The 57,671-nt window shown below is 30.7% G+C and carries 56 protein-coding genes (1 of these 56 running past the window's edge); 40 read left to right on the forward strand and 16 right to left on the reverse strand.

Going from position 1 to position 57,671, the window contains the following annotated elements:
- Positions 1-486 precede the first annotated feature (486 nt).
- Positions 487-726 carry a hypothetical protein gene (locus tag RYO54_RS14650; RefSeq protein ID WP_315120297.1) on the forward strand — a complete coding sequence of 80 codons (240 nt, stop codon included), beginning with the start codon at positions 487-489 and terminating at the stop codon, positions 724-726.
- Between the two features lie 243 nt (positions 727-969).
- On the opposite strand, the gene RYO54_RS14655 is transcribed toward RYO54_RS14650, so the two are convergent.
- On the reverse strand, positions 970-1,527 hold the full coding sequence (locus tag RYO54_RS14655) for a hypothetical protein (protein ID WP_315120300.1): 558 nt from the start codon (positions 1,525-1,527) through the stop codon (positions 970-972).
- A 300-nt stretch (positions 1,528-1,827) separates the two neighbouring features.
- Positions 1,828-2,820 (reverse strand): zinc dependent phospholipase C family protein, encoded by a 993-nt coding sequence (locus tag RYO54_RS14660; protein ID WP_315120303.1) that lies wholly within the window; start codon positions 2,818-2,820, stop codon positions 1,828-1,830.
- A 313-nt stretch (positions 2,821-3,133) separates the two neighbouring features.
- Here RYO54_RS14660 and RYO54_RS14665 point away from each other — a divergent pair, with 313 nt between their 5' ends.
- The 19 genes from RYO54_RS14665 to RYO54_RS14755 all read left to right on the forward strand — a co-directional run bounded on the left by RYO54_RS14665 (position 3,134) and on the right by RYO54_RS14755 (position 23,366).
- Positions 3,134-3,661, forward strand: coding sequence for an RNA polymerase sigma factor (locus tag RYO54_RS14665; protein WP_315120306.1), 528 nt, complete (start codon positions 3,134-3,136; stop codon positions 3,659-3,661).
- The gene (locus RYO54_RS14670) at positions 3,658-4,428 is read left to right on the forward strand and encodes a hypothetical protein (RefSeq protein ID WP_315120309.1); all 771 of its coding nucleotides are present in this window, start codon (positions 3,658-3,660) and stop codon (positions 4,426-4,428) included. Before RYO54_RS14665 ends, RYO54_RS14670 begins: the two co-directional genes overlap by 4 nt.
- Positions 4,413-5,285: an ABC transporter ATP-binding protein gene (locus RYO54_RS14675; RefSeq protein ID WP_315120311.1), complete on the forward strand. Its 873-nt coding sequence runs from the start codon at positions 4,413-4,415 to the stop codon at positions 5,283-5,285. The genes RYO54_RS14670 and RYO54_RS14675 overlap by 16 nt, the downstream gene beginning before the upstream one ends.
- Entirely contained in the window at positions 5,282-6,595 is a 1,314-nt protein-coding gene (locus RYO54_RS14680) for a hypothetical protein (protein ID WP_315120313.1), read from the forward strand. Before RYO54_RS14675 ends, RYO54_RS14680 begins: the two co-directional genes overlap by 4 nt.
- 332 nt (positions 6,596-6,927) lie before the next feature.
- Positions 6,928-7,971: a spermidine/putrescine ABC transporter ATP-binding protein gene (gene potA, locus RYO54_RS14685; RefSeq protein ID WP_315120315.1), complete on the forward strand. Its 1,044-nt coding sequence runs from the start codon at positions 6,928-6,930 to the stop codon at positions 7,969-7,971.
- Positions 7,972-8,796 (forward strand): ABC transporter permease, encoded by an 825-nt coding sequence (locus RYO54_RS14690; RefSeq protein WP_315120317.1) that lies wholly within the window; start codon positions 7,972-7,974, stop codon positions 8,794-8,796.
- A complete protein-coding gene (locus RYO54_RS14695) occupies positions 8,790-9,581 on the forward strand; it encodes an ABC transporter permease (protein WP_315120319.1) in 792 nt (263 codons plus the stop codon). Before RYO54_RS14690 ends, RYO54_RS14695 begins: the two co-directional genes overlap by 7 nt.
- Complete coding sequence (locus RYO54_RS14700; RefSeq protein WP_315120321.1) at positions 9,578-10,627, forward strand: ABC transporter substrate-binding protein; 1,050 nt, start codon at positions 9,578-9,580, stop codon at positions 10,625-10,627. Before RYO54_RS14695 ends, RYO54_RS14700 begins: the two co-directional genes overlap by 4 nt.
- A gap of 88 nt (positions 10,628-10,715) precedes the next feature.
- On the forward strand, positions 10,716-11,825 hold the full coding sequence (locus RYO54_RS14705) for a M20/M25/M40 family metallo-hydrolase (RefSeq protein WP_315120324.1): 1,110 nt from the start codon (positions 10,716-10,718) through the stop codon (positions 11,823-11,825).
- Positions 11,826-12,155: 330 nt separating this feature from the next.
- The gene (locus RYO54_RS14710; RefSeq protein ID WP_315120325.1) at positions 12,156-12,692 is read left to right on the forward strand and encodes a chromate transporter; all 537 of its coding nucleotides are present in this window, start codon (positions 12,156-12,158) and stop codon (positions 12,690-12,692) included.
- A 1-nt stretch (position 12,693) separates the two neighbouring features.
- Positions 12,694-13,224, forward strand: coding sequence for a chromate transporter (locus RYO54_RS14715; protein WP_216440443.1), 531 nt, complete (start codon positions 12,694-12,696; stop codon positions 13,222-13,224).
- A gap of 208 nt (positions 13,225-13,432) precedes the next feature.
- A complete protein-coding gene (locus tag RYO54_RS14720) occupies positions 13,433-15,199 on the forward strand; it encodes a cache domain-containing protein (RefSeq protein WP_315120330.1) in 1,767 nt (588 codons plus the stop codon).
- Positions 15,200-15,433: 234 nt separating this feature from the next.
- A complete protein-coding gene (locus tag RYO54_RS14725) occupies positions 15,434-16,516 on the forward strand; it encodes a sugar diacid recognition domain-containing protein (protein WP_315120332.1) in 1,083 nt (360 codons plus the stop codon).
- Between the two features lie 91 nt (positions 16,517-16,607).
- On the forward strand, positions 16,608-17,861 hold the full coding sequence (locus tag RYO54_RS14730; RefSeq protein ID WP_315120334.1) for a GntP family permease: 1,254 nt from the start codon (positions 16,608-16,610) through the stop codon (positions 17,859-17,861).
- A gap of 21 nt (positions 17,862-17,882) precedes the next feature.
- Positions 17,883-19,016 (forward strand): glycerate kinase, encoded by a 1,134-nt coding sequence (locus tag RYO54_RS14735; RefSeq protein ID WP_315120336.1) that lies wholly within the window; start codon positions 17,883-17,885, stop codon positions 19,014-19,016.
- A gap of 103 nt (positions 19,017-19,119) precedes the next feature.
- Complete coding sequence (locus RYO54_RS14740) at positions 19,120-20,049, forward strand: alpha/beta hydrolase (protein WP_315120339.1); 930 nt, start codon at positions 19,120-19,122, stop codon at positions 20,047-20,049.
- Between the two features lie 87 nt (positions 20,050-20,136).
- On the forward strand, positions 20,137-20,826 hold the full coding sequence (locus tag RYO54_RS14745) for a TIGR00266 family protein (RefSeq protein WP_315120342.1): 690 nt from the start codon (positions 20,137-20,139) through the stop codon (positions 20,824-20,826).
- 276 nt (positions 20,827-21,102) lie between these two features.
- Complete coding sequence (locus tag RYO54_RS14750; protein WP_315120344.1) at positions 21,103-22,344, forward strand: Zn-dependent hydrolase; 1,242 nt, start codon at positions 21,103-21,105, stop codon at positions 22,342-22,344.
- Between the two features lie 161 nt (positions 22,345-22,505).
- Entirely contained in the window at positions 22,506-23,366 is an 861-nt protein-coding gene (locus RYO54_RS14755) for a mechanosensitive ion channel family protein (RefSeq protein WP_315120346.1), read from the forward strand.
- Between the two features lie 119 nt (positions 23,367-23,485).
- Here RYO54_RS14755 and RYO54_RS14760 read toward each other — a convergent pair whose 3' ends face one another.
- From RYO54_RS14760 to RYO54_RS14770, 3 genes are all read right to left on the reverse strand, one after another.
- Positions 23,486-23,941, reverse strand: a complete 456-nt coding sequence (locus RYO54_RS14760; protein WP_315120349.1) for a spore germination protein GerW family protein — start codon at positions 23,939-23,941, stop codon at positions 23,486-23,488.
- A complete protein-coding gene (locus tag RYO54_RS14765; protein ID WP_315120352.1) occupies positions 23,934-24,473 on the reverse strand; it encodes a DUF2953 domain-containing protein in 540 nt (179 codons plus the stop codon). The genes RYO54_RS14760 and RYO54_RS14765 overlap by 8 nt, the downstream gene beginning before the upstream one ends.
- A 435-nt stretch (positions 24,474-24,908) precedes the next feature.
- Positions 24,909-26,111, reverse strand: a complete 1,203-nt coding sequence (locus RYO54_RS14770; RefSeq protein WP_315120355.1) for a hypothetical protein — start codon at positions 26,109-26,111, stop codon at positions 24,909-24,911.
- A gap of 70 nt (positions 26,112-26,181) precedes the next feature.
- On the opposite strand from RYO54_RS14770, the gene RYO54_RS14775 reads away from it, so the two are divergent.
- Both RYO54_RS14775 and RYO54_RS14780 read left to right on the forward strand, forming a co-directional pair.
- Positions 26,182-26,967 (forward strand): hypothetical protein, encoded by a 786-nt coding sequence (locus RYO54_RS14775; RefSeq protein WP_315120358.1) that lies wholly within the window; start codon positions 26,182-26,184, stop codon positions 26,965-26,967.
- 76 nt (positions 26,968-27,043) lie between these two features.
- Positions 27,044-28,252 (forward strand): hypothetical protein, encoded by a 1,209-nt coding sequence (locus tag RYO54_RS14780; RefSeq protein WP_315120361.1) that lies wholly within the window; start codon positions 27,044-27,046, stop codon positions 28,250-28,252.
- Positions 28,253-28,367: 115 nt separating this feature from the next.
- On the opposite strand, the gene rbr is transcribed toward RYO54_RS14780, so the two are convergent.
- Positions 28,368-28,952 (reverse strand): rubrerythrin, encoded by a 585-nt coding sequence (gene rbr, locus RYO54_RS14785; protein WP_315120363.1) that lies wholly within the window; start codon positions 28,950-28,952, stop codon positions 28,368-28,370.
- 162 nt (positions 28,953-29,114) lie between these two features.
- Here rbr and RYO54_RS14790 point away from each other — a divergent pair, with 162 nt between their 5' ends.
- Positions 29,115-30,161 carry a DNA polymerase IV gene (locus tag RYO54_RS14790; RefSeq protein WP_315120365.1) on the forward strand — a complete coding sequence of 349 codons (1,047 nt, stop codon included), beginning with the start codon at positions 29,115-29,117 and terminating at the stop codon, positions 30,159-30,161.
- A 31-nt stretch (positions 30,162-30,192) separates the two neighbouring features.
- Positions 30,193-30,906: a hypothetical protein gene (locus tag RYO54_RS14795; protein WP_315120367.1), complete on the forward strand. Its 714-nt coding sequence runs from the start codon at positions 30,193-30,195 to the stop codon at positions 30,904-30,906.
- Positions 30,907-31,523: 617 nt separating this feature from the next.
- Here RYO54_RS14795 and RYO54_RS14800 read toward each other — a convergent pair.
- A complete protein-coding gene (locus RYO54_RS14800) occupies positions 31,524-31,970 on the reverse strand; it encodes a hypothetical protein (protein ID WP_315120371.1) in 447 nt (148 codons plus the stop codon).
- Between the two features lie 172 nt (positions 31,971-32,142).
- Between RYO54_RS14800 and RYO54_RS14805 the strand changes: the two genes are divergently transcribed.
- From RYO54_RS14805 to rpiB, 8 genes are all read left to right on the forward strand, one after another.
- Complete coding sequence (locus tag RYO54_RS14805) at positions 32,143-33,432, forward strand: NCS2 family permease (RefSeq protein ID WP_399549566.1); 1,290 nt, start codon at positions 32,143-32,145, stop codon at positions 33,430-33,432.
- Between the two features lie 166 nt (positions 33,433-33,598).
- Positions 33,599-34,600, forward strand: coding sequence for a LacI family DNA-binding transcriptional regulator (locus RYO54_RS14810; protein WP_315120374.1), 1,002 nt, complete (start codon positions 33,599-33,601; stop codon positions 34,598-34,600).
- 109 nt (positions 34,601-34,709) lie between these two features.
- On the forward strand, positions 34,710-35,696 hold the full coding sequence (gene alsB / locus RYO54_RS14815) for a D-allose transporter substrate-binding protein (protein WP_315120376.1): 987 nt from the start codon (positions 34,710-34,712) through the stop codon (positions 35,694-35,696).
- Between the two features lie 81 nt (positions 35,697-35,777).
- Positions 35,778-37,298 (forward strand): D-allose ABC transporter ATP-binding protein AlsA, encoded by a 1,521-nt coding sequence (alsA, locus tag RYO54_RS14820; RefSeq protein ID WP_315120378.1) that lies wholly within the window; start codon positions 35,778-35,780, stop codon positions 37,296-37,298.
- 20 nt (positions 37,299-37,318) lie between these two features.
- Positions 37,319-38,272, forward strand: coding sequence for a D-allose ABC transporter permease (gene alsC / locus RYO54_RS14825; RefSeq protein WP_315120381.1), 954 nt, complete (start codon positions 37,319-37,321; stop codon positions 38,270-38,272).
- A 1-nt stretch (position 38,273) separates the two neighbouring features.
- Positions 38,274-38,948 (forward strand): D-allulose 6-phosphate 3-epimerase, encoded by a 675-nt coding sequence (gene alsE, locus RYO54_RS14830; protein ID WP_315120383.1) that lies wholly within the window; start codon positions 38,274-38,276, stop codon positions 38,946-38,948.
- A 39-nt stretch (positions 38,949-38,987) separates the two neighbouring features.
- Positions 38,988-39,908, forward strand: a complete 921-nt coding sequence (gene alsK / locus RYO54_RS14835) for an allose kinase (protein WP_315120386.1) — start codon at positions 38,988-38,990, stop codon at positions 39,906-39,908.
- A gap of 1 nt (position 39,909) precedes the next feature.
- Positions 39,910-40,350 (forward strand): ribose 5-phosphate isomerase B, encoded by a 441-nt coding sequence (gene rpiB / locus RYO54_RS14840; RefSeq protein ID WP_315120389.1) that lies wholly within the window; start codon positions 39,910-39,912, stop codon positions 40,348-40,350.
- Between the two features lie 105 nt (positions 40,351-40,455).
- Here rpiB and RYO54_RS14845 read toward each other — a convergent pair whose 3' ends face one another.
- Positions 40,456-41,196, reverse strand: coding sequence for an MBL fold metallo-hydrolase (locus RYO54_RS14845; protein ID WP_315120391.1), 741 nt, complete (start codon positions 41,194-41,196; stop codon positions 40,456-40,458).
- Between the two features lie 333 nt (positions 41,197-41,529).
- Here RYO54_RS14845 and RYO54_RS14850 point away from each other — a divergent pair, with 333 nt between their 5' ends.
- Positions 41,530-42,900 carry an MATE family efflux transporter gene (locus RYO54_RS14850; RefSeq protein WP_315120394.1) on the forward strand — a complete coding sequence of 457 codons (1,371 nt, stop codon included), beginning with the start codon at positions 41,530-41,532 and terminating at the stop codon, positions 42,898-42,900.
- A 91-nt stretch (positions 42,901-42,991) separates the two neighbouring features.
- Positions 42,992-43,804: a PrsW family glutamic-type intramembrane protease gene (locus RYO54_RS14855; protein ID WP_315120396.1), complete on the forward strand. Its 813-nt coding sequence runs from the start codon at positions 42,992-42,994 to the stop codon at positions 43,802-43,804.
- 145 nt (positions 43,805-43,949) lie between these two features.
- Here RYO54_RS14855 and feoB read toward each other — a convergent pair whose 3' ends face one another.
- Together feoB and RYO54_RS14865 are read right to left on the reverse strand one after the other, a co-directional pair.
- Positions 43,950-46,061, reverse strand: a complete 2,112-nt coding sequence (gene feoB / locus RYO54_RS14860) for a ferrous iron transport protein B (protein ID WP_315120399.1) — start codon at positions 46,059-46,061, stop codon at positions 43,950-43,952.
- A gap of 17 nt (positions 46,062-46,078) precedes the next feature.
- Positions 46,079-46,321, reverse strand: a complete 243-nt coding sequence (locus RYO54_RS14865) for a FeoA family protein (RefSeq protein ID WP_315120401.1) — start codon at positions 46,319-46,321, stop codon at positions 46,079-46,081.
- 147 nt (positions 46,322-46,468) lie between these two features.
- On the opposite strand from RYO54_RS14865, the gene RYO54_RS14870 reads away from it, so the two are divergent.
- Positions 46,469-46,954 (forward strand): iron dependent repressor, metal binding and dimerization domain protein, encoded by a 486-nt coding sequence (locus tag RYO54_RS14870; protein ID WP_315120403.1) that lies wholly within the window; start codon positions 46,469-46,471, stop codon positions 46,952-46,954.
- 199 nt (positions 46,955-47,153) lie between these two features.
- On the opposite strand, the gene RYO54_RS14875 is transcribed toward RYO54_RS14870, so the two are convergent.
- Positions 47,154-47,774, reverse strand: a complete 621-nt coding sequence (locus tag RYO54_RS14875; RefSeq protein ID WP_315120405.1) for a hypothetical protein — start codon at positions 47,772-47,774, stop codon at positions 47,154-47,156.
- 370 nt (positions 47,775-48,144) lie between these two features.
- Between RYO54_RS14875 and RYO54_RS14880 the strand changes: the two genes are divergently transcribed.
- Positions 48,145-48,813 (forward strand): YoaK family protein, encoded by a 669-nt coding sequence (locus RYO54_RS14880; protein WP_315120408.1) that lies wholly within the window; start codon positions 48,145-48,147, stop codon positions 48,811-48,813.
- A gap of 37 nt (positions 48,814-48,850) precedes the next feature.
- Here RYO54_RS14880 and RYO54_RS14885 read toward each other — a convergent pair whose 3' ends face one another.
- From RYO54_RS14885 to RYO54_RS14895, 3 genes are all read right to left on the reverse strand, one after another.
- Positions 48,851-49,732, reverse strand: a complete 882-nt coding sequence (locus RYO54_RS14885) for an SDR family oxidoreductase (RefSeq protein ID WP_315120439.1) — start codon at positions 49,730-49,732, stop codon at positions 48,851-48,853.
- Positions 49,733-50,003: 271 nt separating this feature from the next.
- The gene (locus tag RYO54_RS14890; RefSeq protein WP_399549573.1) at positions 50,004-50,636 is read right to left on the reverse strand and encodes a VanZ family protein; all 633 of its coding nucleotides are present in this window, start codon (positions 50,634-50,636) and stop codon (positions 50,004-50,006) included.
- Between the two features lie 433 nt (positions 50,637-51,069).
- Positions 51,070-51,912 carry a carbohydrate-binding protein gene (locus RYO54_RS14895; protein ID WP_315120413.1) on the reverse strand — a complete coding sequence of 281 codons (843 nt, stop codon included), beginning with the start codon at positions 51,910-51,912 and terminating at the stop codon, positions 51,070-51,072.
- A 242-nt stretch (positions 51,913-52,154) separates the two neighbouring features.
- Here RYO54_RS14895 and RYO54_RS14900 point away from each other — a divergent pair, with 242 nt between their 5' ends.
- Both RYO54_RS14900 and RYO54_RS14905 read left to right on the forward strand, forming a co-directional pair.
- The gene (locus RYO54_RS14900) at positions 52,155-52,901 is read left to right on the forward strand and encodes a hypothetical protein (RefSeq protein ID WP_315120416.1); all 747 of its coding nucleotides are present in this window, start codon (positions 52,155-52,157) and stop codon (positions 52,899-52,901) included.
- 106 nt (positions 52,902-53,007) lie between these two features.
- Positions 53,008-54,006: a patatin-like phospholipase family protein gene (locus RYO54_RS14905; protein WP_315120417.1), complete on the forward strand. Its 999-nt coding sequence runs from the start codon at positions 53,008-53,010 to the stop codon at positions 54,004-54,006.
- 36 nt (positions 54,007-54,042) lie between these two features.
- Here the strand turns inward: RYO54_RS14905 and RYO54_RS14910 are convergent, their stop codons facing one another.
- Positions 54,043-54,933, reverse strand: coding sequence for a hypothetical protein (locus tag RYO54_RS14910; RefSeq protein WP_315120419.1), 891 nt, complete (start codon positions 54,931-54,933; stop codon positions 54,043-54,045).
- A 390-nt stretch (positions 54,934-55,323) separates the two neighbouring features.
- Between RYO54_RS14910 and RYO54_RS14915 the strand changes: the two genes are divergently transcribed.
- Positions 55,324-55,905, forward strand: a complete 582-nt coding sequence (locus RYO54_RS14915; RefSeq protein ID WP_315120421.1) for a class I SAM-dependent methyltransferase — start codon at positions 55,324-55,326, stop codon at positions 55,903-55,905.
- A gap of 231 nt (positions 55,906-56,136) precedes the next feature.
- Positions 56,137-57,033 carry a polysaccharide deacetylase family protein gene (locus RYO54_RS14920; RefSeq protein WP_315120424.1) on the forward strand — a complete coding sequence of 299 codons (897 nt, stop codon included), beginning with the start codon at positions 56,137-56,139 and terminating at the stop codon, positions 57,031-57,033.
- 349 nt (positions 57,034-57,382) lie between these two features.
- Here the strand turns inward: RYO54_RS14920 and RYO54_RS14925 are convergent, their stop codons facing one another.
- On the reverse strand, positions 57,383-57,671 hold the 3' portion of the coding sequence (locus RYO54_RS14925; RefSeq protein WP_315120427.1) for an SEC-C metal-binding domain-containing protein. Its footprint extends 212 nt past the window's final position; the window shows 289 of its 501 coding nt (coding positions 213-501); the start codon falls outside the window, past its right edge — the gene reads right to left on this strand; it ends in the stop codon at positions 57,383-57,385.

The following is a 57,671-nucleotide window of genomic DNA, read 5'->3' on the forward strand; positions in this document are numbered from 1 at the left end:
TTCTAGTGACAGATTTTTATTTTTTAATCTGTCTACCTTAAAGGGAGCATATCAGTCAAACATGTGCAGCATTTTAACGGTATCTTTCTAAAATAAATTAAGAATTTCTAAATTTTGCTCAAATGCATAGGGCACATTACATAGCATTTTTAAGTTTTGCACAATGGAATTGTAAAAGCCAATATTTGAGAGACTAAGCTGACATAATATAAATTTGGAAAACCCAAAAGAGCTAAGTATGTAGTGGAAAAGTGACTTTTTCTGAAGCGGCTTCACTATATGCTTAGCTCTCTATTTGAGAAACTAATCCTATTTTGTATAACTAATTTAAAATTTACATAGATTCTTATAAATGCCCTAATTATTTTCAGTATTTCAATGTATTTTGTTTTAGTATCGATTTCTAAAATCTACACAAAATTGGGAAAATATATAAAATATAATATAATAGTAAATAGCATGTAAATAAATAAAAGAGGTGGTATTATGCATGTTGTAAATAAAAGAAGACTTAGTATCATAATAATAGATTCCATTATACTTGCTATATGCTTTGTATTATTTGGTATGGATGTATCATTAAAAGTATTAAGTATAGGTAATTTTATATTAGGTACTCTTTTTTTTGTATCTGATAAATTTTATAATTGGTTAACTATAGAAGCAGATGAACAAAAAAGAAGACTTATTGTTATTTCTTTATATCTTGCAAGTTTTTCACTTTAAAAAGTGCTTAGAGCGTTGCAGTTTCGTAATTTTAAGAAAAGATAAAATAATATAATATTATATAATAGATTTTTAGTAGTGGGGAGTATGGACAAAGAAATTTTACATGTTAAAATACTTTTTTAAGTACTTTATTAGATGAAAAATTAGAACCATTGGCAAACAAATTAAATATAAAGATTTTACTAGATTCATTTAAATGCTTATATTATTTATGATATGGGCTCTATTTTTAGATATAAATTAATTTGTTTTTTCAAATTGAATATTTTGATATTCTTTTTCGTCTATTATTATAAATATATTGTCCTCAACTATATTAACATCTCTATAATTTTTATTTTCAATAATTAATTTATAAGATTTGTCTATAATTTTACCTATTCCATAATATAGCTTTCTATTTTCATCTACCTCTATTACACCTTCAATTAATGAATAAGGTATATTATTTGTTTCTCCAAAGTAATCTAAGCTAATATCTGGTGTTACTTCATATGTATACGTATTATTTTTTTTCTCTATTTCAATAATAAATATTGAATCAATTAACTTATTGGTTTCATTTAAATTCCTCGTTGTTTTAAAAAATAAAATAGATTTATTTTCAATGTTTTTTTCTAAAAGTTTAATATTTTTATATTTCTCTTCTTTTGAATGATTAAACTTATCGTTAAGAGCTGCTTCTAATGCTAAATTGTAATCTTGGTATTTATTCCTATTTATTGTACCTTTTTTAAAGAAAAATAGTATTGGTAATGCAATAAGCATTAATATTATAATATATTTATTTCTCTTCATTTATATTTCCCCCGCCTTATTTCCATATATTTAATTTTATTATATTATATGTAATGTTATTATTTAGTGCATATTTTAATAATGCTGTGCTTTTTTGTGATTTTCAAATAATTATAGTCATTTGAACCAGTACAATAGAAGAATGATATATTTATAAAACATAAAAGAGCTAAGTATATAGTAAAATAGCGACTTTTTATTGGAGCGGCTTCACTATATGCTTAGCTCTCCGTTTGAGAAACTAAATTATTTTTGGAGAAATTATAATTTGTAAAATAAGTTGAAAAAACTGAATTTAAATCATTCTTCATAAATACATTTAAAATATTTAAGCTCAAGAGGTAGGGTAGAATCTAATCCTGTTGAAAAGGATCGGTTTCCTATATAATCTTCTCTTTGGAGTAAGTTTTCTTTATGGTAAATGTCATTGAATAACTTAGTACATATGTTTAGAGAATCTTTAACAGCCTTATCGAACATATCTATAAAAGATGATTTATATACTAAAGAGTTATCGCAGGGGTTACACCAGATGTCACCTTTAAGATTTAAATAATCAAGATTGTTATCTATCTTAAGTGGATAAATCATATTACTGATAGAAGGGATTTTTTTAAATAACCTTTTTTTTATTCCCAAAGAGTCCTTTAGTGCCCTCTGAACTCGTATCATGTCTTTAGCAGACTTTACTATTTGTTTTTCAGCAATTTCTATACTGAAAATATTTTTTAGTATATGTTGATACATTTTTCCTATATCATAAGCTTCATGATCTTTTATCCATATAAGAGAATAAGGATTTATTTGAGATGGCTTTTTATGCCACAGCCTATCTAACATGATAAAATCAAGGGTGGTTTCAAAATCCCTGTGATAACATGTATATTTTGGGTTATAAGGCTCATTTGGACGTATAAACCCTGTTCTATAAAAGATATAAGGGTGGGTATTAGAATCAAGGGAATAGTGGCATGCATATCCACATATATAGGCTGTAATTAATTCTTTTAAATCTCCCTTCCCCTTCATATTCATAACCTTTACATCCATAAGATAATCTATAGCATTTTGAAAAAAGGGTGTAACATTACTTTCATGAATAGTGTTGCCGATTTTTCTTAATCCATTATGTCTAGTCCGTAGACTAGGTATATAGTAAAAAAATATATCTGACCCTTGAGTTCCTATATTAAATACCTGTCTGTGTTCTAGAATTATATCCTTTAATTTAGGATTATCTAAAATTTTAATCATCTCATCTCCGCAAAGATAATGTGATAAAAGTCCAGGCATAAGATCACTTCCTCTCTAAAACAATTATAATATTTTGAAATACAATATGTAATATATAGTATATAATATATTACATTCATAGAAATATTAAACACGGTTACATTTTTGAAAAAAGATGTAACCGTTTTTTTATTCTCAAAAATAAAGAGAGAATATTAAGAAAAAGATTAAATAATTTAAAAGATAAGAAAAAGATGTAATATCAAAGATTATTTTTGCTTTATTTAATTTAAATCCTTTTTGAAAATTTTACCGTTATACTAAGTGTAGAACGTTCTAAAAAACACAATTTTTTATGCTAGGAGGTGCAATGTTGGAGGATAAAATACTTATAAAAAAAATACAACATGGCGAAACAGAGCTGATTGAATTACTTATTGAGAAATACTATAGTAATATTTACGCGTTTTGTTATCGCAAAATTAGCAATTCCAACATTGCTTATGATCTAACACAAGAAGTATTCTTACGTCTTGTTCAGTATATCAATACATATGTTGATAAAAATAATTTCAAAAGCTATTTGTTTAAAATTGCAGTAAATATCTGCAATGATTACTATCGAAAAAACAAGGTTTATATGGAAGATATAGATGCCATAAATTATGTTGCTTACACCAATGATAAAATATCAGACTTAGAAACTGCAGATGTAGTGCGTCAAGCACTCAACACCTTGCCGGATATACAAAAGGACGTTATAATTTTGCGTTATTACCATGACATGAAAGTAAGAGAAATTGCTAAAATAGTTGGGATAAGCCTTCCCACAGCAAAATCAAGATTAAAACAAGGGTTAGATAAATTAAAAAAGCAACTCAGAGAGGAGGATTTATTTTGAAAAATAAAAAGATAGAGAAATTATTAAAGAGTTATCAACCACCGGATGTTTCAAATGAACGGATGAGAAGTACAATTTTCCTTGCAAAACAAGAGCTAAGTAAAAAACAATCTTTTTCCAAAGCCTCTTTCATCGAAGTTTTAAGAGAACAGATACAGTATATTTCTCCTGTTGTTTGGATTGCACAGCTCACAGTACTTTGCCTTGCTTCAATTCTCTTATGGTATTTTGGAAATGATGTGAAAGAAACAATTTCTGTTTTCTCTATTCTTTCTATATCGGCCCCAATTGTTGCTTTAATAGGAATACCGGAAATTGCAAAAAGCTTTACCTGTAATATGTGGGAAATAGAGCAGTATTGCAGGTATAATCTACAAAAAATAATGGCTATCAGAATGGTTATTATTGGCGCAACAGATTTACTCAGTATGAGCATTTTGTTTTCTATTTCAGCATTTTATTATGATGGTAATATACTGAGTCTTATTTTGTATGTGATAGTACCCTTTAATATTTCAAGTATTATTTATCTTTTTATATTTAACTGGGTAAAAGGTAAGACTGCAAACTATACTGTTATGGCGATTGGGTTATTTCTGACAGTAGGTTTTTCACAGTTGTCAAAACATCCTAAACTTTATCAATCAACCTCAATATGGATATGGGGTGTACTATTTGTTATTACATCATCGTTACTTATTTGGAAGATAGCTGAAACATTAAATAATATGAAAAACAAGGAGGAATTATTGTGGAACTTACAATAGATAGGCTCACAAAACAATATGGCAGTAAAATTGTTGTTGATAGACTTACAACTACCTTTAGCCCAGGAGTCTATGGATTGCTTGGGGCCAATGGATCAGGGAAAACAACCTTAATGCGATTAATTTGCGATATTCTGGATCCAACTTCTGGTGAGATAAGGCTAAATAATAAGGATATTAAAGAGATGAATGAGGACTACCGAAGTTTGTTAGGCTACCTACCTCAAAATTTTGGATATTATCCCGAATTTACGGCTTATGATTTTCTTATGTATATTTCTTCTCTCAAAGGACTTCCACATGGTGTAGCAAAACGAAAAACCTTTGAGCTTTTAGACATGGTGGGATTAAAAGAAGAAAAAAAGGGTAAGATAAAAACTTTTTCTGGAGGGATGCGTCAAAGGCTTGGTATTGCCCAGGCTATGCTTAATGACCCACAGCTGGTTATACTGGATGAGCCAACAGCAGGGCTTGATCCAAAGGAGCGAGTACGGTTTCGTAATCTAATCAGCTCCTTTTCTAAGGATAAAATTGTTATCCTCTCCACTCATATTGTATCTGATATAGAATATATAGCTGATACAATATTAATGATGAGGCGAGGAACATTAATTCATAAAGGTAGTGTACATACCATTACTTCTGCTATCAAAGGATACGTATGGGAGTGTCAGGTTTCAAAGGAGGAAGCTGATCGTCTTAATGCCATATATTGTGTCAGTAATTTAAAGCATATAGGCGATAATATCAGTCTAAGGATTGTATCTGAAAGTAAGCCCTGTGAAAATTCAATAACCGTAGAGCCTAACATTGAGGACTTATATCTCTATTGCTTTAAGGGGGAAAGTGCACAATGAAAAGTCTTATTAAGTTTGAACTTAAAAAAATATTTCAAAAGCGCTTAACAATTATAGTACTTTTGGGAGCGTTAATTATTAATTTATTTAACTTTTTTGTAAATGGTGTATTACAACAAATGGATGTTTCGCCAGATGCAGAAGAAAAAAATGGATTACAAGCCATTGTGCAGAGGCGGGAACAAGCACAGGCTTTTTCAGGATATCTTACTGAAGAAAGATTAATGGAAATTGTATCTCATGTAAATCAAATACAAAGCAACACTGAAAACGTTCAGGAAGATGATATTGCCACTTTACGTAAGAAGGAGAGAATGCGTCAACAAGGACATTCAGAGGAAGAGATTGCAAAGATAAAGCCTGTTAGCAGCATTAAAACAGATGTTTATTGGAAAGAAATTCATCCATATGAACCCATTTTAAACTTTATAAAACCTGGTTATATTCCAGGTGTTGTTAATGAATTTACAGAGGATGATATAATAGGTATTTATGACAGAAAGACATATCGGAATATTGAATATGCCCAAATACCATCAAATCTATCAATGGCACAGTTTGAAAAATTGCAATCCATGTATTCTAAAATCCAAACACCTTTTTACTATAATTATTATGATGGATGGCGTGAGCTTAATAATGATTTTTCAGGTTTCCTTGTTTGGGGGCTGGGTATAGTCCTTATCATATGCTTAGCACCTGTCTTTTCTGAGGAATACAGTTACGAAACCGATGCTATTATTTTGACGACAAGGTATGGGAAGAGCAAATTAACTACAGCAAAGATAATAAGTTCATTTTTGTTTGCCATTGGAATTTTTGTGGCTTTTGCCCTTTTAAATTTTGCTTTATATGGAGTAACTTATGGCTTTGTAGGAGGAGAATGTCCAATTCAGCTTTCGGCTCCAAATAATACATCACCATATAATATTAACTTTATTCAAATGTTCTTGGTGGTGTTGGGTTTAGGCATAGTTGGTCTGTTGTTCCAAGGGGCAATTACTTTATATATATCATCAAAAATGAAAAGTCCATTTTTAGCTATTATTCTTACTGTTGTACTTTTTTTTCTACCTGCAATTAATTTACCTGAAAAACTTTTTACTATAGAGCTCTATCCTCTGCAAAAGATATTATACTTGTTTCCACTAAACATCATGAATGTACCAACTATAGTTTCTGATGGTTTATTATACAGTTTCTTTGGCAAAGTTTTGACACAGCCTGTAACAATGGTGATAATTGCTATATTATCATCCATGCTATTTATATCACTTTCATGCAGGGCGTTTCGAAGGCATAAAGTGTAAAAGTTAGGTGTATAGTAATACACTTTCCATAGGTGAAAAAACGAAATGAAGAATTCTTTTAGAACAATAATAATATGTATAAATATGAAATTAAATAAGAGCGTGATATCTCTTTTACATGAGGGGAGAATCATGCTTTTTCCTGTTTATTTATGCTTAGAAACTTAAGGAGAATAATGGTGTTTTTTTCGAAAATTCAATTTAAAATTAATATATTGACATTGGATTGGTAATATGATAAAACTACATTGTTATACATGAATATTTCCAAGTCGAAATATGTTTATTCTAAACATATTTGTATAATAAAATATGGTATTGGGGGCAGATAAATGCATGAGAAAATTATCAGATTATCACAAATATCGAAAGATTATGATGGACAAACAGTTTTAGACAATATAGATCTTTATATTTGTCGAAATGAATTTTTAACCCTCTTGGGTCCTAGTGGATGTGGTAAGACCACAACACTTAGAATTATTGGTGGATTTGAAAATCCTACTAGTGGTGAAGTTCTTTTTGAGGGAGAAAATATTACAAACCTTCCTCCATATAAAAGAAAAGTAAATACCGTATTTCAAAAATATGCGCTTTTTACTCATATGAATGTATATGAAAATATTGCATTCGGTCTTAAAATTAAAAAACTCAGCAAAGCGGAGATAGATAAAAAAGTTAAGAAAATGTTGGGGTTGGTTAACCTAACTGGATTTGAGAGAAGATCCATAGATTCCTTAAGTGGGGGTCAACAACAACGTATTGCTATTGCAAGAGCACTGGTAAATGAACCACAGGTCTTGCTTCTTGATGAGCCTTTAGGTGCCCTCGACTTAAAGCTTAGAAAGGATATGCAATTAGAATTGAAAAATATCCAGCAAAGGCTTGGAATAACATTTGTATTTGTAACCCATGACCAAGAAGAAGCCCTTACCATGTCAGATACAATCGTAGTAATGAATGAAGGAAAGATTCAGCAAATAGGAACTCCAGTAGATATATATAATGAACCTAAAAATGCCTTTGTGGCGGATTTTATAGGTGAAAGTAATATAGTAGATGGAGTAATGATTAGAGATTGTTTTGTAGAATTTGCAGGTCATGGATTTGTTTGTGTAGATAAAGGTTTTGAACCAAATGAAAAGATAGATGTGGTTATAAGACCTGAAGATATAAAATTAGTAGATGTAAGTGAAGGGATGATTGAAGGGGAAGTACAATCTGTTATATTTAAGGGTGTGCATTATGAAATGGTCGTTATGGCTGAAGGAATTAAGTGGTTGGTTCATAGCACTACAATGGAACCAATAAACACTAAAGTGGGCATGAAGATAATTCCTTCAGATATTCACATAATGAAAAAGGTGACTAGATAGATGAAAAAAAAATGGATGGCATACCCTTATGTATTGTGGATGATAATCTTCACTATTATACCCCTTGCTTTAGTTTTGTACTACAGTGTAGTAGTAATAGATAGTAACGGAATTCACTTTACGCTTGATAATATAAAAAGAGTATTCGAACCTATATATTTAATGGTTTTTTGGAGGTCTTTAAAACTTGCGGTCGTGAGTACTGTTATCTGCTTAATATTAGGATATCCTATGGCTATGATATTAGCAGGTAAAAATTTAACTAAAAAAAGTACTCTAGTTGTCTTTTTTATTATACCAATGTGGATGAACTTCCTAGCGAGAACATATGCTTGGATGACTTTATTGGAGAAAAATGGTATAATAGCCTCTATTTTTAAATTTTTAGGGTTAAATGCTCCTAACCTTCTATATACAGAAAAGGCTGTTATATTAGGTATGGTGTATAATTTTTTACCTTTTATGGTATTACCTATTTATTCTTCTTTAGTTAAGATGGATAGCGCTGTACTTGAAGCAGCAGAAGATTTAGGTGCACCACCACTTACAGTTTTTAAGAGAGTAATATTTCCATTGAGTCTTCCAGGAGTTTTATCAGGAATTATAATGGTGTTTATGCCTGCATTAACTACCTTTGTAATATCTAAGCTACTTGGTGGAGGTCAATTTACTCTAATTGGAAACTTAATTCAAGAACAATTCCTAACTACAAGGAATTGGGGCTTTGGATCTGCCCTTTCTATCGTGTTAATGCTTATTATGGTATTAGGTATGGGTATTAACTTGAAATATGAGAAAGAAAATGAAGGGGGAGGTTTGTGGTGAAGTCAGCTTTAAAAAAGATATACACAGCTTTGATATTTATATTTTTATATGCTCCCATAGTAGTGCTAATAGTTTTTTCTTTTAACAGTTCTAAATCAAGAGCGAACTGGACGGGCTTTACCTTTGATTGGTATATACAATTGTTTAAGGATCAGCAGATTATGACTTCCCTTTATAATACAATTATGATAGCCCTTATTGCGTCAGTTTGTGCAACCATTATAGGAACTTTTGCAGCACTTGGTATGCAAAGTATGAAGAAATTTACTAGAGCAATGGTAATGAATATAACATATTTGCCTGTATTAAATCCTGATATTGTTACAGGTATATCCTTAATGCTTCTTTTCATATTCACCAATATGCGATTAGGATTCTTTACCATGTTACTTGCACATATAACTATAAATATACCTTATGTAATACTTTCTGTATTACCTAAATTGAAACAATTAGATGGAAGAGTGTATGATGCGGCATTAGACTTGGGGGCAACTCCCATATATGCCTTTATAAAAGTCATAGTACCTCAAATTGCTCCTGGGATATTCACTGGCTTCTTATTAGCCTTTACTATGTCTATAGATGATTTTGTAATAAGTTTCTTTACTACTGGTTCAGGAGTTTCAAATTTATCTATAACCATATGGTCTATGGCAAGAAGAGGTGTTAATCCTAAAATTAACGCACTGTTAAGTATAATGTTTGCCAGCGTTATGTTGTTATTATTGATAGTAAACAATAGAATGTCTAGAGATGGAGGTAGAAAGGAGAAAATAAAATGAAAAGAGGTTTAAAAAATTTAATATTATTATCCTTATCACTGGTTATGATATTAAGTCTTGCAGCTTGTGGAAAAAGTGATAAGGAAGTTTTAAAAGTTTACAACTGGGGAGATTATATTGATAAGTCAGTCGTAGAAAGCTTTGAAAAAGAGAACAATGTAAAAGTTATATATGAAGAATTTGCTACAAATGAGGAAATGTATGCAAAGATAAAAGCTGGATCAGACGACTACGATGTTTTAATCCCTTCAGATTATATGATAAAGAAAATGATAGATGAAGACATGCTTCATAAAATAGATATGAATAATATATCAAATTATGGTTTGATTCAGGAAAGATTTAAGAATTTAGCTTTTGATCCTAAAAATGAGTATTCAGTACCATATATGTGGGGAACAGTAGGAATTCTCTATAATAAAACTATGGTTGAAGAACCTGTAGACAGTTGGAAAATACTATGGAATGAAGAATACAGTAAAAAAATATTTATGCTTGATAGTATTCGTGATTCCATAGGAATTACACAAAAGATGCTAGGTTACTCACTAAATAGTAAGGACCAAAAGGAATTACAAAATGTAAAAGAATCCTTGATAACACAGTTGCCATTGGTTCTTTCTTATGTAGGAGATGAAGTTAAAGATAAAATGATAGGCGGAGAAGCAGCATTAGCTGTGGTTTGGTCAGGAGATGCTATGTACATGAAAAGAGAAAATCCTGATTTAGAATATGCAATTCCAAAAGAAGGTACAAACATTTGGTTTGACTCCATGGTTATACCAAAATCAGGTAAAAATAAGGAGTTAGCGGAAAAGTTCATAAATTACATGTGTAAAACAGATGTAGCTCTTAAAAATGTAGAATTTATAGGATACTCATCACCACAGGATGAAGTAATAAACCAACTTCCAACAGAATTAACTTCAGATAAAAGTGCTTATCCAAATATAGAGGATCTTAAAAATAGTGAGGTATTTGAAGATTTATCCTCATCATTAGAATTATATGATAGAGTTTGGACTGAAGTAAAATCAAAACATTAAAGATAAAAATTGCGATGCAGTTTATGTAAAAATTTGCATCGCAATTTTTCTATAGTATAATAATTTAATATAGGGAGGATGACGAAAAATGATAAATAAAGAAAGATTAATAAACAATTTTTTAGAATACGTTCAAATTGACAGCGAAACTTTAGATGAAGGAAATATGATGAAAAGGCTTATTCAAGATATGGAAAGCTTAGGTATGAAAGTGTGGACAGATAATGCTGGAGAGAAAATAGGTTCTAACGGAAATAACCTATACGGATATCTAGATGGAGAATTAAATTTAGAGCCATTATTGTTTTCAGCTCATATGGATACTGTAAAACCTGGAATAAACGTAAAACCAATAATCAAAGAGGATACTATATATAGCAGTGGAGATACAATACTTGGTGGAGATGACAAATCAGGAATAGCTGGAATAATTGAAGCTATTAGAGTAATAAAAGAAAAAAATCTTCCTCATGGACCTATTGAAGTGGCCTTTACTATATGTGAAGAAGGCGGCTTAAAGGGTTCAAAGAACTTACAGTATGATACTTTAAAATCTAAAAAAGCCTTTGTACTAGACAGCGGTGATAATGTAGGCAAGGTAATAACAAAAGCACCAGCACAGGACAAAATTATAGCAAAGATAAAAGGAAAGGCTGCTCATGCAGGGGTGGCACCAGAAGAAGGAATTAGTGCTATTCAAGTGGCAGCAGAAGCTATTGTCAACATGAAATTGCTTAGAATAGATGAAGAGACTACTGCTAATCTAGGAACTATAAGCGGTGGAAAAGCTACAAATATAGTATGTCCAGAAGTAGAAATCGTAGGGGAAGCTAGAAGCTTAGACAATGATAAATTAAAAGTTCAAACAGAGCATATGGTAGAATGTTTAAATAAAGCTGTAGAAAAATTTGGAGCATCCATTGAACTTGAAGTAGTTCATAACTATGATGCATTTAACATAGAGGAAAGTGATGAAATATTATCCATTACAAGAGAAGCTTGTGAGAGAGCAGGTGTAACTTTTAGGACAGGCTCCAGCGGCGGTGGAAGTGATGCAAATATACTAAATGGTAATGGAATCAAGGCAATAACCTTAGCTACAGGAATGTCTAAGGTTCATACTGTGGACGAGTTTATTACTATAGAAAACTTAGTTAATACAGCAAAACTAACACTTGAAATAATGCTTAGAAAATAAAGTATTATTCCTCATTAAAAAACAGTGATGAAATAAAGAAAGGTATGAATAGCTTAATTAAAGCTTATTCATGCCTTTTTTAATTGCAATGTTTTGTAGTCCTTCATGAAATTTAATTTTTACATTAATTAGAAATTAGGAATCGAAAGTTCAAAGTAAATTCTACAATTTTTATATAAAAGAGCTTCTAACAACTATAATTATAATTTATAGTTTAATAAGTAATCATAATTTTTATTTATAATAAACCTGTGATAAAATTTTACTTGGAAAGGGGACATTTTATAAAAGAGAAATAATTTGTTAGGTTATTATGATGGAGGAATTTCTATGAAAAAATTAATTATAATGTTTCTAAGCTTTTTTAAAATTGGAGCTTTTACTTTTGGTGGAGGATATGCGATGATTCCTTTGATTGAAAAAGAGGTGGTTGAATCAAAAGAATGGATTTCTAAAGAAGAATTTACAGATATACTCGTAATATCTCAAAGTTTCCCAGGGGCATTACCAGTGAATTCTTCATTATTTATAGGGTATAAATTAGGAGGAGTTTTAGGTGCGATTTTTGCTCTGTTAGGAGTAATATTACCTTCTTTTTTAATAATATTAATAATAGCTGTTTTTTTTATGCAATTTAGAGAAAATCCTATAGTGGATAATGTGTTTAAAGGAATCAGTGGAGCTGTACCTGTTTTAGTATTGATTGCGGTAAAGAGCTTATCAAAATCTGTGGAAAAGAAAAAAATCAACATTTTTATAACCATAACATGTGTAATATCAATTACAATTTTTAACTTTCATCCTGTTGGAATGATTTTTCTTTCCGCTATTTATGGAATAGTTTTTTTAAGAAAGCAGGTGGCTTAAAATGGACATGCTTCTAAAATTATTTATGAGCTTTTTTAAAATAGGTGTTTTTGGTTATGGCGGCGGATATGCTATGTTACCTTTAATTGAAAGAGAAATAGTAACATCAAATAATTGGTTAAGTTCTTCTCAGTTTCTAGACATAATAGGTATTTCACAGATGACTCCTGGACCTATATCTATTAATTCTGCTACTTTTGTAGGATATACAATTAGTGGATTTTGGGGAAGTGTTTTTGCAACCCTTGGAGTGGTAGCTTTTCCATTTATTCTAGTGTCAATAGCAACTCATTATGTATTAAGATTTAAAAATTCTTCCCTTATGAAGTCAGCATTAATGGGAATGAGACCAGCTTTAATTGGACTTATAATAAGTGCTTTCTTATCTCTTGCAAAACAATCATATATAGATTTTAAATCTATAATAATAGGAGCCATAATTTTAATTATTAGTTTAAAATCAAAACTTCATCCTATACTTGTAATTGTTGTAGCTGCAATTTTAGGGATAATATTTTATGGGGTATTTTAATAGATTAGAGTATTAGAACTGCTTAGTTATGGAATAGAGTTAATAATTTAATAATAAAGAGTAACGGCATGGGAGATTCTTAATTTTACAAGTAATCACCTATGTCGATTTTTTTAATCTAAGCTTTACATAATTTCACATAATACTACTTGGATATTATTCAAAATTATGCTAAATTAGTAATTGGACTGAAAAAAGGGGGATATTTATGAAAAACAAAAGTAAAAAAGGCTTAAGACAATCTTTATATTCATCGTTTATTCTTGTTGCTATAATAATTACTGGAGCTATGCTTACCTTTGGATTATTAAGCTACTTTTATCAGACAAAAGAATTGACCAACCTAGGAATAAAAGCCTTAGAAAACAAAGTTAATATTGGTATAGAAACAATGAAAATACTTGATGAACAGGTTAAACAAGGGAAATATACATTGGAAGAAGCACAAGAAACCTTTAGAACAATAATGTTAAATCCGAAATCAAGTGATGGAAAGACAAGAGAGGTTAAACCTTCAATAGATTTTGAGGATATAAAAGCATATATGTATGCAATAGATAGTAGTGGATTAGAAGTTATGCATCCTGCTAAGGAAGGGGAAAGCGTAATGGAATTCCAAGATGCTAAAGGAAAATATGTGGCCAAGTCAATAATAGAGGAAGGTAAAAATCCTGTAAACAATGGTGTAATATATTTCATGTGGCAAAACCCTGGTGAAAAGAAACAGAAATCTAAGGTTAATATAGTTAGATATTTTGAGCCTTGGGATTGGTATATAAATGTAGGATGTTATGAGGAAGATTTCTATAAGAGCGCATATAAATTATTTAAAATATCTATTGCTATAATCATAATATTTAGTGCATTAGTTACTATTTTATTAGTATTTATCATAGGTAAAAAAATATTACCTCTTGAAGAAATAATAAGATGTATGAAAGAACTATCCCATGGCAATTTACATATTAGATCACAGTATAATAGGAATGATGAAATAGGATATGTAAGCCAGGTATTCAATCATATGGCAGAGGATATTGAAAATTTAATAAATAAAGTAAAAGATTCATTTAACGGACTGAATGAATTATCTTTAGATCTAACAAACTCTTCAGAGGAACTAAATAGTTCTAGTGGGGAGATAGAAGATGTAATGGGAGAAATAGCTAAAGGATCCACAGAGCAATCCAACCAACTAGCTGATATATCAACCTTTGTTGAAAACCTATCAGAGAGTTTAGATATTGTAGGAAAAAAAATTCATCATATATCTAGTAGCAGTACACAAATAAAATCCTCTGCAGATATAAATGAAGAGAGTTTACAAAAATTAATGCAATCAATTGAAGATATTAAGAAATCTTTTGACGAAGTTATAGAAAAGGTAAATAGTTTTGAAGATAACATGAAGAAAATTAATTTAATAACAGAAGCCATAGACAATATTGCTAAAGAAACCAATCTTTTAGCTTTAAACGCATCAATAGAAGCGGCAAGAGCTGGAGAAGAAGGAAGGGGCTTTGCTGTTGTTGCAGAGGAAATAAGAAAATTAGCAGAGGAAAGTATTCAATCATCAAGGAATATAGATGAAATTACAAGAAATATGACAAAGGATTTTGATGATGTTGTAACCACAACTAGTTCTGCTACATCAATACTAGGAAATCAAGTGGAAACAATTAAAGATTCAATGGTTAACTTTGAGAATATTCTTGAGGAAATTAACTATATACTTCCGTCTATAAGTGATGTTAATGCGACAATAGATAATACCATAGGAAAGAAGGATGAATTGTTACATAAGACTCAAGTGGTAGCTAGCATATCTCAAGAGCTTTCAGCTTCAACAGAAGAAGTAGCAGTTACTGTAGAAGAACAAAATAAATTAGTTAATAAGTTATCTACAATGTCTCAAAGTTTAAACACCACATCTGAGGATATTAATAAATATATAGATAAAATTATAACTGAGTAGATAAAATAAGGATGAATAACTCAAAATTGAGTTATTCATCCTTATTTTCTAAACCTCCCTAATTAGCGTATTACTATAAAAGTTGAAAAGCATACTTGAAAAGTCAATAACTAAAATTTTATTAAATGGTAAAAATAATATAATATAAAGTTTCACGAGTGTATAATTATAATGTGAGTAATATTGATAACCAAGAATATCAATTAAAAAACACAGTGAAAAGGGGTTAACATAATGATAGAAATTAATTCGAAATTAGCTCAAACAATTGTGGATAAGATGATGAAAGTAATACCATATAACATAAATATAATGAATAACAAGGGAGTTATAATTGGAAGCGGGGATAAAAATAGAGTAGGAACCTTACACCAAGGAGCATTGCAAGCTATACAAGAAAATAGAATGATTGAAATTACTGAGGATACGAAATATGCAAAAAAAGGTGTGAACATGCCTATAAAATATGAAGGAATAATCATGGGAGTTATAGGTATAAGTGGTGAAGCTAGCGTTGTAAAGCCATTTGGAGAGTTAGTTAAGATAACAGCGGAACTTTTATTATCGCAGGAAAATGTATCTAATCTACAGAGGATAAAGGATAAGGAAAAAGAGGAATATATATTTAAATGGATATATGGTTATAGTGATTATGCCAAAGAATTTATTGAAAAAGGTAGAATACTCCATATAGATATTTTAATAAAAAGAAGAGCAGTATTAATTCAAAGTAAGAAAAAAATAAAGGATAAAGAAAACTTTTTAAAATATCTATCTTTAGATGAATACCATATAGATTTAGAAGAGAAAAAACTTCTTCTACTTATAAGAGAAGATAGGCTTGAAAAGTTTATGGAAACTATTAAAGAGGAAATAGATTTAAGCGGTTATTATATAGGTATAAGTGAAGAAAAATTAAATATGGGAAGAGCTTTTTATGAAAGCATAGATGCTGCTGAAATTGGGATAAAATTAAATTTAAACAACAATATAATTTATTATGAAAATGTAAGCTACATATTTGCGATTTTAAAATGCAATACTTCTGAGAATATGCTCCAACTTGGAGAAAAATTTTGTTGCCAAGGATACGAGGGAGAGTTAACAAAAACTTTTATGGCTTATTTGGAGTTTAATGGAGAAATGAACAAAATTGCAAAATATTTAAATATACATAGAAATACTTTGAACTATAGAATTGAAAAGATAGAAAATATTACAGGCAAGGATATTAGGAATTATTCGGATTTAATTAATTTATATTTGGCTTATGTGGTCTATATTATGAAGAAGAGCTATTATGCAAATGAACAATAACTATCTATAAATTTTATGTTTAATACCGATGAATTTATAAAGCCAAACGTTTACAATAATATTAAAGATTGAAAGAATGGAGGAATCTAAAATGCAGATAACTGCTTTAGGAGCAATAATCGGATTAATTTTAGCAATTGTATTAATTATTAAAAAGGTTCACCCAGCTTATGGTTTAATGTTAGGGGCCATTGTGGGTGGAATTGTTGGTGGAGCATCCGTTGCTCAAACAGTTGGCTTTATGATAGATGGAACAAAAGGAATTGTTACAGCAATATTGAGAATATTGGCTGCAGGAGTTTTAGCGGGAGTATTAATTGAGTCTGGTGCAGCAGCAAAAATAGCCGAAACAATAGTAGATAAAATAGGGGAATCTAATTCTCTAGTTGCTTTAGCTATTGCTACTATGGTATTAACTTCAGTGGGAGTATTTATTGATGTTTCTGTTATAACTGTTTCAGCCATAGCTTTGGAAATAGCATATAAAGCAAATTTATCAAAGACTTCTATTTTAATGGCTATGATAGGAGGAGGTAAAGCTGGAAACTTAATGTCTCCAAATCCGAATGCTATTGCAGCTTCAGATACTTTTAAGGTTCCATTAACTTCTGTTATGGCAGCAGGAATCATACCAGGTATATTTGGACTTATAGTTACTTGTATAATAGCTAAAAGACTTATAGATAGAGGACCTAAAGTTACAAAAGGTGAGGTTCTTTTAAATAAGGAAGAAAGGCCAAGTTTCTTTGGAGCAATAATTGGGCCTGTAGTGTCCATATTAATTTTAGCTCTAAGACCTATGGCAAATATTAATATCGATCCATTAATAGCCTTGCCAGTAGGCGGAATCGTAGGAGCCTTATGCATGGGAAAAATTAAGAACATAAATCATTACATGCAATCTGGGCTAGCTAAAATGAGTGGAGTAGCAATATTATTAATTGGTACAGGTACTATTTCAGGTATAATTGCAAATTCCAGCCTTAAGGATGTTATAGTAAATGCTTTAAGTTCATCAGGGCTACCAGCATTTGTACTTGCACCTATAGCAGGAATACTTATGTCTGCCGCAACAGCTTCTACAACCTCTGGAACAGCAGTAGGGAGCCAGGTGTTCGGTCCTACAATTTTACAATTAGGAGTAAAAGATTTAAGTGCAGCTGCTATGATTCATTCAGGAGCTACAGTGCTAGACCATTTACCACACGGAAGCTTTTTCCATGCTACTGGAGGGAGTGTAGGTATGGATATGAAGGATAGATTAAAATTAATCCCTTATGAAACATTAGTAGGACTTGTTATGACTATAGTATCAACAATAATATTTGGAGTATTGAAATTTTAACCTTACAAAGGGGAGATATATATGAAATTTGTTATAGCACCAGATTCCTTTAAAGAAAGTATGACAGCGAAAGAAGCAGGAGAGTCAATAAAAAAAGGAATAAAGAATATATTTGAAGATAGCGAATGTATAGTTGTACCTATGGGGGATGGAGGAGAGGGAACTCTTCAATCCCTAGTTGATGCCACTTCAGGAAAATTAATATATTTAGATGCGGTGGGACCCTTAGGTAAAAAAGTTAAAGCATACTATGGAGTATCTGGAGATGGAGAAAGAGCATTCATAGAAATGGCAGTGGCTAGCGGTCTTCAACTTGTATCTAGGAATGAGAGAAATCCTTTAGTGACCACTACTTATGGAACAGGTGAATTGATAAAAGATGCATTAGACAAGGGAGTAAAAAACATATTAGTTTGCATAGGTGGCAGCGCTACTAATGATGGAGGAGCAGGTATGATTCAAGCATTAGGAGCAAAGCTATTAGACAGTGAAGGAAAAGAAATAGGTTTTGGAGGAGGAGAACTCCATAAAATTCAAAAAATAGATTTGTCCTCATTAGATAAAAGAATTGAGGATGTATCTATAGAAGTAGCTTGCGATGTAAATAACCCACTATTAGGGGAAAGAGGAGCATCAAGAATATTTGGTCCTCAAAAGGGAGCAGATAAAGAAACTGTAGAGCTACTAGAAGAAAATATGATTCACTATGCAAAGGTAATAGAAGAAAAACTAGGCATAAAAGTAGATGGCATACCAGGAGGAGGAGCGGCTGGAGGACTTGGAACAGCGTTAATGGCATTCTTAAAAGGTAAATTATACCCTGGAGTAGATTTAGTAATTCAATATACTGATTTGGAAGATAAAATAAAGGGAGCGGACTTTGTAATTACAGGAGAAGGTAGCATAGATAGCCAAACTAATTATGGTAAAACTCCGATTGGAGTATCCAAATTAGCAAAAAAATATGGAATTCCTTCAATAGCTTTTGCAGGCAGAGTTGGAGAGGGAATAGAAGAATTATATGAAAATGGTATAAGTTCCGTTATAGGAATCCTAAGAGAAGCATCTACAATAGAGAAGGCTTTAGAGGATGGAAAATCTAACTTAGAAAAGGCTGCTGAAAATGTGGCTAGAATACTGAAACTTAATAAATAATTACTAAAATTTAAAAATAAAGTAAATAATATTGCTAGGGAATTATAAAAGCTGTACACTTGTATTATATATAAGTGTACAGTGTTTTTTTAGGAGGGATATTATGAAAACTAAAGCTTTTACTTTTAAGGCTATAGATGGGGCAAGAATATTTGTATATCAATGGTTGCCTGATAATATTGAAAATGCAAAGGGTGTAGTTCAGATAGCACATGGCATGGCAGAGCACGCGAAAAGATATGAAAGGTTTGCAAAGGAATTAGTACAAGAAGGTTATATAGTATATGCAAATGACCATAGGGGACATGGAAGGACAGCGGCAAATGAAGATGAAATAGGTTTTTTTGGTGAAGAAAATGGATGGAATCTAGTTTTGAGTGATTTTTATAGGCTATCTATTATAATACAGGAAAAACATAGTGAATTACCGCACTTCGTATTTGGCCACAGTATGGGAAGCTTTATTACTAGAGTTTTTATTCAAAAGTACAATCATAATCTAAAAGGTGTTGTAATTTGTGGTACTGGAATGAAAAATGCACTTGAATTAGATATGGGTAGATTATTGGCAAAGGCACAAGGAAGAATTCATGGCAAGAATAAAAGAAGTATACTAATAGATAAGCTTTCCTTTGGAAAATTTAACTCTAGTTTTCAAGAGAATAGAACTATTTCGGATTGGCTTACTAGAGATGAAAAAGAAGTAGATAAATATATTGAAGATCCTTTATGTGGAAAAGTGCCAACTCATCAGTTTTTCTGCGATTTATTTCAGGGGATAAAAGAGGCTAATGGGAACAAAGTCATCAATAATACTCCTAAGTCTTTGCCTATACTTATGATATCTGGAGATAGTGATCCAGTTGGTGGCAATGGACGAGATGTAATTAAACTATATAATTTATATAGAAAAGCAGGAGTAAAAGATATAAGTCTTAAGCTTTACAAAGATGCTAGACATGAATTGTTGAATGAAATTAATAGAGATGAAATTAGTAGAGATATAATAATGTGGTTAAATAACCATATATAGCTTTACTCATCAAAGTAAACTTAGTATTTTAAAATCAAAGGTATTTATTATTTTAAGTTTTTAAATAAAAAATTAAGGGGGAACTAAATGAACTATGAAATTAAAGGTGGAAATCTTCCAGTAGTAATATGTGAGCTTCAAAGAGGAGAGAGTATGGTTACGGAATCTGGTGGTATGGGATGGATGACGCCTAATATAGATATGAGTACGAATATGGAAGGTGGTTTTTTCGGGGGTATAGCAAGAAAATTTTCTGGAGAATCACTTTTTTTAACAACCTATACATGTACGAATGGGGTAGGGACTATAGCATTCCCTTCATGCTTTCCAGGAAGCATAATAAGCTTTGATCTAATGCATGGAGAAAGTATTATATGCCAGAAAAGATCATTTTTATGTGCAGAAAGAAGCGTCAAATTAGAAGTATTTTTTAGAAAAAAAGCTAGTGTAGGTTTCTTTGGAGGAGAAGGTTTTATAATGCAGAAATTAACTGGACCAGGGAGAGTGTTTTTAGAGATTGATGGAAGCGCTATAAAACATACTTTAAATTCAGGAGAAAAGTTAATGGTTGATACAGGACACGTAGCTATATTAACTCAATCTGTTTCTATGGAAGTAACTACAGTGAAAGGGTTTAAAAATGTATTTTTCGGAGGAGAAGGATTATTTCTTACTGAATTAACTGGACCAGGGGAAGTTTGGCTTCAAACTATGCCAATTCAAAATGTAGCTAGTAGCATAATGCCTTTCATGCCTACTGGTAACAATAAGAGTTAAGGCATCTTCAAAAAATAACTTTCCAGTATGATGATATATTTTGTCCCAGCATTGAGTAGCTATTTTATTTAAGATGTCTAATAAAAAAGCTGAGAATAAGAAAATCTTATTTTCAGCTTTTTTTTATTAATAATCTAGTAATTTTCAGTTGCATATTAATAGATTGGAGTATTAGAATTGGTTAGCCATGGGATAAATTTGACAAAACAGTATAATATAAATATAATCTCTATAATAAAATAAAGAGTAAAGAGTAAAAGAATGGGGGGAATATTCATGAATACAAATTTAGAGAGAATACAAAAGGATATTGAAGCATTAGCTCAATTTACATCTACGCCGGGTGTGGGGACAACCAGGTTTTCCTTTAGCAAAGAAGATAGAGCTGCTAGGGAATATATTAGAAAAGAAATGAGGGAAGCAGGACTTAAAGTATATGAAGATACAGCAGGTACATTAATTGGAAGGCTTGAGGGAGAGAAAAAAGAGCCTGTAATTATGATTGGTTCACATTTTGATTCAGTAAAAAATGGAGGAAATTTTGACGGACAAGCAGGAGTGGTAACGGCTCTAGAAATCGCCAGAGTGTTTAAAGAGAAAAAATTAAAGCCAAAGTATACTGTTGAATTTGTAGCGTTAATTGAAGAAGAGGGAGGAAGATTTGGAGGAGGTCTTTTTGGAAGCCGTGCTATGGTAGGTAAGGTTAAAAGAGAAGATTTAGATAAGTTTAAAGATGAAGATGGAATATCTATATCTGAAGCTATGAAAGACTTTGGATTAAATCCAGATAAAATAGAAGGAGCTATTAGAAAACCAGAAGATATTAAATGCTTTCTAGAATTGCATATAGAGCAGGGACCAATATTAGAAAGTGAAAATAAATCTATTGGAATCGTAGAATACATTGTAGGAATAAGAGAATTTGAAGTAATAATAAAAGGAAGACCAGATCATGCAGGAACTACTCCAATGAATATGAGGGCAGATGCATTAGATGGAGGAAGTAGAATTATAAGCAAGATAAGTAACTTTGCAAAAGAAGTAGGCTTTGGTTCCGTTGCTACTGTGGGGAAACTAAATGTATGGCCTGGTGCTGCGAACATTGTGCCAGAAAGAGTGAATTTTTTAGTAGATATTAGATCGAAAAAATGGGAGTGTATTGAAGAAATTAAAACTAATATTGAAAAAGAAGTAGAAAATGTATGCAAGGATTCAGGATTGGATTATGAAATAATCCATAAAATTCATGTAAAACCTGTGAAGGTTTCTGAGAATATAGTAGAAATTTTAAAAGAAAACTGCGAAAAATTGCAGTTTTCCCAGGAAATAATGTTAAGTGGCGCAGGTCATGATGCCATGGTTATGGGTGAAATAACTGATATAGGTATGATTTTTGTACCAAGTAAGGGAGGAAGAAGTCACTGTCCAGAAGAATGGACTGATTATGAAGCTTTACAAAAAGGCGTTGAATTGTCTTATTATGCAGTAAAAAAATTGTCAGAAGCAAAATGCATGTAAAATTAATAAAAAATCGTATTTAAGAAATTTATAAATGTGCAAACAATAAATATGAAGTATATAATAAATTTTTATTAAATTCCTATTAAATTGATGTAAAATATAATTTATAATAATATACTTGAATGTAGATATTAATTTGTAGAAAGGTAAGACTAGCAATGAGAGAAACATTTGAAGCATTAAGTAAACATTTTAATGGGAATACAGTATCTCAAAAATTTTTTACATCTTTAATACTATTTGTTATTGTGTATTTAATTAACAAGGCTATAGCAAAATACATAGATAAAGCTAACTTTAGCTCAATGAAAACTATAAAGCTAAAAAAAAGTGTGTCTATTTTTATCAAAACAATGTTTGTAGTATTACTTGTGCCAATTTGGTGGGGTGAATCTAAGGATATACTTACTTTTTTAGGTCTTTTTTCTGCTGGTATGGCCTTTGCATTAAGGGATTTAGTATCAAATTTTTTTGGATGGGTCATGATTAACTCCCATAAACCATTCGTAGCTGGTGATAGAATTAAAATAGGAGAAAGTCTTGGAGACGTTCTTGAAATGAATTGGTTTCACACAACAATAATTGAGGTTACTCAAAACAATGATAAAACTTATGGTCAAAGTACTGGTAGGTTGACTTATATTCCAAACTCAAAGTTTATTTTGGGTGAGGTTGTAAATGAAACGAGTACTTTCCCTTATACTTGGAACGAAATACAAATAAGTTTGAAAAATAATAGTAATTGGAAGAAAGCTAAGGATATTATAATGGAGGTTGCTTCAAAGGAATTGGGTAACGTTGAGGAAGAAGTAAAGGAATGTTTAGACGTTGCAGCAAAAACCTATCCAATTTATTATCAAAATCTTTCTCATATAGTTTACACTTCCATGGGAGAAGGAAAAATAATACTTACATTAAGATTCATATGCCGTTCAAGAAACTATAGAAACTTAGAACATAGTATAACAGAAGCGGTTTTAAGTGAATTTGAGGAATATGAGGATATTTACTTATTATAAATTAATTATAGGCTAAAGTTAATAAATAAGATTTAAGAATAAATAATATAAGAATCCACCTGTTTTATGTTTTACAGGTGGATTCTTTTTTGTTTATTATTAATTGTTTATTGGCCGAACTATGGCTTTGGCTTTGCTTGGTTTTGTTGCTGATTTTGCTGTTGATTCTGTTGTTGAGCCTGTTGATTTTGCTGTTGGCCTTGTTGAGCACCTTGTTGCATATTCTGCTGAGCATTTGGCATCATGCTACTAATCATCTGCGGTATTTTATCCATGATTTGATTAGCATTAGTTTTTTGAGTTACAGGCAACATAGATACATTATCTTTGTCGATAACTACAATAGCATCTGTGCTTATTTTAGCACCTAATCCAACACCTGGAGTTTTGCTTTCATTGCTTCCTGATCTCATAGAATTTGTTCCACTACCGTAACCTAAAGTAACAGAAACTATAGGAACTAAGGTCTTATTTTCTACAGTTAAAGGAGATCCCATAACAGAATTTTGTTTAGCAAAATCTTGCACCTCAGTAAAAAGTGTATCCATATTTTCATTAAAAGATGTATTATTCATATTCATATCCTCCCTTAGTTTTTTTAGAATATAATTTATTTGAACTATAAAAATATTGTATTATTGCAGAAAGAGCGTTAACTTTTATCAATCCCTTTATATTAAAAAAAGAATCTTCAGCCATAAAATCTGCATTATGATACAATTCATCAATATTTAAATACTGGGAGATAAAGCTTATAAATCCATATATCATTCCTGTAATAGATGGATCATTAAATCCATAAGAAGTTTCCATAACAATATAATCAGGTTTAATTCTTCTTATAAGATTTATGTTATGATTCATTCCGCCATTTACATTCTTTAAAGGTCTATCTAATATTTTCTTATTAAATAAATATAAATTTAATATTTTACATCCATCATTATTTTTTATATTTCCTTTCACTAAGGATTTTGCCCATGAAAAAATTAAGTTATATTCAAATATTTCATAAGAATTAACTCCAACAGCAATATTAATTGGAAATATAGCAAGAAGTAAAATAAACAAAACTATTATCAATAGCAAAATTAATAAAATATACATAATAAGCATCTCCTCAATAAATAGTTTGCTACAATACTTATTAAATATTTGTTGATAATAATAGATTTAAATGAAGGATATAACAATTTATTTATCTAAATATCTTTAGAAAACAATTTATGGGTACAACAAATAAAAAATGCTATACAATGCTTCTTATGCTGTCTCGCTTCAATAAGAACTTCTTTTCTAGATCTTGTTCAAATGCATAGGGCACATTACATATCATTTTTAAAATTTAGCAAAATAAATAAGTGTTTACTACAATTGTGAAAACAATTTATCACAATATATATTTGAAAATACATCTGTAAAATATAAAGAAACTAAGTATATAGTGGGAGGAGCACCTTTTTTCGAAGTGACGTCATTATGTACTTAGTTCCCTTTTGGGTACCTGGTTAATTTTATAAAAATTTATTTTTGAAAATATAACTATAGAATCATATCTGTAATATCTTCTGTTGTTTCTTCATTTATATTATAGAGTTTAATTTTAGTTTCGCTTTCATCATCTGTTAAATAAAGTATAAGATAAAGTTCTTTAGAATCTTTAATATTCTCATCAAAATTGTAGTAAGTTCCAACTCTTAAAGGGCCAAATATATTTTTATCATGGATGGTCATATCTTTAGAAGAGTCATTGAAATTTTTTATTTTTAAGAACCCTTTCCCGTTGTAATCATATGAAGTGTAAATCATAAATTCATTTCTACCAATTCTTAAATAATCTATATCTGGGATTTGTCCATTTTTATCTTTATTAAATTCTATAGTATCTATGATTTTTTTAGGTTCATCTCCTAAAGCGTTAGCATAAAATATGTCAAGTTTGTCTGTAGTGCTATCCTTTAAAGTAAAACCTATAAGTTTTTGGCTTTTAAAGTCATTTTCAACATTTACTACATTTTCAATTATAGGCTTATTTAAAAGTGATTTTTTATATGAAGTTTTAAAGGAATATAAGTTTAGCTTTCCTTTTTTAGGAGCTATATATAATATCTCATTTTCTGTATATGAAACGGGTTTTATTATAGGAGAAGATCCTAAATAAACTGTAGAAAAATTAGAAGAATCATTATATCCAAATAAATTATTTAAACCACTATAAAAATTGTAATTGTATATATTACTATGTCCTTCTTTAGAAAAGGCGATACTATATTCCACAGTAACATGGGTGGAATCTTTGAAATTTAGAATTTCTTTTTCAAGATGATGATTATCCTTTAAGTATTCAGCTTTTGTTTTTTGTTGATATGGAAAAGTAATATAACCTTTAGGAGTAAAAGCAATAATCTGAGGCTGATTCAATGTATATGGTAGAGTTACATGGTTATTTAAATATTTATGGGACTCAAACTTACCAATATGTCCAACCTCTCCTTTTTCAACATCTAAATAATGAAGATTTGAATATTCATCATCCCCTTCTCTTGTACTACTAAGTATAATCAAAATAGGATTTTCAGCATATTTTATAAACTGCATGTCTTTTATAGTCCCAAACTTTTTAGATTCTATATTAAAAGTAGGAGCGTTATATTTAGGAACTTCATAACTATTTTCATAAAAATAAGCACCTGTAGTAATTAAAAGCATAATTCCAGTTAAAACAAACATATAAAATTTCTTCATAATTATTCCTCCAAAATATGGTACAATTATATTATAGTATATAATTGGAATTAATGTAAGGAGAATGGTAATGAGCGTTTCAAATAAGTATAGTGAATCCTTAGGTAAATTGAACAAATGTATTTGGGTTATTTTGATACCTATATTATTAGATTCATTAGATTTAATGTTTAATTGGTTAATTTACAAGATAAAATATATACCAACACCTAATATATTCAAAATTAAAATAGGATTGATGCATACTCCGGCTTCTGTGAGATTCTTATTAGAGGATTTTCCAACTTCAATATTTAGCCTTAAAAATAACATGGTTTCAGGATTATTAACCAATATAGATTTATTTACCATATGCCTTGCTATAACAGTGTTTCTTGTAATTAGTTATTTTACTGGAGTGTATCTAGTAACATTAAGTAAAATTGGAGAAGAAGATTTTAGTTTAAAAGAAGTTTTTATGCTAGACAATAGGATTTGGAGAAAGTTATTTTTATATAGATTGATAACTATAATACCTATAATATTATTTATGATAGATAGGACTTTCTTAGTGACGGCTTTCATTTTGATATTCTTTGTTTATGTGGAGTATTCAATAATTTTAGACAAAGGATCCATATTAACAAACCTTAAAAAGGGTGTGAATTTTTTACTTAATAATATAGGACTTACTATAAAAATTGCATTTTATTGTGGACTTATTTTTTCGCTATTGAGTGTTATTGTATTTCCTATAGCTAACTTAGGAATATTTGGCATAATCGTCGATATAATAATCATGGCTTATTTTGGCACAGCATTTAATAAGACGATTATGGAGATATATAGAAATGGACAAGTAGAAATTGAAAATTAATAACATTTTTTAGACATAAAAAAATTTAGCTATATCATATATTTTATATGTGGCAACATAATGATCTCTATTAATAATGTTAGGGGGAATTGAGATTAAAGTTGATAGTCTATTAAATGCTTTAAAAAGTATACCGGAAGAAAGTTTAAAGGAATTAGCTGTAGTTTCAACAAGGGGAAAGATTATAAAGGGTAAAATTGAGTTAATAATAAAATATAAAATGGAGTCTTATAAAATATATGAAGAATTGGGATTCATAGGGGCCAAGTTTGAGGATTTAGGATATAACTTTGGAATAATAACTATTAACGTTAAAGACATAAATAAAATATCTAATATTCCAGGAATAGATGAAATTGAGCTACCTAGGACGATTTATTTTGATGAATCGAGTTATGATTGTAAAACTTTATTTAATGGAGATGAAAGTAATTCAATAATTGGATTTATAACCTCAGGGATTAGCTATAACTACTCAGAATTTATTGATGATAAAGGGGAAAGTAGAATTGATTATATTTATGACTTGTCTCAAATGGGAAAGATATGGGATAGGAATGATATAAATATAGCATTAAAAAATCAGAACCCAATGAAGATATTACATCACAAAGATGAGTTGGGATATGGAAATTATATGGTTGAAAATGTTTTGAAAAATATTAGAGAGAAAAGTTCAATTATAATGGTAAAAGCAACTCCAGGGAAAAACATAACGCATACTAAAAATACTTTAATTATGAAGGGAATAAAGTATTTGATGGATAAAAAAAGAGAATTAAAAAAACCACTTATTATATACTCTGCTTTTAATGATAAATATAATTTTAGCTATAATGATAGCTTATTTAGCCAATATATTGATATGATAATTAAGGAAGAAGAGATTAAATTTATATTGGAAAACAAATCAAAGGCAGAAAGAATTTATTTTAAAAAGGGAAAAATAAATAATTTTCAAAGTATACCATTTGGCATAAAACCTCAAAAAGGCAATATTACATTACAACTTCATAAGGAGTTTTTGAACAACTATACATTAGAAATAGTAAATCCTCTAGGAAACACCAGTGGATTAATAGAATTATCACAAGGATATATCAATGGTTCCATAGGAGAAGACAAATATCACATATATAATACAGGACCGAAATCCTATAATATAAACGGAGAAATAGTAATAAGCATAGTATCAAATGAAGATGTTGTAGATGAAGGGCAGTGGAGATTAAATATAGTTTGCAAAGATGAGTATAGAGGAAGATACGCTTTAAGTTTTATCTAATTTATAGTTTTTTAGTTGAGAATTGAGAGTTAGTGAAGAGTTAAGACTCTTCACTTTTAACTCTTAATTTTTCATTTCATAATTTTCAATTCTCAATTTTCCACTATCAATTATCTTAAACTGGATCATACATTATTTCAAAATAACCTTGAGGATATTTGCATGCTGGACAAACATTTGGTGCAGCAGGGCCTTCAAAAATATATCCGCAGGTTCTACATTTCCATCTTTGAGCAGAGTCTTGAGAATAAAGCTTTCCATCCTTTATTCTATTGTATAAATCCAAATACCTTTGTTCATGATGAGTTTCAATCTCTATTATTTTTCTAAAGGCAAACTCTATCTCTTGGAATCCTTCTTGCTTAGCTATATCTGCAAAGCCAGGATATAAGGTTCCCCATTCTTCCTTCTCACCTTCAGCACCATAAAGTAGGTTTTGTTCGGTATTACCTATACCGATTGGGTATTCAGCATCAACCTTAATGTGGGCTTTACCTAGACCCGCAATTAAAAAATCATAAAATATTTTAGCATGAGCTCTTTCGTTATCAGCTGTTTCTCTAAATATAGTAGCTACGTGTTCGTGGCCTTCACTTTCTGCAATCATAGCGTAATATGTATATCTATTTCTTGCTTGTGATTCACCAGCAAAAGCCTTAGCTAGATTATCAGCAGTTTGTGTACCTTTAAGACTTTTCATAATTATACCTCCTTTTTATATTGCTTATAATCAGGATTATGCCCATAAATATCCAATATAAACTATGAATTTATAAAAAGTAACTTTCTTCAAAGATGTAATTATTATAATATTTGTGATAACATTAAATTGAAGTACTAATTAAAGGATTGATATGTGTATATGGATAGAGTCATTATGCATGTGGACGTGGATGCTTTTTTTGCATCGGTGGAACAATTAGATAACCCAGACCTAAGGGAAAAGCCTGTAATTGTTGGTGGTGTTGGTGAAAGAGGAGTGGTGGCTACGGCTTCTTATGAAGCTAGAAAATATGGAGTGCATTCCGCCATGCCTGCTTTTAAAGCTAGAGGACTTTGCCCCATGGGAATATTTGTACCTACAAGACATGAACGATATAGAGAAGTATCAAATGAAATATTTAAAATACTCTATTCTTTAACTCCCATAATAGAACCTTTATCCATAGATGAAGCATATATGGATATAACTAAGGTTAATATGGGTCCATTAGAATGTGCAAAATTTATAAAAAGGGAGATAAAAGAAAAGATAGGACTTACGGTATCTGTAGGTGTAGCCTATAATAAATTTTTAGCAAAATTAGCATCAGACTGGAATAAGCCAGATGGAATAACCATAATTACAGAAGATATGATACCGGATATATTAAAACCACTGCCAGTAAGCAAGGTTCATGGCATGGGAAAAAAGTCTGTAGAAAAGATGAATAATATAGGTATTTTCACTATAGAAGATATGTATAACTTATCTAAAGAATTTTGTATAGAATACTTCGGTAAGTTTGGTATAGAAATATATGACAGAATAAGAGGAATAGACACTAGGGAAGTGGAAGTATTAAGAGAAAGAAAGTCTATAGGAAGAGAAACTACTCTTAAAAAAGACCTATCCAATAAAGAAGATATGAAAAAATATTTAGAGTATTTCTCAAAAGAAGTTTCAGAGACTTTAAAAAATAAAAATATGTGGGGAAAAACTATAACGGTAAAAATTAAAACATCTAAATTTATAAACCATACAAAAGGAAAAACCATAAACTATTACACTAATAATGAAGATGAAATATGTAAAATAGCCTATGAAATACTAGAAGAAATGGAACTAGAGGATAGCATAAGACTAATAGGACTTACGGTATCCACTCTTACAGAAAACAAAGTGGAACAGTTGACATTTTTTATTTAAAAATGAAATTTTACCCAGGAGGATAAATAAAATGAGAAATAAATTTTTGGGAATTGCTGTGTTGATTTTTATGGCTTTAGCTATGATTTTTGCTGTGTTTTTGGAACGTACTTCTACTGGACAAAAAATATCTAAAAATAAAAAAATAAAGAATACTTTAATATATACGCCATTAGTGTTATCTTTTGCCTCTTATTTATATTACAGTACAGAATTTATAAGTGACTTTATATATGCATTCATAATATCTATAGCATTAGCTGTAATGTCCACTTTATGGGAAAAGTATTCAGAGAATTATAAGTATAAAAAAATAATAGAGGGCATTTTAATTTGGAGCATATTGTTTACTTTTTCTCGACTTTTAAATAAAAACTTAGTTATTACCATTGGTCATTACTGGATAGGTCCTATGGTAGTATTCGCCATAAGAAATATATTTAAAGAAGATGATGATAAAGCTGCTGGAAAAGTTCTCTTAGCAAATATAATAGGAATAGTATTGATGGTATTTATGTTTAATTATTTTTCGGAACCCTATAGAGGACGTGGAAAAGCTGAAATAGCGGGAGAAAAATATTTAATAGAAAATGGAATTGCTAAAAAAGAAGAGAACATAAGGATTGATAGATTAAATGGTAATGGTGAATATGTTATGATGTTTGCAAAACTAGAGGATAATCAAGTTTATACATTATATTACAAATTAGGGGAAATTGAAAAGGTGGATAAATTTTCATATTAAACTGTTAATTTAAATATCTAAAAAACTAAATTGGTTTTTCAATTTTAGATTTCTACAAAGATAATTTAGCTTTACAAATAAAGAGCTAAGCATATAGTGAAGTCGCTCTGGAAAAAGTCGCTATTTCACTACATACTTAGCTCTTTGGTGTTTTGCAAATGTATTTTCAGATTTAGGTTATAACAAATTAGTTTACAACTTATAAGTTTTTACAAAGATATTTTAGTATCCAAGGGGAGCTAAGTACATAATGACGGCGCTCCTCCCATTATATACTTAGTTCCTTTATGTTTCACAAAATTATATTATGACAAATAGTTTGTTAATCATCGATTTTCTCAAATGTAGCAAACATTTATTTATTGTAAAAAATTTAAAAAATGTTATGCAATGTAGCATATGCATTTGAGCAAAATCTAGAAATTCTTAATTTATTTTAGAAAAATAACGTTAAGATGCTGTACATGTTTGATCAAAGGGAGTTTGTCAGCATTAGGGATTTCTATAAAATAAATTTTAGAAGTTCTTATTGCAGCGAATCAGCATAAGAAGCATTGCATAGCATTTTTAATTTGTTACCTCTTTAAATTGGTTTCTCAATTAAATAAAATTCCTTACTAATTTAATTTTTTGTTATCTAAAAGCATTTTAACGCCAACTGCTATTAATATTAAAGAAACAATACTAGTTCTGATGTATCTAGTTATTTTCCAATCAATATAAATATGTGTTAATGGAAAAATTACATTTCTAAATATAGCCATAATTCCTATGATTATAAAAATATATCCTAGGTATTTAACATTAATAAAGTCAAAAGATAAGTTTAAATTGTCTTCATAATTTTGAGGATTATATATAGCTTTTCTTACATCAAATACACTATAAAACCATATGATCGGAATAAACATTCCTATTACAGATAGATGAATCCAATCACTTAAAGCAATTAAGCCGAAAAATGCAACCATAATTTGAAGGCCCTTTTTTTGTAATCCCAAATAAAGATGACCTGCTCCAGGTATTAAAGAAAAGAATAAAGCCAATGATTTCTTATTTTCCAAAATCAACATCTCCTTAAATATTTTTAACATATTATTATTATACTATTACTATAAAATATAAATCTTAATATAAATGAGAGGGTAATATTAATTTTTTCTTAATATGCTCTGATATTTTTGATATAATAATAAATGCATGTCAATAGACATGTGGGTGGGCGGAGGGATTTATATGAAAAGGAAGATGAAATTGGAGGGGAATAATATTAATTTTAAAGAAGAATTAATTGCAGCACTAACTTCATTTTTTTCAGTAGTTTATATCGTTGTAGTAAATTCAGCTATATTATTCGATGGAGGTATACCATTAGAGGGAGCAATTATTGCTACGGTGCTTGCTTGTGCATCTGGATGTTTGCTCATGGGGATATTAGGAAGAGTCCCTGTAATACTAGTACCGGGAATGGGTGTAAATGCACTATTTTCCTATACTATAATAAAATCCATGGGGTTATCTCCAAGTGAAGCTTTAGCCGTTGTTTTCCTATCAGGAATTATATTTCTAGTAATAGCATTTACTAAGATAGGAGAAGAACTTTTAAAGTCTATACCTGACTCATTAAAAGAAGCAATTGGAGTCGGAATAGGAATCTTAATTACTTTTATAGGCTTTCAGAAAAGTGGAGTAATAATAAGTGACCCTAGCACTTTTGTAGCGTTAGGAGATATTAGAAATCCACAGGTTTATACAACTCTTATAAATTTATTATTTACTTTATTTTTGTTTGTAAGAGGAGTTAAAGGAAGTTTCTTGTTTGGAATAATTGGTGGTACGATTATTTCCTATTTGTTTGGAGGGGTAGACTTATCTCAAATGAGTTTATCACTATTTTCTCTAGAAAATTATAAAAGTCTTTTCTTTTCCATGGACTTTAGGGGAGTAAGCAATATTTCTTTCTGGATTGGAGTTTTTTCTATAACTTTAGTGTTAGTGTTTGAAAATATAGGATTGCTCCATGGGCAAGTAAATGTAATGTTAAATAAGGAAGGAAGATTTAAAGATAGCTTTAAGGCCTGTGCTATATCAGCAATATTAAGTGGAGTATTTGGAACAAGTCCTACAGTGGTAGCTATAGAAGGGGCAACAGGAATAACTTCAGGTGGAAAAAGTGGATGGACGTCAATTTTTACAGGAATATTATTTTTGACTTCACTATTTTTTATACCTTTTATAAAAATTATACCTAATAGCGCCATCGCTCCTATATTGATAATAGTAGGAAGCTTAATGTTAACAAATATATTAAATATACCTTTAAAAGATTTTGAAGAAGGATTCCCAGCATTTTTGACCATAGTTACCATACCACTTACCTTCAGCATAGTGGACGGTATGGCTTTTGGATTTATAGTCTATCCTTTAATTAAAATTATGAAAGGTAAAGGGAAGAAAGTAAATTTCACAATGTATATAATATCAGCGATGTTTTTAATGAGTTTTTTAGTAAAAGTATTTATTTAGATTTGAAGGAATAAATATTTTTTGTTTTTAATTTCAGAATTGGAAATATAAATTAAAAATGATAAATTTCCAATTCTGAAAATTAAAAATATATATTGACAAGAAAATATAATTAATATATTATATTAATACAGTGAGTAATCGTTTTCCCAGAGGTGTATTATAAGTGAGAAATAAAAAGAACATTTCAATAAAGGAAATAGCAGAATTAAGTGGAGTATCTGTAGCTACGGTTTCTAGAGTTCTAAATAATAATGGAAGATTTTCTGAAGAAACTAGAAAAAAAGTTATGGAAGTTATAAACAAATATGATTACAAAACTAATATGGTAGCTAGGAGTCTTAGAACTAATAAATCTCATATTATAGGGGTTATCGTTCCAGATATAACTAATGAGTTTTTTGCCAGTATAGTACTAGCTATTGAAAGTTATTACTTCCCTAGAGGGTATTCAGTGTTTGTATGCAATACAAACGAAGATGAGGATAAAGAAAATGCTTACTTTAAAGATTTAATATCAAAAGGGGTAGACGGATTAATATATATATCAGGAAGCGACAAAATATCTGACGGATGTTCAAATTACAATACCCCAATAGTTTGCATAGATAGAAAACCAAATATGGGAAAAGATGTTGTTTATATAGTCTCTGATAATTATAAAGGTGGTGTAACTGCCACTGAAGCATTAATAAATAAAGGATGCAAGAATATAGTAATAATAAAAGATTACAGAAACTTGTCCACTAGTAATATGCGTTATCAAGGCTATAAAGATGCTTGCTTTAGAAATAATATCAATGTAAGAGATGAGCTTGTACTAAATGTAAAAGTTAATTTTAATTCAGCCAAAGATTCCATTAACAGCTTAATAAAGCAAGGAATAAAATTTGATGGAGTATTTGCGTGTACAGATTGGTTAGCTATGGGTGCTATAGTTGCATTAAAGGAAAATGGCATAAGCGTTCCTAGCCAAGTGAAGGTAATAGGATTTGATAATATTTCTGTATCTAAGTATAGCTATCCAGCAATCTCAACTATAGAACAGGATGTTGGGGGACTGGGAAAAACAGCAGCAGAGGCTTTATTATCACTTATTGAAAATAAAAGAGATCATGTAGGTGATAAAATGTTGCCAATTAAATTAATTTTAAGAGAAACTACTTAATAAAGATAGGTAGTTTTTATGGGGAATGGGTAATCGATTACCCGTATTAATTAGTCAATAGTTTGTTTATATACAAATTATTATAAAAAAATTGTTTGGAGGGGGAACTATGAAAAAAGTTTCAAAAATTGTATCACTTGCTCTTAGTTTAGTATTAACAGGTTCTTTGTTCGTAGGTTGTGGCAAACAATCTCCTAATGAAACAAAAAAACCAGAAGAAGCAGGAACAGGAGCAGAAGTAGCTATCATACTTAAAACATTGTCCAATCCTTTCTGGGTTTCAATGAAAGAAGGTATTGAAGCGGAAGCAAAGGCTAAAGGAGTTAAGGTTGACGTTTTTGCAGCATCTTCAGAGGAAGACGTACAGGAACAGCTTAAATTATTGGAAAATTTACTCAATAAAGATTATAAAGCTATAGGTGTAGCACCATTATCACCTGTTAATTTAATTCCAGCAATAGCTCAAGCTAATAAAAAAGGAATATATGTGGTAAATATAGATGAAAAGGTTGATATGAAAGAATTAAAGAACGCTGGTGGAAGTGTTGAATCTTTCATAAATACAGATAACGTAGCAGTAGGAGAAAAAGCAGCAAAGTTTATTACTGATAAATTAGGAAAAGATGGCGGAGAAGTAGCTATTATAGAAGGAAAAGCTGGTAATGCTTCAGGAGAAGCAAGAAAAGAAGGAGCTAAAAAAGTATTCGAAGGAACAGAAGGAATAAAATTAGTAGCTAGCCAGCCAGCAGATTGGGATAGATCAAAAGCTTTAGACGTTGCAGCCAACATGATACAGAGATATTCAAATTTAAAAGCTATCTACTGTGCAAATGACACTATGGCTCTGGGCGCTTTACAAGCAGTGCAAAATGCAGGAAAAGAAGGCAAAATCCTTGTAGTTGGAACAGATGGTGCTCCAGAAGCAGTTCAATCTGTTGAAGATGGTAAACTATCAGCTACAGTAGCACAAGATCCAGCAAAAATCGGTGCAACTAGCTTAAATGAACTATTAAAAGCATTAAAAGATAAACCAACTATTTCAGCTGATAAAGAAGCAGAAATTATAGCTGTTGATTCTAACTTGATTACTAAATAGTAACAATTTAATAGTGGCCTTGATAAATTACAAGCTATCAGGGCCCATTGAATTATATTTATATAAGGAAGAGGATAGTATATGAAACCATTAGTTGAAATGCAAAATATAACAAAGAAATTCTCAGGAGTAACAGCCTTAAATAATATGAGCTTTCAATTGCTACCAGGGGAAGTTCATGTTTTACTTGGAGAAAATGGCGCAGGCAAATCTACTTTAATGAAAATATTAAGTGGTATATATGAACCTACTGATGGAAAGATCATTGTTAGAGACAAAGAATATTCTAAGCTTACTCCAAAAGACTCTAAGGAAATAGGAATAAGTATTATATATCAAGAATTAAGTACAATTGATGAACTATCAATAGAAGAAAATATTTTTGTTGGTAAGTTGCCCGAAAAGAAAACATTGGGACTTAAGGTAGTGGACTACAAGTATATGAGAGAAAAAGCAAAAGAGCTATTAAAAAGGGTAGGCTTAAATAAAGAACCTTCCACCTTAGTTGAAGAATTAAGCATTTCTGAAAAACAGCAGGTAGAAATAGCAAAATCACTAGCTCTTGATGCCAAAATAATAATAATGGATGAACCTACTTCCTCACTTACTATTGAAGAGACAAAAAATTTATTTAAGATAATAGAACAATTAAAAAAAGAAAATGTAGGTATTGTTTATATATCTCACAAGCTTAAAGAAATAGTAGAAGTAGGAGATAGAGTAACCATACTAAAGGATGGAAGCTATGTAGGAACAAGAGATGCGAAAAACGTAACAGAAGAAGAATTAGTAAACATGATGGTTGGACGTGAATTAAGAGGAAAGTATTTAAGTGAAAATAAAAATGGTAGAGATTCTGATGAAGTAATATTCGAGGTTAAAAACCTAACTAGAAAAGATAATAAAGTTCAAGATGTAAGCTTTAAACTACACAAAGGAGAAATATTAGGATTTGCAGGATTAGTAGGGGCAGGTAGAAGTGAGCTTATGAATGCGATTTTTAGAGCAGACAAAATTTCTTCTGGAGAGATATATCTCTTTGGTAAGAAGCTAGAAATAAATGAACCTTATGATGCAATAAAAGCAGGCATGGGTTTAATTACAGAAAACAGAAGAGAAACTGGATTTTTGAAAAACTTTAATATAAAAGAAAATATCTCTATAGTTCCTTTTTTAAAGGACTCTAAAGCAAAAGGAACTTTTGGATTAGTAAATAAAGAACTTGAAAATAAGTATGCTGCTGAGCAAAAGAAATATCTTAACATTAAATGTTCTTCCGTAGAACAGAATATCACAGAACTGTCTGGAGGAAATCAACAAAAAGTAATTATAGGAAAATGGCTTGCAGCTAAATCAGATTTGATAATTTTTGATGAACCTACAAAAGGTATAGACGTAGGAGCTAAGAGTGAAATTTACTTGATAATGAGAAAATTAGCAGAAGAAGGAAAAGGCGTATTGATGGTATCTTCAGAATTACCTGAACTTCTTTCAGTTTGCGATAGAATAGCCGTTTTTAAGGACGGAAAAATAAAGACTATACTAACTAATGAAGAAGCAACGGAAGAAAAAATTCTTCTAGCTGCCACTTCCGAAAATTAGGTGAAAAAGGAGTAGTAAAAATGAAAAAAGACTTTAGTTCAATATGGCAGAAGTACGGAACACTAGGAATACTCATAATAATAGTAGCTTTGTTAGGAATATTATCTCCTGAATATTTTTTTACTCCTAACAACCTTGTACAAGTTGTGCTTCAAAGTTCTATTACAATATTAATAGCTTGTGGAGAATTCTTTGCAATATTAATAGCAGGGATAGACCTTTCAGTAGGCTCAATAATAGCTTTAACAGGTATGATAACTGCAAAGATGATGGTTAGTGGAGTGCCTGTAGTAATAGCTATACTTATAGGAGGAATATTTGTAGGAGCATTACTTGGTGCTATTAATGGAACTTTAGTAAATTCTACTGGCCTACATCCTTTTATTATAACCTTGGGAACTCAATCTATTTATAGAGGACTAACCCTTATTATTTCAAATGCAAGACCAGTATTTGGATTCCCTAAGGCATTTACATCAGGAGTTGCAGGGTGGCTATGGAAAATACCAGTTCCAGTAATAATAGCAATAGCAGTAGCTCTAATACTCACATTTATAACAGGAAAAACAAAACTTGGTAGAAATATTTATGCTTTAGGTGGAAACAGTCAATCAGCATGGTTCTCAGGAATCAATATTAAACTTCACACTCTAATAGTATTTATCATATCAGGCGTTTGCGCAGGAATTGCAGGAGTAGTTATGACTGCAAGACTTGGAGCGGCAGAACCTCTAGCAGGAGTAGGATTTGAAACTTTTGCAATTGCATCAGCAATTATAGGAGGTACAAGCTTCTTTGGAGGAAAAGGAAAAATATTTGGAGTAGTAATGGGTGGATTAATTATAGGAGTTATAAATAATGGTCTTAATATTTTAAACGTAGCAACATATTATCAACAGATAGTAATGGGAGCGTTAATAATAGGAGCTGTTACATTAGATAAATTATTTAGTACAAAGAAGGGTAGGAATTAAAATGAAATACAAATTTTCACCTTCGCTTATGTGTATGAATTTACTTAAGCTAGAAGAGCAAATAAAAATTTTAAATGATAGAGCAGATTTTTTCCATGTGGATATAATGGATGGACATTATGTTAAAAATATTACCTTGTCTCCATTCTTTATCGAACAGATAAAACCGGTGACAACTTTACCAATAGATGCTCATTTAATGGTAGAGAATCCAGATGATTTTATCGATGCATTGAAAGATGCAGGAGTTGATTACATCTCTCCACATGCAGAAACAATAAATAAAGATGCTTTTAGAATTATAAATAAAATAAAAAATCATGGATTAAAGGTTGGAATTGTATTAAATCCAGCAACACCAGTAGATGAAATAAAATACTATATTGATAAATTAGATAAAATAACTGTAATGACTGTGGATCCTGGTTTTGCGGGACAACCTTTCATACCAGAAATGCTAGAAAAAATTAAGGAATTAAAGGAACTTAAAGAGTCAAATGGATATAAATATTTGATTGAAATAGATGGTTCCTGCAACGTAAAAACCTTTGAACGTCTAAAAGAAGCTGGTGGGGAAGTATTTATAGTAGGTTCATCAGGTTTATTCAATAAGGATGAAGACTTAGAAAAAGCTTGGGAGAAGATGTTAGTGGATTTTGAAGGCCATTCCTTTTAGTAGAGGATTTTGAAGAAAATATTATAAAGGGTGGTTGCTATGGAGAAAAAATTTGTAATTGGTATAGATATCGGAGGAACAAATTTTAGAATTGGTTTAGTAGATGAAGAAGGAAAAATATATAACTATGCAATTGAAAGCAGTCAAAAATTAATAGGAAATGACGATTCCTTAGTAAATTTAAAAGAATATCTATCAGACTATATAAATAGAAATTTAAAAGGTGAACTTAAAGGAATTAGCATTGGATTTCCATCTACCATCAGTAAAGATAAGAAAACTATATACTCCACACCTAACTTAAAAGGTTTTAACAATGTAAATATAGTAGATTATTTAGAAAAAGAACTAAAAGTACCCACTTTCTTAAATAGAGATGTTAACTGTCTTTTAAAGTGGGACATGGTGAGCAAGGGCATAGAAAAAGAAGGTGTTACCCTAGGCTTCTATATAGGAACAGGCTTTGGAAATTCCATATCTATTAATGGTAAATTTCTAGATGGGAAAAATGGTACTGCAGGAGAGTTAGGACATATTCCTGTATTGAACAGTGACAAGCTTTGTGGCTGTGGCAATCACGGTTGTATAGAAAGCTATGCCTCAGGAAAAAGACTAAATGAAATTAGAAGTATTTATTTTAAAGATACAGAAATAAAAGATATTTTCATCAAGCATAGAGATGAAAAGGTAATAGTTGATTTTATTAATTGTTTATCCATACCTATTGCTACAGAAATAAATATTTTTGACCCTGATAATATAATAATCGGCGGTGGAGTAATAAATATGGATGGGTTTCCTAAAGATTTATTGGAAGAGTATATTTATAAGCACTCGAGGAAACCATTTCCTGCAGACAATTTAGAATATATATATTCATCTCAAAGTCAAGAGGCAGGAGTTTTAGGAGGAGCATTTAATGCTTTTGAATCGTTAGAAATAGAGGAAAGAGGGATTTAAAATGATAGCTATAGGTAGTGACCATGCAGCTTATGCATTTAAAAAAGAAATAGAAAAATACTTAGAAGAAAAAGGAATCCCTTATAAGGATTATGGATGCTTTAGCGAAGAGAGAACAGATTACCCTATATATGGTGAGCTAGTTGGAAGAGCTGTAGCCAGTGGAGAATGCGAAAAAGGCATTTTGATATGTGGAACAGGAGTAGGTATCTCTCTAGCAGCAAACAAAGTAAAAGGTATAAGAGCAGTAGTATGTAGTGACTGCTATACCGCTAAACTATCTAGAGAGCATAACGACACTAATATATTAGCTATGGGTTCAAGAGTTGTAGGTATCGACTTAGCTAAAATGATATTAGACAGCTGGTTAGAAGCTAAATTTGAAGGTGGAAGACACCTAAAAAGAGTAAACATGATTAGTGATATAGAAAACAAGAGATAATTATAATTGCTTATAAAGCTAAACTGCTTATTACCCCATAATACCCCGTACCCCCAAAAGATAAATTAAAGCAGTTTAGCTTTTATTTTATTTGTTCAAGTTTCTTTATTTAAGAAATTCTATAACCTGTCCTCTGTTTTTAATTTCTACAACTTCACAAAAATCTCTTTGCACTTTATCTTTGAACTTCTTTGTAATAGAGGATTTAGCCCAAAAATGCATAGGTATAAAAAGTTTAGGTTTAACCTTATCGATGAAATATTCTCCTCCTACATAAAAAAATTCATCAAGTCTAGGGTCTGTAGGAAAGAAAGCTATATCCACATCATGTTCAGCAATTTTCCTCATTTCTTTTTTAAAAGCTAATTCCATTTCTAGGTTATCTTCCATGGGATCATCTTTCCAATGCCACCAGTTAAAATCTCCAGAGTGAAAAATACTTAAGCCATCAACTTCTACTAGATAACATACACCTATGTCCGTTGACTCAAAGGTTTTTATTAGTACATCCCCTAGCTGAAGCTCTTTATTAGACCATAATATGTTGTAGTTTTTTTTGTAGTCCGGAAGGGTAATATCGCTACTTAGCACGTAGTTTATATTTGGATTATATTTAACCCAATCCAAAATAACAGGGTTGAAGTGATCTTTATGACCATGGGAGGAAAAAACTAAAACATTATCTTTAATTTTTAAATCTTCTTCTCCTACAACTCCATTATCTAAATTTCTTACTTCTCCAATAGATGAATCTTTATAATAGTCAAATATTAAAAGATGATTCTCAGTTTGGACTGAAAATCCATCATGATACAAATAATTTATTTTAGCTCTATATTTATCCATAAATCATGCTACCACCTTGTAAAAATATTTAATATATCTAGTATAACATTATACTAGAGTATTTGGTTGAAATAAAATATCATCTATAGTATAATTTTACTGTATATATAATTTATTTTAAATTTAATGAGAAAACCCATATTTTCTGAACTAATACATGACATATAGATCAATAATTTTAAAAAGTAAAAATATTGATCTATGAATTAAGAAATTTACTATTTAATCATGTAAAAATCTAAAAAATATGGTAGTGTAGAAGCCAACCACTCTGAAATCAAACTTCAGAGTGGTTATTTATATATGAATAATAAAAAGTGAGGGAGACGAGGCATGGAGAAAACTAAGAGTTCATTATTTGGGGATAAGGAATTTTACAGTACCCTTGGAACAATTGCTTTACCCATAATTATACAAAATTTTATAAACTCATTTATAAATATGTTAGATACCGTTATGGTTGGAAGATTAGGAGAAACGGCAATAGCAGCGGTAGGAATAGCTAATCAGTATTTTTTATTATTTAATTTATTAATGATAGGAACATATAGTGGATGTGGCATATTCATATCACAGTTTTGGGGAAAAGAAGACACTAAAAATATAAAGAAAATGGTTGGAATAGCTCTGTTCACCGGCATTATAATTTCAATTGTATTAGGAATATTAGCTTTTGTTTTTCCAAGACAAATAATTAGCTTTTTTAATAAGGATACTAAAGTAATACAATTAGGAGCTGAGTACTTAAGAATAATTGCTACAAGTTATATATTAACGTCTATTACTTTATGTTTTGCTTTTTCCTTACGTTGTATTGGACAATCTTCTGTGCCTATGTTTGTAAGTATAGTAGCTCTCTTTAGTAACGGAATATTAAATTATATATTTATTTTTGGTAAGTTAGGTTTACCAGCCATGGGAGTTACTGGGGCAGCAATAGCAACGGTTATTTCAAGGGTTATAGAAATGCTAATAATGGTTTTTTATGTGTATAAAACTAGAAGTGTTTTAGGTATAAAATTAAGTGATATGTCAGATATAACAAAAGATTTTGTAGGAAGAATCTTTAAAACAGTAATACCTGTTGTATTAAATGAAGCTTGCTGGGGACTTGCAACTATAGTATATGCTGCAGTATATGGAAGAATAGGAACAGAAGCAATAGCTGCAGTACAAATTTGCAGCACGGTTCAAAATTTATTCATGGTTATAAGTATTGGTATGGCAAATGCTTCTACGGTTATGATAGGCAACAAAATAGGTGCTGGCCAAGAAGAAGTAGGAATGGAATATGCAAAAAAATTCTCTGTTTTAGGGTGTATTTCAGGTATAGCTTTAGGAGCTATTTTAGCAATATCAGCGCCATATATATTAAAGTTATTTAATGTATCTCCAGATGTGGCCCACGATGCTAGAATGATTTTATATATAACTGCGCTGGTAATGGTAATAAAAGTATTTAATATTATACTCATAGTAGGAATACTTAGAGGTGGTGGAGATGCAAACTTTGCTCTAATAGCGGAAGGAGCCACAATGTGGTTTATAGGAGTACCATTATCATTCCTTGGAGCATTTGTATTTAAATTACCTGTTTACTGGGTTGTTGCTCTACTTACTGCAGAAGAAGTAGTTAAATGTATTTTAGGATTGACTAGACTTTTATCAAATAAATGGGTTAATAATGTGGTTTGTGATATGTAATTTTAATTGAATTGTAGAATAAATTAGCTGGTATTATAGATAATAAATAATACCAGCTATTTATTATTTTATTTAGAAATGAGGATTAACCATGGAAGATCTTATTAAAGTGAGAAAGACAAGGTATAGATGGCACAAATTATTAATCATAGGGTTAGCTACTTATATATTAGGTATTATAGTATTAATTTTAACAGGAAATATAGTAATATTTCCTGCGGTAGTTATGGTAGGAAACTTTCTTATTCCTGTTACTTATGTTTCTTTTTTCTATGAGAGGAGACGATTTAGCAATGTAAATATGACCGATGTTGTTGCCAGCTTTTTTTATGGTGGTTTTTTAGGAACCTTTGCAGCCGCTATATTAGAGCCTATTTTTATTACTACTTTAAGCTTTAAAACCGCCTTAGTAGTTGGAATAATTGAAGAGTTTACTAAGTTTATAGGAGTGCTATTTATATACAGACGTAAAAGACATAGGCTACATATAGACGGAATAATATTGGGAGCTGCTGCAGGCATGGGATTTGCAGCTCTCGAGAGCACAGGATATGCATTTACTACCTTCTTAAGAAGTAGAGGAAGCCTGTCTCTTACAGTTTATGTGACCTTGCTAAGAGGAATATTATCTCCTTTAGGTCATGGGACATGGACTGCTATATTGACAGGAGTTTTTGCTAGAGAGAATACTGAAGGGACTTTCAAGATAAATAGAAAAATTATAAATGCATATATAGTAGTCGTATTACTTCATGGATTATGGAATGCAGTACCAACAGTAATTTCTGCAATATTTTCTTTCAACTCAGCGGTTTTAATTTCTGAGGTAATAATCGGAGCCATTGGAATAATTGTATTAATGAAGCAATGGAGTAGGGCTAATGAAAGTTTATATAGCAGATAGTTGGCAATTGAGAGTTGTGAGAGTTGAGAATTGAAATTTGAGAATTATGGAAGGGATTTTGCGGAGGCAAAATCCCTTAATTTTGATAAACTTTTTTATAAAGATACCATTCGATAACTTTCCATTATCCATTATCAATTTTCAATTAAATAAACAGTCTAACCACTTGTGTTACAGTAAAGCAAGTGAGTATCCCTAGAGCAGTAGGAAGAATGAAGGATATAGCAGTCCATTTCCAACTTTGAGTTTCTTTTTTTATAGTTAATAAGGTAGTGCCACAAGGGAAATGCATTAAACAAAAGAGCATTACATTTATAGCTGTAAGCCAGGTCCAGCCATTTGATACCAATAGTTCTCTCAAAGCATTAAGGTTATCTAGCTCAATCATTGCCCCAGTTGACATGTAGCTCATTATAAGGATTGGCATAACTATTTCATTGGCGGGAAATCCCAATATAAATGCCATTAGAATGTATCCATCCATACCAATAAGTTGAGCAAATGGATTTAAAAAATTTGCGCTATGATCTAAAAGTGTCATGTTACCAGCTTTAATATTTGCCATAATCCATATAATTAAACCAGCAGGGGCAGCTATTGCTACAGCTCTACCTAAGACAAAAATAGTTCTATCGAAAATAGATCTAATTAATATTTTTCCTACTTGAGGTTTTCTATAAGGAGGTAATTCTAAAGTGAAGGAAGAAGGAACACCTTTTAATATTGTTTTAGATAAGAACTTAGACATTAAAAGGGTAATTATAACTCCAAGCACTATAACTCCTGTTATTGTCAATGTAGCGATCAAAGATTGAAAAGAACTATTTGAAGCACCAGCGATAAAAATAGTAGTTACGGCAATTAAAGTGGGAAAACGTCCGTTACAGGGGACAAAAAAGTTGGTAATAATAGCGATTAGCCTCTCTCTAGGTGAATCTATAATTCTACATCCAATAACTCCAGCAGCATTGCATCCGAAACCCATACACATGGTCAGGGCTTGTTTGCCATGGGCACAAGCTTTTTTAAAGAAATTATCTAAATTAAAGGCCACCCTAGGTAAATATCCTAAATCCTCAAGAAGAGTGAACAATGGAAAAAATATTGCCATAGGAGGTAGCATTACAGATATAACCCAGGCTAAGGTTCTATATACTCCTAGTACTAACATGCCATGTAATTTTTCAGACCACCCATTAGATAAAAACAATTGAGTCAATTTATCTTCTAAAGAGAAGAACATATTAGACAGCAATTGAGAAGGGTAATTAGCACCCTTTATAGTAATCCAGAATATTAAAGCTAGCATTAGAATCATTATAGGAATACCAAAAGTTTTGGAAGTTAATATATCATCTATTTTTCTATCTATGTGGTTGTAGTCATCTTTTTCGAAATGAACTACTTTATTTGCGATATCTTCGCTTTCTTTTACTATGCTAGAAGCTATTTCATAGGAGCTATTTTCATCTTTTTTTATAAGAGATGTTAAAGATTCATCTACAGATAGATCGAAACCTAAATACTTGTCTATGGATTTTAATATAAAGTCCTCTCCATCTATTAATTTTAATGCAAGCCATCTACTATCTAGTTTGTCTTCGCATAATTCTTTGAGTCTTGGATTTAATTTTTCTATCGTATCTTCAACAAAAGAATTATATTTTACTTTTAAAGGATTGGTGATAATTTCTCCCATAGATACTTTGTAAACTGCTTCCATTAGTTCATCGATACCATCTCCGCTGCGAGCACTAGTGCCAATAACAGGTATGCCAAGAATGTTTGATAATTCCTTTAAATTTATGTTTATTTTCTTCCTATTAGCCTCATCAATTAGGTTTACACATAGAACTACCTTATCCGTCATTTCTAATATTTGAAGAAGTAAGTTTAAATTTCTCTCAAGGCAAGTAGCGTCGGCTATTACTATAGTAGCATTAGGATTTCCAAAGCAAATAAAATCTCGTGCAATTTCTTCTTCCGCAGAATTAGATAGCAAAGAGTAGGTTCCAGGCAAGTCTACTAAAATAAAATTTTTATCTTTGTATTCGTAGCTGCCGTGGGCAGTTGCAACGGTTTTTCCTGTCCAGTTTCCAGTATGTTGTTTCATTCCAGTTAAACTATTAAAAAGAGTACTCTTGCCGGTATTTGGATTACCAGCAAGAGCGATTACAATATCTTTTTCGGGATCAATATTAATGTCTAGCATTTCTTTCATTAAAAATAATCCCGTGGACTGACTTGTAAGTCCCATTACAATACCTCCTGAAATTAATGAATGACTTCTACTAATATTTTTGATGCTTCTTCAGAACGAAGAGCAATTACAGCACCTCTTATTTCGTAGGCGATGGGGTCCCCTGAGGGACTTTGTCTTAAAGATTCCACCTTAGTGCCAACTATTAATCCTAAATCCAACATTCTTCTTTTTGCATTTCCTTCAGAAGTTAAATCCTTTACTCTGGCAAAACTACCTAAAGGGATATGATTTAAGGGCATTATATTTTGCTCCATATTTTTACCTCCAAAAAGTTAGTGGTGTGAAAGATTTTATTTCCATACTGGTAATATATTAATAATTAATTAAATTTGTTACACATATACTTAGATTAATTGAAAAATTTAGAGTTGTTGATTCTATTTAAAAAGGGGGAATAAAAAATGGGGGACTATAAGAATTTCCATACGGTGAGAGGATATGAGATAATTGAAAAAGAGAAAAAGACTTTAACACATAGCATGGAAGATTATTTAGAAATGATATATAGAATAAGTTTAAAGGATGGGGGTGTTAGAATAAATATTTTAGCCCATGCTTTAAATGTACAACCTCCCTCCGCAACTAAAATGGTGCAAAAGCTTACTAGATTAGGATTTATAAACTATGTAAAATATGGAGCTGTATTTTTAACTGAAAAAGGGGAGAAAATGGGGAAATTTCTTTTAGATAGACATAATATAATTGAGGAATTTTTTAGAATGGTAGGATTAGAAAAGGATGTTTTATTTAATATTGAACTAATGGAACATAATATAAGTAAAGATGCCCTGAGTAAAATAGAGGTGTTAAATAACTTTTTTAGAGATAATCCAGATGTTGAGAAAGGCTTTCATGAATATAAAGAATCTATTAAAAATTTGGAGTGAAAAGGAGTTTCTCACCTGTGAATTTTTACAAAGACAATTGGGTATCCGAAAAAGGAAACTGAGGTACATAGTGACGTCGCTTCAGAAAAAGGCGCTCCTCCCACTATAGACCTCAGTCCTTTTATGGTTTACAAATATATTTTCAGATATTTAAAGGTGTGTAGGTGAATAGATTTCTTCATCTACACAAGTTAATTCGCTAAAGATTATCAATTGAAGAGTTTTTCTCATCAATTCTATTATTTTTATTAAAAGATAAGGCCCCGTATATAGCTGGAATTAAACCACCTATTAAATCTGCAATTAAATCTTCCATAGTATCTGTTACTCCAGTTAGCAAAACTCCCTGCATATCCATTCCTAAAATAATATCAGCAGTAAATTCATATACTTCCCAAAGTACTCCGCATAATGCCACAAAAGAAAGGATATACAAAAAAATGAATTTTGGATTTAAGGATTTTACAACTGCACTGTTATTTAAATTATTCATAAATACTATAGCTAAGAAACCGAGTATTGTTCCTGAAACCAAATGAAGCATTGTATCCCACCAAGTAAACTTATAAAAATTATTTAAAGTACCTAGATAGATGGATAAAAAAATAAATAGTACTATTGAAAAGCTTAATGTCCTGTTTTCCTTTCTTTTAAATATCTTAGTATACATATAAGGAATAAAAGTTAAAGCCATACCTGCTATGGCCATAAGAAAATAATAGTAGTCCTTAATCATAAGATTATTCACTGCATTAATTAGAAATAAAATTCTAATTATAAAAATTAGTAAATTATCTAAGTTGGCTAAAAATTTTTTCATAATAAATATCTTTCCTCGCTATATTTCTTTTAATATATAATAATATAGAGTAATGAACATTTAATTAATAGAATAATACAAAAAAGTTAATATTTAATTTTTAGATGAAAAAATGGGATTTTATTAAAATAAAATCCCATTTTAAGTTTAAAGTGAAAAAGGAGTTTTGCTGCAGTTTTCCTTGACAAGGAAGTGCAAAAAGTATTACTGTAAAATATGGACTCACTAACATTATGTAGTTAAAATAGGTTTATTATACATACTACGGAAATATTATTGAAATCGGGATTTTAGATTTTGCTAAAAGAGGCTCAGATCAGTGATTTTATATAATAAAAAATATTTTCTAAATTTGAAAGGGGAAGTGGCAGTGAAGGATAATTCAAGGATTAAAATATTAACGCCAGTTAATATAGTAGGATTCATACTAGTTGTGATGGCAGGATGGATTGATACAGTTGGTTTACAAATTTTTGCAAATGAAAGAGTTTCATTTATGACTGGTCGTGCTGCTGAACTAGGTGAGCGAATAGCAAAAGGCGATATGAGAGGATTCTCGTTTATAATAATTATAGTGATAATATTTATTGTTGGTGCGACTATATCAGCTAAAATCACTAGAAAATGGGGACTAATAGGTGGTTTGACTTTTTCAGGAGTGCTTTTAATGATTGCAGCGTTTTGTACATATGAAGGAGAGGTGCACTTCGTAGAGATAGCAATACCTATGGCTATGGGAGGACAAAATGCAGCCACAAGTTTGACACCGATTAACCGCACAACTCATTTAACTGGTCCAGCTACTGATATTGGAGTATATTTATCTTCTGGCAACTGGAACGGCATTATATTTTGGTTACTAAGGTGGATAGGTTTTCCGATAGGTTCATTTATTGGATTTAAGGTCATAGGAAAGTCAATAACACAGAATCATATAAATAGAGCACTGACACTTATAATTCCAGCTATTATAATTATTTCTACTGGTATTGTTCAGAAAATGACTGTAGATATACCCTTACTAGAAGATAAAATATGAAGAATACGTTAAAAAACTATGCGTAATGCCAAAGGCATTACGCATTAATTATTTCCCCACCGTTCACATGTATTATTTCCCCAGATATATAAGAAGCGTCAGGAGAAGCTAAAAATACATATGCTCCTGCAAGTTCCACAGGTTGCCCTGGCCTTCCCATGGTTGTAGTGCTTCCGAATGTAGATACATCAGTTTCGTTAAAAGATGAAGGTATCAGTGGTGTCCAAATAGGTCCAGGGGCTACTGCGTTTACTCTAATGCCCTTAGGTGTAAGGGATAGAGCTAAAGATCTAGTAAATGTTACTATAGCACCTTTACTAGAAGAATAATCTATAAGTTGTTCATTCCCTTTATAGGCAGTTATGGATGCTGTATTAATGATTGAAGCTCCAGCCTTAAGATGAGGAAGAGAAGCTCTTACCATATAAAACATACTGAATATATTAGTTTTGAAGGTTTTTTCCAACTGCTGGTCTGTAATATTTGCTAAATCTGTTTGAATATATTGAACTGCGGCGTTATTAACTAATATATCTATTGAGTTAAATTTATTTATAGTGTTGTTTATAGCATCATTACAAAAATTAGAATCCGTTATATCACCAGGAATTAATAAACATTCCCCTCCAACACTTTCAATAGCTTTCTTTGTTTCTTCCGCATCTTCATGCTCATCATAATATACTATGGAAATTTTGGCTCCCTCCTGGGCATATGCAACTGCAACAGCTCTCCCTATTCCACTATCTCCGCCAGTAATCAGAGCTACCTTATCTTTAAGCTTACCTGATGGTTTATAGTTAGGATTTTGAAATATAGGTTTAGGGTTCATGGTGGACTCTAATCCCGGATGTTTTGTTTGATGTTGTGCTGGAACAGATTTTGGAAAGCTGTTTATAAAGTCTAATTCTTTACTCATTATGTAATCATCCTCTCTAAATATTTTCATATAATAGTATTTGTATTTTTTTATTTATGATTCACTTATTTTAATTGAGAAATGCCTTACTAAAAACTATCTTTATTTCCAAACTGCTATCAACTTGGTATTACAAGCAAAGAAAAAGCCTTGGAAACATTGATAATACCAAGTTCCTAAGACTAGATGTCCTACTCCCATTCGATTGTAATCTGTCATTTATAATATATTGACTATATTTTTTGTCAAGCATTATTGATGGCGAAAAGCCCTAAATAGCAAATAAAAACATCCCCAAAAATGATAATACTAAATAAAAGATTGCTTCGTGTTTGATGACAACTGAAGATGATGTTATTTCATCTTTTTCGTTGCTGTTTTTTTTCAAGATGATGTGAAAGAATGCTTTAAAGATAAAATATCCGATAATAGCTCCTAGGGTGTTCATAATTAAATCATCTGTCGTTGTGGTTCGACTTTGAGTGAACAATTGACTTAATTCAATACATAAGGATAACAAAAAGCCCGACAAGGCAACCTTTTTAATTGTTCGAAATTGTTTCCAAATCAATGGTAACAAGAATCCTAATGGTATCGTCATTATAATATTCAAAACATACGGCATCATTGACTCAGGAGAACTAGAGAATGGAACTAAATAAATTCGATTAAATTTAGATGTAGATGCGGTAACAAACCTTTGCACATCCCAAATTGTTCCTATACCTGTTACGCCATAAACAGCTGCCAGATACAATAAAAAAATAAATACCCATAGAAAATGCTTGCGGGAAACTCCTCCTTCCTTCTTCTTAGCCCTTAAATAAAATCCTTTTTGAAATACAATACATAAAATAGATATACGAATAATGTTAAGTAAATAATCAGTATGAGCAACATACATAATACATATACGAATATAGACATATAAATACTGAAATAGTGACACAATAATCCCCCTTGTTGAATCAAAATTTAATTATTGACATGATTATAATATCAACAAAAATTTAAGAATAAGTAAATAAAATCTTAATACTTTCTAAATTTTAATAATTAAAGAAAATTAAGAGTGAAGAATGAAGAGTAAAGAATGAGGAGTAAAGGAGAGAATTCTGTAGAATTCTATAGATTATTATAAAGAGCTAAAGGGCTTTAATTATTTTTTTATCTAATTAATTTCTAACTTCTCTTTAGTGGTTATAGCTGTAGCAAAATAAACTACTTATAATAGAGAAAAGCCTTGTTTCCAAGGCTTTCTAAGTTTAAGGGAATTTTAATAAAATTCCAACAAATACTCTTCATTCTTCACTTTTAATTTTTCACTTTCAATTATTCTAAGGTGTAAAAGATCTTTGTATTACAGAATTATTCCTTCCTCTAGCAAAGACATCAATTCTGTTTTGGTTCCAGGATACAGAAGCAGGAGCAGAGGTTAAAAATCCTCCAAGATTTGTCCAGTTACTCCATCTACGTCCATCCCATTCCCTATGCATTAAATTATTAAAGATACCTCTAGCAAAAACGTCTATTTGATTTGGTCTTCTTGATGAAGCACAAGGTGCAGAAGTTAAGGTACCGCCGAGGTTTTCCCAATCGCTCCAACGTGAACCATCCCACCACTTATGGAATAAGTTATTGTTTCTTCCTCTAGCAAAAACGTCAATTCTATTAGGTCCCCAAGAAACAGCGCCAGGAGCTGAAGTTAAGCTTCCACCTAAGGCTTCCCAATCACTCCAACGTGAGCCATCCCACCATTTGTGATATAGTTGATTATCTGTCCCTCTTACAAAGCAATCAAGTCTATTAGAAGCCCAAGAACATATACTTGGAGAGGAAGTAAGGGTACCACCAAGGCTTTCCCAATCACTCCAACGTGAACCATCCCACCATTTGTGGTACATAGCGTTATCAGTGCCTCTTCCCACTACATCAATTCTATTAGGCCCCCAAGAAACAGCGCTTGGAGCGGAGGTTAAAACTCCCCCAAGATCTTCCCAAGTGCTCCACCTAGAGCCATCCCACCAACTGTGGATTAATTCATTTCTAGTTCCTCTAGCAAATATATCTAACCTATTTGCTGCCCAAGAAGATACCCCTAAAGCCGAAGTTATTCTGCCGGGAAGAGTTCGCCATGGGGACCATCTTCTATATAAATCTTGATCAAAGAAAAAGTCCATAATTATCCTCCAAATATTACTACTTACATAATATTCAATAAAAATAAATATGTTACTAGGAATGATATCTTAAGCTAATAGGTAAAAGAATTTGGATAAACAATTATAATATAAAATATTTTATAAAAAAGGATATAAAATTAAAATATAGAAAATAAAAGTAAAGAGCTTTATGTTGAAAATAAATAAATGGAACATAACTCTGACATAAAGCAGTATATTATTAAAGAGGAGGGATAGGTATGTTTAGAAATGTATTAAAAAAATTCAAAGACAACTATTTATTTATGTTACCATTCATATTAGTAAACTACGCCATTAGCGCAGCGGCAGATATAATGGCTGGAGGAGAAGGACAAATTGTTAATAAATATAATACTGTATTTAATAAAGGAAACTTTTTCGAAGGAATAAACAAAGCAGGTTTAATATTATTCATAATTTCTATAGTATTAGGCCCGTTAATATATTGTTCTATGAGTGTCATCTCTAAAAAGGTTTTCAGAGATGAAGAAATAAACATTGGTGAGTCTGTAAAGGAAGCTTCAAAATATTATTTTAGATATATATTATTAGCTTTATTAATAGCTGCTATGGTAATTGGTCTAACAATGGGTATAGGACTTATTGCACTTATGGGACCTTTAGTGGTGCTAACTCCAGTGTTATTAATAATAATGGTAGCTTATATGATAATATATGAGCCGTGCAGTGAATATTTGGTATACCATGATGTGTCACCAGAACAGGCTTTGAAAGAGGGAAAAAAAGTAGGTAAAAAATATTATTTTAGCCTATTAGGAATAATAATAGTAAGTTCCGTTATAGGGTATATAGTTCAAAAATTCTACAATGATAATTTAACAATTAATTTAATTGTTTCTTTTATAATAGTTAATATTAATGCATTTTTTGTTATGTTTAGAATCAACCTTTGCCACATGGAGTATTTAGAACTTGAAGAAGTGGAAGAAACGGAAGTCTATTAAGATAGGATAAGTATATTAAATAGGAAAAACCTATTAAATTAGTACAAAAAAATTTCATCCTCCATATATTAGTACTATATTAATTAGCAATATGAAGGGGAATTTTATGAATAAAAGAAAGAGGCTTGCGGATGCTGTATTCGAAGGTGGGGGAGTTAAAGGGATAGCCTTTTGTGGAGCCATAAAGGTTATGGAAGACAATGGTTATAACTGGAGAAACATAGCAGGCACTTCAGCAGGGGCTATTATAGCTGCACTCCTCTCTGTAGGATATAAAGCAGAAGAGATAAAAGCATTGATGGAAGAATTAGATTATAGAAAAATAATGGATAGAAGATTAGGATCAATCATGAACTTAGTTTTTTACAAGGGTCTATATAAAGGGGATTATATAAGAGAATGGCTAGAAGAGAAATTCTATGCAAAAATGAAGAACAAATTAGGAGAAAGAAAATCAGTAAAGTTCAAGGATTTAGTAATAGACGGAGAAGAAGGAATACTTTTAAATAATCCTAAGTATAAAAGAAAATATAAACTTCATATAATAGCCACTGACGTAACAAGGGGAAGAATATTAATTCTACCAGAGGATATTGAATACTATGGGATAGAACCAGATGAACTAGATGTAAGTTTAGCTGTAAGGATGAGCATATCTATCCCTATATATTTTGAACCTGTAGTGCTTAAAGACTACAGGGAAAAGTACTATATAGTGGACGGAGGAGTAATGAGCAACTTTCCTGTATGGTTATTTGACACAGAAGGTGAGCCAGAATGGCCAACCATAGGCTTTAGGCTTTTAGACTTTGAAAAGGCGGGGAAAAATCATAAAATAACTAATATTTTTAATTACTTTACTGCCTTAGTTGAGACGATTTTAAAAAATGATATAAACTTGGAAACAACGAAAATGGATAATTTGAGGATAATAGATATAAATACATTAGGCGTGAAAGCCACTGACTTTAAAATATCAGAGGAGAAAATACAAGAACTCTATTATTCTGGTGAAAATTGCGCAATGGAATTTCTAGACGGCTGGGAACACAACTATGCTGCCTATGTGCAGTTGAGAAAGAGGTTGAAGCTTACTCAGATTTAGAAAAATTGCGAAGCAACTTTAATTGCTTCGCAATTTTTAAGCACTAGTAGGCATATTAGGAAGATTATTAGGAGTATATTTCACAAACTCTAAATCCTTTCCTTTGTTAAAATATTCATCTGCATTAAAAGGGGTGAGTCTATTGTAGATTGCTCCTGCCATAGGATTGTGCAAATTTTTATAATAGCAGTATATTTCCTCTTGCAGTATGCTGGTAGGATACTCTCTACCTTGAATTTTAAAACTCTCTACGTAAGGTTGGAAAAGCTTTGTATACTCTGGAGGTATATAGATAAGATCTTCCTTTCTATCACCTTTAAAACATTTTATAGATTGAGAGTTTTCTTTGGTACTATTCCAATGTTCTTTTGCTACAGCGCAATTGTATAGACAATAGGAGTTTACTAATATACTATATTTATAATAAGGTGGAAGTTCTTTTAATCTCAATAGCGCTCTATTAAAAGGGAAATGAAGTACTAGCTTATCGTACATACTAAGGTCTTTTTCCCATAAATCTTTAGCACTTAAGGTTTTAGTGATGGAAGCTATCACCTTATATTTAGAATCGATCTTTTTTAATGTGGAAGCTAACTTATCAGAATTTACCACAAAGGTATTTATATTAAGATTTATATAATGTTTTACTACATCTATTGGAAGTCCCCCTTCCTTTTGAAAAAGCACTCCTGGATTAAATCCTCTATTTTGAATCTCTTTTATATAGAAATCATATTCCTCTCTAGTACTAGGTTCCTTATAAACTCCCCAAGATTTTTGAACTCCATCAGTATGACTTCTTGCATTGGAACAATCACCTTTAAAAGGAGGAAGAAATATAAATTCAATCCAGTCCCTATCTATAGTCTCTTGAAGAAAATCTAATAATCCTAAATCAAAGTTAAACGGAATTTCATACTTAATCAAAATATGCACCCTCTTTATTTGAAGTTTTTTCAATAAAATTACTTTTAATTCCTTTTATATTTTACTACAATTTTAAAAATAGTAACAGTAAGTTTGCAGGAATTTATTCCAATGTGTGGAATTTAAAGTTATTATTTAATCTTATATTTTTATATATGTTTTTTGTTAGCTATATGGTTTTAACAAATAAAAAACACTATGAAATGATTCTTATGCTAATTCACTTGCATAGGGCACATTACATAGGATTTTTAAGTTTTAAACAATAAATAAATGCATGTAATAAATGGAATTATTATAATTGTAAGCTAATTCCCAAAGAATGTAGTATAATTTAGTAAGGATTAAATTTTTAGATGATATCAACAATTATAGAAGCGGGTGAGTTATTTGAAAAACTTTTTTACTAATTCAACTAATTTAGCAAAGGAAATTTGCAAATTAAAGTTAAGTAGAGGGGATAGGGCGATAGATGCCACCATGGGTAATGGTAATGATACTATTTTTTTAAGAGAACTTGTAGGGGAAGAAGGAAGGATTTATTCTTTTGACATACAAGAAATTGCCCTAGAAAATACAAGAAGGAAATTAAATGATATTAATATAGATATAAAAAATGTGGAGCTAATCTTAGATGGGCACCAAAACATAGATAAATATGTAAAAGAAAAGGTTAAGTTAGTTATATTCAATTTAGGATATCTTCCAGGAGCGGATCATAAACTTACAACGAAGGGAGATACCACGATAGAAGGAATAAAAAAATCTCTTGATATTTTACAGAGGAACGGTGTTGTTATTTTAGTCATATATTACGGACATGAAGGCGGAGAGAAGGAGAGAGGGGAAGTTTTGGATTTTATTTCCTCTTTAAATCAAAAGGAATATAATGTTTTAAAACTATCCTTTATAAATCAAGTGAATAGTCCTCCAGAGCTTATTTGTATTGAAAAAAGAGGATGTTGTACATAATTTAAATTATATTTAACTTAAGAAAATGTAAGCAAATTGTTACAAATTAAGAGTACTTTAATGCTAGAATAATAATATAGAATAATTATTTTGAAATAATTTTTAAACATGATGCAAGTTAAGTGTAAAGAGTAGAGGATTAAAGCAAATGTAGAAACTTTACGGGAAGTTTTTAGGCGTTTTTTAATTCTTAACTTTTAATTTTCCACTGACTTAGAGGGGGAGAGAAGTATGGGCAGAAAAAGAAGAAAAAGAAAAAGTAGAGCTTTAAAGAGAATAGGAGTTTTAACATTTTTAGTAATGTTATTTTCAATTTCGGCATGGACGGGAATTAAGGTCTTTAGTTACAAGAATTCAGCTACTGCCTTAGGTGTAAAAGATGGAAATACATCTTTAACAGATAAGGAAGATGATATAAATAAGGATGAATCGAATAAAGACGAGTCAGATAAAACTAAGGAAGATCCTACTAAGGACGACGTAAAGAATGAGGAAGATAAAAAAACTGATGGTGGAGTAGATACAGAGAAGAAAGAAAATATTCCTGAAGATAAAAAAATAGCTTATTTAACCTTTGACGATGGTCCAAGCGCTAAAATAACTCCGCAGATACTAGATATACTTAAAGAAAATAATGTAAAAGCTACCTTCTTTGTATTAGGATATATGGCAGAAGAAAATCCAGATGTATTAAAAAGGGCTAGAGACGAAGGACATGCTATAGCAAATCATAGTTATAGTCATAATTATAAACAATTATATGCAAGTACATCAAACTTTTTAGCCGATATTAAAAAGAACGAGGAAACCATAAGAGGGATATTAGGAGAATATAATTCAAAGGTAATAAGATTTCCAGGAGGATCCTTTGGAAAACATGATTTTATAAATGCTGTAAAAGACGCGGGATATCATTCAGTGGATTGGAATGCTTTAAATGGAGATGCGGAAGCTCAAAATGTGCCAAAAGAAAAACTAGTAGCTAGGCTAAAAGAAACAACATTAGGACAGAAAAAATTATATGTATTAATGCACGATGCTCCAGCAAAACAAACAACAGTACAAGCATTGCAAGAAATAATAGATTATCTTAGAGATAGTGGATATGAGTTTGGGACTCTTGAATAGTATAAATTTGAAAATATATTTGTAAAACGTAAAAGAGCTAAGCATTTGGTGAAATAGGAACTTCACTAAGTGCTTAGCTCTTTGTTTTAGATAGCGATGTGTTACAATTTAGCTTTGAATATATAACTATAAAGTATAAAGGAGTTAAGATAGGTTATTTTTGTAGTAACCTATAATTGTGAAAACAATTTACCTCAATATAAATTTAAAAATACATCTGTAAAACATAAATGAAAAATCTATTTATTTTATAGAAGAAGTTAAAAAAACATCAAAAGACGAATTTCTTCGTCTTTTGATGTTTTTGGGGCTATCATTTTTTATTAAAAAAGGAGAAGAAATACAAAAATTAGATGTTGTTACCACAACAATTTTTATACTTCTTTTCACTACCACAAGGACATAGTTCATTTCTGCCTATTTTAGGAACAGTAATGGTTTTGTCTTCAGAATAAGTAACCTTCAAATCAGTTAGCTTATCCTTTCCGAAAATCAAGTTCCATTCTGGTAGGTTGTACAAATTATCTACACCAGCTTCTAATAAAGCAATGTAGAGTTTTTCGAAATCTATATCTAAACTAATTCTAGAATTCTCTGTTATGTTCTCAAGATTCACAGGTTTCTTTAATGAAGAGTTG

Source organism: uncultured Clostridium sp., assembly GCF_963515715.1.
Lineage (GTDB): Bacteria > Bacillota > Clostridia > Clostridiales > Clostridiaceae > Clostridium_AW.

Coding starts and splice junctions, on each gene's coding strand:
- RYO54_RS14650 (WP_315120297.1), top strand. CDS start 487: ATGCATGTTGTAAATAAAAGAAGACTTAGTATCATAATAATAGATTCC.
- RYO54_RS14655 (WP_315120300.1), bottom strand. CDS start 1,527: ATGAAGAGAAATAAATATATTATAATATTAATGCTTATTGCATTACCA.
- RYO54_RS14660 (WP_315120303.1), bottom strand. CDS start 2,820: ATGCCTGGACTTTTATCACATTATCTTTGCGGAGATGAGATGATTAAA.
- RYO54_RS14680 (WP_315120313.1), top strand. CDS start 5,282: ATGAAAAGTCTTATTAAGTTTGAACTTAAAAAAATATTTCAAAAGCGC.
- potA (WP_315120315.1), top strand. CDS start 6,928: ATGCATGAGAAAATTATCAGATTATCACAAATATCGAAAGATTATGAT.
- RYO54_RS14690 (WP_315120317.1), top strand. CDS start 7,972: ATGAAAAAAAAATGGATGGCATACCCTTATGTATTGTGGATGATAATC.
- RYO54_RS14700 (WP_315120321.1), top strand. CDS start 9,578: ATGAAAAGAGGTTTAAAAAATTTAATATTATTATCCTTATCACTGGTT.
- RYO54_RS14705 (WP_315120324.1), top strand. CDS start 10,716: ATGATAAATAAAGAAAGATTAATAAACAATTTTTTAGAATACGTTCAA.
- RYO54_RS14710 (WP_315120325.1), top strand. CDS start 12,156: ATGAAAAAATTAATTATAATGTTTCTAAGCTTTTTTAAAATTGGAGCT.
- RYO54_RS14715 (WP_216440443.1), top strand. CDS start 12,694: ATGGACATGCTTCTAAAATTATTTATGAGCTTTTTTAAAATAGGTGTT.
- RYO54_RS14720 (WP_315120330.1), top strand. CDS start 13,433: ATGAAAAACAAAAGTAAAAAAGGCTTAAGACAATCTTTATATTCATCG.
- RYO54_RS14725 (WP_315120332.1), top strand. CDS start 15,434: ATGATAGAAATTAATTCGAAATTAGCTCAAACAATTGTGGATAAGATG.
- RYO54_RS14730 (WP_315120334.1), top strand. CDS start 16,608: ATGCAGATAACTGCTTTAGGAGCAATAATCGGATTAATTTTAGCAATT.
- RYO54_RS14735 (WP_315120336.1), top strand. CDS start 17,883: ATGAAATTTGTTATAGCACCAGATTCCTTTAAAGAAAGTATGACAGCG.
- RYO54_RS14740 (WP_315120339.1), top strand. CDS start 19,120: ATGAAAACTAAAGCTTTTACTTTTAAGGCTATAGATGGGGCAAGAATA.
- RYO54_RS14745 (WP_315120342.1), top strand. CDS start 20,137: ATGAACTATGAAATTAAAGGTGGAAATCTTCCAGTAGTAATATGTGAG.
- RYO54_RS14750 (WP_315120344.1), top strand. CDS start 21,103: ATGAATACAAATTTAGAGAGAATACAAAAGGATATTGAAGCATTAGCT.
- RYO54_RS14755 (WP_315120346.1), top strand. CDS start 22,506: ATGAGAGAAACATTTGAAGCATTAAGTAAACATTTTAATGGGAATACA.
- RYO54_RS14760 (WP_315120349.1), bottom strand. CDS start 23,941: ATGAATAATACATCTTTTAATGAAAATATGGATACACTTTTTACTGAG.
- RYO54_RS14765 (WP_315120352.1), bottom strand. CDS start 24,473: ATGTATATTTTATTAATTTTGCTATTGATAATAGTTTTGTTTATTTTA.
- RYO54_RS14770 (WP_315120355.1), bottom strand. CDS start 26,111: ATGAAGAAATTTTATATGTTTGTTTTAACTGGAATTATGCTTTTAATT.
- RYO54_RS14775 (WP_315120358.1), top strand. CDS start 26,182: ATGAGCGTTTCAAATAAGTATAGTGAATCCTTAGGTAAATTGAACAAA.
- RYO54_RS14780 (WP_315120361.1), top strand. CDS start 27,044: ATGTTAGGGGGAATTGAGATTAAAGTTGATAGTCTATTAAATGCTTTA.
- rbr (WP_315120363.1), bottom strand. CDS start 28,952: ATGAAAAGTCTTAAAGGTACACAAACTGCTGATAATCTAGCTAAGGCT.
- RYO54_RS14790 (WP_315120365.1), top strand. CDS start 29,115: ATGGATAGAGTCATTATGCATGTGGACGTGGATGCTTTTTTTGCATCG.
- RYO54_RS14795 (WP_315120367.1), top strand. CDS start 30,193: ATGAGAAATAAATTTTTGGGAATTGCTGTGTTGATTTTTATGGCTTTA.
- RYO54_RS14805 (WP_399549566.1), top strand. CDS start 32,143: ATGAAAAGGAAGATGAAATTGGAGGGGAATAATATTAATTTTAAAGAA.
- alsB (WP_315120376.1), top strand. CDS start 34,710: ATGAAAAAAGTTTCAAAAATTGTATCACTTGCTCTTAGTTTAGTATTA.
- alsA (WP_315120378.1), top strand. CDS start 35,778: ATGAAACCATTAGTTGAAATGCAAAATATAACAAAGAAATTCTCAGGA.
- alsC (WP_315120381.1), top strand. CDS start 37,319: ATGAAAAAAGACTTTAGTTCAATATGGCAGAAGTACGGAACACTAGGA.
- alsE (WP_315120383.1), top strand. CDS start 38,274: ATGAAATACAAATTTTCACCTTCGCTTATGTGTATGAATTTACTTAAG.
- alsK (WP_315120386.1), top strand. CDS start 38,988: ATGGAGAAAAAATTTGTAATTGGTATAGATATCGGAGGAACAAATTTT.
- rpiB (WP_315120389.1), top strand. CDS start 39,910: ATGATAGCTATAGGTAGTGACCATGCAGCTTATGCATTTAAAAAAGAA.
- RYO54_RS14845 (WP_315120391.1), bottom strand. CDS start 41,196: ATGGATAAATATAGAGCTAAAATAAATTATTTGTATCATGATGGATTT.
- RYO54_RS14850 (WP_315120394.1), top strand. CDS start 41,530: ATGGAGAAAACTAAGAGTTCATTATTTGGGGATAAGGAATTTTACAGT.
- RYO54_RS14855 (WP_315120396.1), top strand. CDS start 42,992: ATGGAAGATCTTATTAAAGTGAGAAAGACAAGGTATAGATGGCACAAA.
- feoB (WP_315120399.1), bottom strand. CDS start 46,061: ATGGGACTTACAAGTCAGTCCACGGGATTATTTTTAATGAAAGAAATG.
- RYO54_RS14865 (WP_315120401.1), bottom strand. CDS start 46,321: ATGGAGCAAAATATAATGCCCTTAAATCATATCCCTTTAGGTAGTTTT.
- RYO54_RS14870 (WP_315120403.1), top strand. CDS start 46,469: ATGGGGGACTATAAGAATTTCCATACGGTGAGAGGATATGAGATAATT.
- RYO54_RS14875 (WP_315120405.1), bottom strand. CDS start 47,774: ATGAAAAAATTTTTAGCCAACTTAGATAATTTACTAATTTTTATAATT.
- RYO54_RS14885 (WP_315120439.1), bottom strand. CDS start 49,732: ATGAGTAAAGAATTAGACTTTATAAACAGCTTTCCAAAATCTGTTCCA.
- RYO54_RS14890 (WP_399549573.1), bottom strand. CDS start 50,636: ATGTATGTTGCTCATACTGATTATTTACTTAACATTATTCGTATATCT.
- RYO54_RS14895 (WP_315120413.1), bottom strand. CDS start 51,912: ATGGACTTTTTCTTTGATCAAGATTTATATAGAAGATGGTCCCCATGG.
- RYO54_RS14900 (WP_315120416.1), top strand. CDS start 52,155: ATGTTTAGAAATGTATTAAAAAAATTCAAAGACAACTATTTATTTATG.
- RYO54_RS14905 (WP_315120417.1), top strand. CDS start 53,008: ATGAATAAAAGAAAGAGGCTTGCGGATGCTGTATTCGAAGGTGGGGGA.
- RYO54_RS14920 (WP_315120424.1), top strand. CDS start 56,137: ATGGGCAGAAAAAGAAGAAAAAGAAAAAGTAGAGCTTTAAAGAGAATA.